The organism is Bradyrhizobium sp. NBAIM01 (assembly GCF_020194115.1).
Classification (GTDB): domain Bacteria; phylum Pseudomonadota; class Alphaproteobacteria; order Rhizobiales; family Xanthobacteraceae; genus Bradyrhizobium; species Bradyrhizobium yuanmingense.
Genome location: NZ_JADYVU010000001.1, coordinates 343,425 through 399,623, shown reverse-complemented (window position 1 = coordinate 399,623; position 56,199 = coordinate 343,425). Strand labels below are relative to the sequence as shown.

At 65.1% G+C, this 56,199-nt stretch carries 53 protein-coding genes (1 of these 53 cut by a window edge); 26 read left to right on the top strand and 27 right to left on the bottom strand.

Features of this window, described 5'->3' with window-relative positions; translation table 11 throughout:
* Positions 1-563, bottom strand: the 5' portion of a protein-coding gene (locus I6F31_RS01765; RefSeq protein WP_057026998.1) for an SDR family NAD(P)-dependent oxidoreductase. Its footprint begins 196 nt before the window's first position; 563 of the gene's 759 nt are visible here — the first part of the coding sequence; the start codon lies at positions 561-563; its stop codon lies beyond the left edge, outside the window.
* A gap of 160 nt (positions 564-723) precedes the next feature.
* Here I6F31_RS01765 and I6F31_RS01760 point away from each other — a divergent pair, with 160 nt between their 5' ends.
* From I6F31_RS01760 to I6F31_RS01735, 6 genes are read left to right on the top strand one after another with little or no spacing between them, the layout of a single operon-like run.
* Complete coding sequence (locus I6F31_RS01760; protein WP_225143607.1) at positions 724-1,989, top strand: extracellular solute-binding protein; 1,266 nt, start codon at positions 724-726, stop codon at positions 1,987-1,989.
* Positions 1,990-1,992: 3 nt separating this feature from the next.
* Positions 1,993-2,946: a sugar ABC transporter permease gene (locus I6F31_RS01755; RefSeq protein WP_225143609.1), complete on the top strand. Its 954-nt coding sequence runs from the start codon at positions 1,993-1,995 to the stop codon at positions 2,944-2,946.
* On the top strand, positions 2,939-3,784 hold the full coding sequence (locus I6F31_RS01750; protein ID WP_225143611.1) for a carbohydrate ABC transporter permease: 846 nt from the start codon (positions 2,939-2,941) through the stop codon (positions 3,782-3,784). The genes I6F31_RS01755 and I6F31_RS01750 overlap by 8 nt, the downstream gene beginning before the upstream one ends.
* A gap of 21 nt (positions 3,785-3,805) precedes the next feature.
* Positions 3,806-4,903, top strand: a complete 1,098-nt coding sequence (locus I6F31_RS01745; RefSeq protein ID WP_225127516.1) for a Gfo/Idh/MocA family oxidoreductase — start codon at positions 3,806-3,808, stop codon at positions 4,901-4,903.
* 10 nt (positions 4,904-4,913) lie between these two features.
* Positions 4,914-5,558 (top strand): ThuA domain-containing protein, encoded by a 645-nt coding sequence (locus I6F31_RS01740; protein WP_036004213.1) that lies wholly within the window; start codon positions 4,914-4,916, stop codon positions 5,556-5,558.
* Positions 5,555-6,604, top strand: coding sequence for a LacI family DNA-binding transcriptional regulator (locus tag I6F31_RS01735; RefSeq protein WP_225171684.1), 1,050 nt, complete (start codon positions 5,555-5,557; stop codon positions 6,602-6,604). The genes I6F31_RS01740 and I6F31_RS01735 overlap by 4 nt, the downstream gene beginning before the upstream one ends.
* 30 nt (positions 6,605-6,634) lie before the next feature.
* Here I6F31_RS01735 and I6F31_RS01730 read toward each other — a convergent pair whose 3' ends face one another.
* Together I6F31_RS01730 and I6F31_RS01725 are read right to left on the bottom strand one after the other, a co-directional pair.
* Complete coding sequence (locus I6F31_RS01730) at positions 6,635-7,522, bottom strand: hypothetical protein (protein WP_109144599.1); 888 nt, start codon at positions 7,520-7,522, stop codon at positions 6,635-6,637.
* Positions 7,523-7,788: 266 nt separating this feature from the next.
* Positions 7,789-8,031 carry a hypothetical protein gene (locus I6F31_RS01725; RefSeq protein WP_156446846.1) on the bottom strand — a complete coding sequence of 81 codons (243 nt, stop codon included), beginning with the start codon at positions 8,029-8,031 and terminating at the stop codon, positions 7,789-7,791.
* A gap of 183 nt (positions 8,032-8,214) precedes the next feature.
* On the opposite strand from I6F31_RS01725, the gene I6F31_RS01720 reads away from it, so the two are divergent.
* Positions 8,215-9,402, top strand: a complete 1,188-nt coding sequence (locus I6F31_RS01720; protein WP_225173673.1) for a CoA transferase — start codon at positions 8,215-8,217, stop codon at positions 9,400-9,402.
* A gap of 2 nt (positions 9,403-9,404) precedes the next feature.
* Here I6F31_RS01720 and I6F31_RS01715 read toward each other — a convergent pair whose 3' ends face one another.
* Positions 9,405-10,127 carry a DUF72 domain-containing protein gene (locus I6F31_RS01715; protein WP_225173674.1) on the bottom strand — a complete coding sequence of 241 codons (723 nt, stop codon included), beginning with the start codon at positions 10,125-10,127 and terminating at the stop codon, positions 9,405-9,407.
* Between the two features lie 91 nt (positions 10,128-10,218).
* Here I6F31_RS01715 and I6F31_RS01710 point away from each other — a divergent pair, with 91 nt between their 5' ends.
* Positions 10,219-10,443, top strand: a complete 225-nt coding sequence (locus I6F31_RS01710; RefSeq protein ID WP_225149985.1) for a hypothetical protein — start codon at positions 10,219-10,221, stop codon at positions 10,441-10,443.
* Between the two features lies 1 nt (position 10,444).
* Here I6F31_RS01710 and I6F31_RS01705 read toward each other — a convergent pair whose 3' ends face one another.
* From I6F31_RS01705 to I6F31_RS01685, 5 genes are all read right to left on the bottom strand, one after another.
* Positions 10,445-11,593, bottom strand: coding sequence for an amidohydrolase (locus tag I6F31_RS01705; RefSeq protein ID WP_225173726.1), 1,149 nt, complete (start codon positions 11,591-11,593; stop codon positions 10,445-10,447).
* Positions 11,594-11,818: 225 nt separating this feature from the next.
* A complete protein-coding gene (locus tag I6F31_RS01700) occupies positions 11,819-12,904 on the bottom strand; it encodes a mandelate racemase/muconate lactonizing enzyme family protein (protein WP_225173675.1) in 1,086 nt (361 codons plus the stop codon).
* Positions 12,905-13,076: 172 nt separating this feature from the next.
* Positions 13,077-14,279, bottom strand: a complete 1,203-nt coding sequence (locus I6F31_RS01695) for a hypothetical protein (protein WP_225184589.1) — start codon at positions 14,277-14,279, stop codon at positions 13,077-13,079.
* Between the two features lie 267 nt (positions 14,280-14,546).
* A complete protein-coding gene (locus I6F31_RS01690) occupies positions 14,547-15,740 on the bottom strand; it encodes a M20/M25/M40 family metallo-hydrolase (protein ID WP_225173677.1) in 1,194 nt (397 codons plus the stop codon).
* A gap of 67 nt (positions 15,741-15,807) precedes the next feature.
* A complete protein-coding gene (locus tag I6F31_RS01685) occupies positions 15,808-17,049 on the bottom strand; it encodes an MFS transporter (RefSeq protein WP_225173678.1) in 1,242 nt (413 codons plus the stop codon).
* Between the two features lie 342 nt (positions 17,050-17,391).
* Between I6F31_RS01685 and I6F31_RS01680 the strand changes: the two genes are divergently transcribed.
* Both I6F31_RS01680 and I6F31_RS01675 read left to right on the top strand, forming a co-directional pair.
* Positions 17,392-17,616: a hypothetical protein gene (locus I6F31_RS01680; protein ID WP_225173679.1), complete on the top strand. Its 225-nt coding sequence runs from the start codon at positions 17,392-17,394 to the stop codon at positions 17,614-17,616.
* Positions 17,617-17,788: 172 nt separating this feature from the next.
* Positions 17,789-17,971 (top strand): hypothetical protein, encoded by a 183-nt coding sequence (locus I6F31_RS01675; RefSeq protein WP_036037914.1) that lies wholly within the window; start codon positions 17,789-17,791, stop codon positions 17,969-17,971.
* Positions 17,972-18,084: 113 nt separating this feature from the next.
* Here the strand turns inward: I6F31_RS01675 and I6F31_RS01670 are convergent, their stop codons facing one another.
* Together I6F31_RS01670 and I6F31_RS01665 are read right to left on the bottom strand one after the other, a co-directional pair.
* On the bottom strand, positions 18,085-18,354 hold the full coding sequence (locus tag I6F31_RS01670; protein WP_036026046.1) for an HGGxSTG domain-containing protein: 270 nt from the start codon (positions 18,352-18,354) through the stop codon (positions 18,085-18,087).
* Positions 18,351-18,995: a hypothetical protein gene (locus I6F31_RS01665; protein WP_225184588.1), complete on the bottom strand. Its 645-nt coding sequence runs from the start codon at positions 18,993-18,995 to the stop codon at positions 18,351-18,353. The genes I6F31_RS01670 and I6F31_RS01665 overlap by 4 nt, the downstream gene beginning before the upstream one ends.
* Before the next feature lie 429 nt (positions 18,996-19,424).
* Between I6F31_RS01665 and I6F31_RS01660 the strand changes: the two genes are divergently transcribed.
* Entirely contained in the window at positions 19,425-20,408 is a 984-nt protein-coding gene (locus tag I6F31_RS01660; RefSeq protein WP_225112708.1) for a tripartite tricarboxylate transporter substrate binding protein, read from the top strand.
* 11 nt (positions 20,409-20,419) lie between these two features.
* Here I6F31_RS01660 and I6F31_RS01655 read toward each other — a convergent pair whose 3' ends face one another.
* Complete coding sequence (locus I6F31_RS01655) at positions 20,420-20,878, bottom strand: NUDIX domain-containing protein (protein ID WP_225171694.1); 459 nt, start codon at positions 20,876-20,878, stop codon at positions 20,420-20,422.
* Between the two features lie 106 nt (positions 20,879-20,984).
* Here I6F31_RS01655 and I6F31_RS01650 point away from each other — a divergent pair, with 106 nt between their 5' ends.
* Positions 20,985-22,043, top strand: a complete 1,059-nt coding sequence (locus tag I6F31_RS01650) for a DUF1236 domain-containing protein (protein WP_225184587.1) — start codon at positions 20,985-20,987, stop codon at positions 22,041-22,043.
* A 43-nt stretch (positions 22,044-22,086) separates the two neighbouring features.
* Here the strand turns inward: I6F31_RS01650 and I6F31_RS01645 are convergent, their stop codons facing one another.
* Entirely contained in the window at positions 22,087-23,049 is a 963-nt protein-coding gene (locus I6F31_RS01645; RefSeq protein WP_225184586.1) for a lytic transglycosylase domain-containing protein, read from the bottom strand.
* A 184-nt stretch (positions 23,050-23,233) separates the two neighbouring features.
* Between I6F31_RS01645 and I6F31_RS01640 the strand changes: the two genes are divergently transcribed.
* Positions 23,234-24,265: a L,D-transpeptidase family protein gene (locus tag I6F31_RS01640; RefSeq protein WP_225185122.1), complete on the top strand. Its 1,032-nt coding sequence runs from the start codon at positions 23,234-23,236 to the stop codon at positions 24,263-24,265.
* Here the strand turns inward: I6F31_RS01640 and I6F31_RS01635 are convergent.
* The 3 genes from I6F31_RS01635 to I6F31_RS01625 form a co-directional block, all read right to left on the bottom strand.
* The gene (locus tag I6F31_RS01635) at positions 24,262-24,537 is read right to left on the bottom strand and encodes a hypothetical protein (RefSeq protein WP_036004252.1); all 276 of its coding nucleotides are present in this window, start codon (positions 24,535-24,537) and stop codon (positions 24,262-24,264) included. The two genes, I6F31_RS01640 and I6F31_RS01635, sit on opposite strands and share 4 nt — an antisense overlap.
* A gap of 76 nt (positions 24,538-24,613) precedes the next feature.
* Positions 24,614-25,471 carry a VOC family protein gene (locus tag I6F31_RS01630; protein WP_225184585.1) on the bottom strand — a complete coding sequence of 286 codons (858 nt, stop codon included), beginning with the start codon at positions 25,469-25,471 and terminating at the stop codon, positions 24,614-24,616.
* 143 nt (positions 25,472-25,614) lie between these two features.
* Complete coding sequence (locus I6F31_RS01625; RefSeq protein WP_225155738.1) at positions 25,615-26,805, bottom strand: urate hydroxylase PuuD; 1,191 nt, start codon at positions 26,803-26,805, stop codon at positions 25,615-25,617.
* Between the two features lie 236 nt (positions 26,806-27,041).
* Here I6F31_RS01625 and I6F31_RS01620 point away from each other — a divergent pair, with 236 nt between their 5' ends.
* Positions 27,042-28,382, top strand: a complete 1,341-nt coding sequence (locus I6F31_RS01620; RefSeq protein WP_225185121.1) for a sorbosone dehydrogenase family protein — start codon at positions 27,042-27,044, stop codon at positions 28,380-28,382.
* Between the two features lie 157 nt (positions 28,383-28,539).
* On the opposite strand, the gene I6F31_RS01615 is transcribed toward I6F31_RS01620, so the two are convergent.
* Entirely contained in the window at positions 28,540-29,340 is an 801-nt protein-coding gene (locus tag I6F31_RS01615; RefSeq protein ID WP_036037896.1) for an SDR family NAD(P)-dependent oxidoreductase, read from the bottom strand.
* Between the two features lie 243 nt (positions 29,341-29,583).
* Here I6F31_RS01615 and I6F31_RS01610 point away from each other — a divergent pair, with 243 nt between their 5' ends.
* From I6F31_RS01610 to cyoD, 4 genes are read left to right on the top strand one after another with little or no spacing between them, the layout of a single operon-like run.
* Positions 29,584-30,417: a cytochrome ubiquinol oxidase subunit II gene (locus I6F31_RS01610; RefSeq protein ID WP_225127494.1), complete on the top strand. Its 834-nt coding sequence runs from the start codon at positions 29,584-29,586 to the stop codon at positions 30,415-30,417.
* Positions 30,407-32,407, top strand: a complete 2,001-nt coding sequence (gene cyoB / locus I6F31_RS01605) for a cytochrome o ubiquinol oxidase subunit I (protein ID WP_225185120.1) — start codon at positions 30,407-30,409, stop codon at positions 32,405-32,407. Before I6F31_RS01610 ends, cyoB begins: the two co-directional genes overlap by 11 nt.
* Positions 32,407-33,048 (top strand): cytochrome (ubi)quinol oxidase subunit III, encoded by a 642-nt coding sequence (locus I6F31_RS01600; protein WP_036004283.1) that lies wholly within the window; start codon positions 32,407-32,409, stop codon positions 33,046-33,048. The genes cyoB and I6F31_RS01600 overlap by 1 nt, the downstream gene beginning before the upstream one ends.
* The gene (gene cyoD, locus I6F31_RS01595; RefSeq protein ID WP_036026014.1) at positions 33,045-33,431 is read left to right on the top strand and encodes a cytochrome o ubiquinol oxidase subunit IV; all 387 of its coding nucleotides are present in this window, start codon (positions 33,045-33,047) and stop codon (positions 33,429-33,431) included. The genes I6F31_RS01600 and cyoD overlap by 4 nt, the downstream gene beginning before the upstream one ends.
* A 221-nt stretch (positions 33,432-33,652) precedes the next feature.
* Here the strand turns inward: cyoD and I6F31_RS01590 are convergent, their stop codons facing one another.
* Positions 33,653-34,441 (bottom strand): thermonuclease family protein, encoded by a 789-nt coding sequence (locus I6F31_RS01590; protein ID WP_225184584.1) that lies wholly within the window; start codon positions 34,439-34,441, stop codon positions 33,653-33,655.
* A gap of 201 nt (positions 34,442-34,642) precedes the next feature.
* Here I6F31_RS01590 and I6F31_RS01585 point away from each other — a divergent pair, with 201 nt between their 5' ends.
* The 3 genes from I6F31_RS01585 (at position 34,643) to I6F31_RS01575 (ending at position 37,808) form a co-directional block, all read left to right on the top strand.
* Positions 34,643-36,241, top strand: a complete 1,599-nt coding sequence (locus I6F31_RS01585) for a GMC family oxidoreductase (protein WP_225184583.1) — start codon at positions 34,643-34,645, stop codon at positions 36,239-36,241.
* A 7-nt stretch (positions 36,242-36,248) separates the two neighbouring features.
* Complete coding sequence (locus tag I6F31_RS01580) at positions 36,249-36,698, top strand: hypothetical protein (RefSeq protein WP_225184582.1); 450 nt, start codon at positions 36,249-36,251, stop codon at positions 36,696-36,698.
* Positions 36,699-36,788: 90 nt separating this feature from the next.
* Positions 36,789-37,808, top strand: a complete 1,020-nt coding sequence (locus I6F31_RS01575; protein ID WP_225184581.1) for a trypsin-like peptidase domain-containing protein — start codon at positions 36,789-36,791, stop codon at positions 37,806-37,808.
* A gap of 56 nt (positions 37,809-37,864) precedes the next feature.
* Here I6F31_RS01575 and I6F31_RS01570 read toward each other — a convergent pair whose 3' ends face one another.
* Positions 37,865-41,341: an indolepyruvate ferredoxin oxidoreductase family protein gene (locus I6F31_RS01570; RefSeq protein ID WP_225184580.1), complete on the bottom strand. Its 3,477-nt coding sequence runs from the start codon at positions 41,339-41,341 to the stop codon at positions 37,865-37,867.
* 163 nt (positions 41,342-41,504) lie between these two features.
* Here I6F31_RS01570 and I6F31_RS01565 point away from each other — a divergent pair, with 163 nt between their 5' ends.
* The 3 genes from I6F31_RS01565 to I6F31_RS01555 all read left to right on the top strand — a co-directional run bounded on the left by I6F31_RS01565 (position 41,505) and on the right by I6F31_RS01555 (position 45,162).
* Entirely contained in the window at positions 41,505-42,458 is a 954-nt protein-coding gene (locus I6F31_RS01565; protein WP_057026814.1) for a hypothetical protein, read from the top strand.
* Positions 42,459-42,785: 327 nt separating this feature from the next.
* Positions 42,786-43,484: an isochorismatase family cysteine hydrolase gene (locus I6F31_RS01560; RefSeq protein WP_057026813.1), complete on the top strand. Its 699-nt coding sequence runs from the start codon at positions 42,786-42,788 to the stop codon at positions 43,482-43,484.
* Between the two features lie 10 nt (positions 43,485-43,494).
* Positions 43,495-45,162 (top strand): regulator, encoded by a 1,668-nt coding sequence (locus tag I6F31_RS01555; protein WP_225184579.1) that lies wholly within the window; start codon positions 43,495-43,497, stop codon positions 45,160-45,162.
* A 53-nt stretch (positions 45,163-45,215) separates the two neighbouring features.
* Here I6F31_RS01555 and soxA read toward each other — a convergent pair whose 3' ends face one another.
* The 7 genes from soxA to I6F31_RS01520 are packed head-to-tail and all read right to left on the bottom strand — an operon-like array spanning position 45,216 to position 51,196.
* Positions 45,216-45,998, bottom strand: a complete 783-nt coding sequence (soxA, locus tag I6F31_RS01550; RefSeq protein ID WP_225146152.1) for a sulfur oxidation c-type cytochrome SoxA — start codon at positions 45,996-45,998, stop codon at positions 45,216-45,218.
* A complete protein-coding gene (gene soxZ, locus I6F31_RS01545; protein ID WP_225184578.1) occupies positions 45,995-46,312 on the bottom strand; it encodes a thiosulfate oxidation carrier complex protein SoxZ in 318 nt (105 codons plus the stop codon). The genes soxA and soxZ overlap by 4 nt, the downstream gene beginning before the upstream one ends.
* Entirely contained in the window at positions 46,312-46,779 is a 468-nt protein-coding gene (locus I6F31_RS01540) for a SoxY-related AACIE arm protein (protein WP_225184577.1), read from the bottom strand. The genes soxZ and I6F31_RS01540 overlap by 1 nt, the downstream gene beginning before the upstream one ends.
* 4 nt (positions 46,780-46,783) lie before the next feature.
* Positions 46,784-47,230, bottom strand: a complete 447-nt coding sequence (gene soxX / locus I6F31_RS01535; protein WP_036004323.1) for a sulfur oxidation c-type cytochrome SoxX — start codon at positions 47,228-47,230, stop codon at positions 46,784-46,786.
* Complete coding sequence (locus I6F31_RS01530; protein ID WP_225184576.1) at positions 47,223-48,494, bottom strand: NAD(P)/FAD-dependent oxidoreductase; 1,272 nt, start codon at positions 48,492-48,494, stop codon at positions 47,223-47,225. The genes soxX and I6F31_RS01530 overlap by 8 nt, the downstream gene beginning before the upstream one ends.
* A 54-nt stretch (positions 48,495-48,548) precedes the next feature.
* Positions 48,549-50,735 carry a molybdopterin cofactor-binding domain-containing protein gene (locus I6F31_RS01525; RefSeq protein ID WP_225184575.1) on the bottom strand — a complete coding sequence of 729 codons (2,187 nt, stop codon included), beginning with the start codon at positions 50,733-50,735 and terminating at the stop codon, positions 48,549-48,551.
* 11 nt (positions 50,736-50,746) lie between these two features.
* Positions 50,747-51,196 (bottom strand): (2Fe-2S)-binding protein, encoded by a 450-nt coding sequence (locus I6F31_RS01520; RefSeq protein WP_036004329.1) that lies wholly within the window; start codon positions 51,194-51,196, stop codon positions 50,747-50,749.
* Positions 51,197-51,552: 356 nt separating this feature from the next.
* On the opposite strand from I6F31_RS01520, the gene I6F31_RS01515 reads away from it, so the two are divergent.
* Positions 51,553-53,157 (top strand): B12-binding domain-containing radical SAM protein, encoded by a 1,605-nt coding sequence (locus I6F31_RS01515; RefSeq protein WP_225184574.1) that lies wholly within the window; start codon positions 51,553-51,555, stop codon positions 53,155-53,157.
* 4 nt (positions 53,158-53,161) lie between these two features.
* On the opposite strand, the gene I6F31_RS01510 is transcribed toward I6F31_RS01515, so the two are convergent.
* Complete coding sequence (locus I6F31_RS01510; RefSeq protein WP_225184573.1) at positions 53,162-54,550, bottom strand: MFS transporter; 1,389 nt, start codon at positions 54,548-54,550, stop codon at positions 53,162-53,164.
* A 423-nt stretch (positions 54,551-54,973) separates the two neighbouring features.
* Here I6F31_RS01510 and cax point away from each other — a divergent pair, with 423 nt between their 5' ends.
* Positions 54,974-56,077 (top strand): calcium/proton exchanger, encoded by a 1,104-nt coding sequence (cax, locus tag I6F31_RS01505; protein ID WP_225134178.1) that lies wholly within the window; start codon positions 54,974-54,976, stop codon positions 56,075-56,077.
* Positions 56,078-56,199 lie beyond the last annotated feature (122 nt).

The following is a 56,199-nucleotide window of genomic DNA, read 5'->3' as shown; positions in this document are numbered from 1 at the left end:
GCGATCGCATTGACGCGGATGTTGTAGGGGCCGTAGTCGCGCGCCAGCGAGCGCGTCAGCCCGATCACGCCTGACTTGCTCGCGGTGTAGGCGGCCATGCCGCCTTGTCCTGCGATCCACGACACCGAGCCGAAATTGACGATGGCGCCGGCATTGGCCGCCTTCATGTCCGGCAACACGGCCTGAGATGCGAAGAACTGGTGCTTCAGGTTCACCGCGATGCGGTCGTCCCAATAGTCCGGCGTCATCTCCTCGGTGTTGTGCCGCTCGTCATGAGCGGCATTGTTGATCAGGATGTTGATCGGGCCATGAGCCTTGCGTGCCTCGGCGACGCCGGCACGCAGCGCGGGTATGTCGGTGAGATCGACATGCTGGAAATGCGCAGCCAATCCCTGCTCGGACAGCTCGCGCGCCAGGCGCTGTCCCTCCTCGACCTTGATGTCGAAGAACACGACCTTGGATTTCTGCTCCGCAAAGCGCCGCACGATCGCAGCGCCGATTCCGGCTGCGCCGCCGGTGACGAGTACGACCTTGCCGGCGAGGTCGGAATAGATCGCAGCCATGGGCACCTCGTTTGTTGCGGCCGGCGCGGCAGGCCGCGTCGACTCTTTCGCAAACCATAGCCATTCCATTGGTGAGGTGCATAGATCAGAATTTGTGTTGCGCACCTCAAAAATTGAGGGCAGGATTGCGCCAAAGAATAAAGACGGTCGGGAGGATGTGATGAGATTGCTCGGGAAACTGGGACTCGCTGCTGTCGCATGCCTGCTTTGGGCCAGTTCCGCGTCAGCCGACACCACGGTCAAATGGCTGCACATCGAGGTCAACCCGGCCCAGGTGAAGATCTGGGAGGAGGTCGCACGCAGCTATGAGGCGTCGCACCCAGGTGTGAAGGTCGAGATGCAGTTCCTCGAGAACGAGGCCTACAAGGCCAAGCTGCCGACCATCCTGCAATCCAAGGATCGGCCGCACATCATCTATAGCTGGGCCGGCGGAGTGCTGAAGACCCAGATCGAGGCCGGCGTCCTGGCAGACATCACCGATTCCGTGAAAAGCGGCGGCTACAGCGACACGATCGCACCGGCAGCGCTCGCGGCTTTCACCAGCAACGGCAAGGTCTATGGCCTGCCGACCGCGCTCTCGCAGGTCGGCTTCCTCTACAACAAGGACTTGATGGCCAAGGGCAATGTCGACGCGAGCAAGATCAAGACATGGGACGATCTGCTCGGCGCAGTGAAAACGCTGAGGGCCGCGGGCGTGACGCCGATTGTGGTTGGCGGTGCCGATAAATGGCCGCTGCATTTTTACTGGACGCATCTCGCAGTGCGCATCGGCGGCAAGCCGGCCTTCGATGCAGCACTGAAGGGTGAGAATGGCGGGTTCGCCGGCGAAACCTTTCAGAAATCCGGCGAGCTGTTCAAGCAGCTGGTCGATCTCCAGCCCTTCCAGAACGGCTTCCTCGGCTTCAAGAATCCGCAGGCCGTCGGCTATTTCGGCGACGGCAAGGCCGCGATGATCCTGGCCATCTCGTCCTTCTATCACACCCAGCGCGCGCTTGCCGCCGACAAGGTCGGTCTCGGCGACGACAAGCTTGGCTGGTTCGATTTTCCGGTCGTACCCGGCGGCAAGGGCGAGCCGTCAGACACGCTCGGCGGCATCACCGGCTGGTTGATCACCAAGGGGGCGCCCAAGGAAGCCACCGACTTCCTCAAGTTCTTCATCTCCAAGGACGTGCAGGCGCGGCTTGCCGCCGGCAACTTCATCGTTCCCGTCGTCAAGGGCGGCGAAGCCGGTCTCAACAGCGCCTTCATGAAGCAGATCGCGGCCAATCTGGCGAAGTCCAACTATCACCAGAACTTCTATGATCAGAGCCTTGGCCCCTCGGTCGGTCGCGTCGTCAACGACGTCACGGCCGAGATCGCCGGCGGCAGCATGAGCCCGCAGAACGCAGCGAAAGCCATCGAAGCGGCGTACAAGCAGGGTAACTGACCGGTGGCGCGACGGATCGCGATGTCGTCGCCGATCGGCGTCGCCGGTGAGGCGGCCCCCCAGGTCGGGATTCGTGGCGCGGTTCGTGGCCCCGGCTGGGATGGCCGCTTCACCGTCCTGATCCTGTTCCTGCCGCCCGCGCTGCTGCTGTTCACGCTGTTCGTGGTGCTGCCGATCGGCGAGGCCGCCTGGTACTCCGCCTTCAACTGGAACGGGTTCGGCAGGCCGACCAACTGGATCGGCCTCGACAATTACCGCTTCGTGCTGGAGACGCGGGCCTTCTGGCTCGCGCTGCGCAACAACGGGCTGATCATTGCGGTCTCGCTCGCCGTCCAGCTGCCGCTCGCGCTGACCCTGGCATTGATGCTGGCCGAAAAGTTTCGCGGCGCCGTGGCGCTGCGCATGCTGTTCTTCATGCCCTATATCCTCGCCGAGATCGCGACGGGGCTGATCTTCAGCTTCGTCTATGACGGCGATTACGGCCTCGTCGCCTCGATCTGGCGCACGTTCGGCGCCGAGCCTCCGCATCTCCTGGCCTCGACCGACACGGCGATGCTGGCGGTGCTGATCGTGGTGGTCTGGAAATATTTCGGCTTCCACATGATGCTGTTCATCGCCGCGCTCCAGAGCCTCGACAAGAACCTGGTCGAGGCCGCCCGTATCGACGGCGCGACGCGGACGCAGACGCTGCGCCACGTCGTGATCCCCTTGCTCTATCCGACGATCCGCCTGTCGGTGTTCTTCGCCATCATCGGATCGCTGCAGCTGTTCGATCTCGTCATGCCGCTGACGCGCGGCGGGCCGGCCGATTCCTCCAACACGTTGGTGAGCTTTCTCTACAACAACGGCATCTCGCGCATGCGGGTCGGCTATGGCAGCGCCATCGGCGTCATCCTGTTCGCGATCTGCGTGACCTTTGCCTTCACCTACAAGCGATGGTTCATGCGCGATGAATAGTGCCGGGGCTAGAAGCGCATTCGATCCCGCAGCGCTGTTCAAGGCGCTGTTCCTCGGCTTGGTCGCGATCTTCGTCCTGGTGCCGCTGCTCGCGACCTTGCTCGGCGGCTTCAAGTCGCTCGGCGAGCTCCGTGTCAATCCATTCGGCCTGCCCGCACAATGGGAGTGGCAGAACTACGCCGACATCCTGTTCTCGGCGCGCTACTGGCAGCTACTGCGTAATTCGCTTGTCATCTCGACGCTGGCGGTGGCGCTGACCCTGATCACGGCTTCGATGGCCGCGTTCACCTTCGCCCATGTCCGGTTCTTCGGCTCATCGATGCTGCTCAGCTATCTGACGCTGGGCCTGCTGTTCCCCGCCGCGACCGCCGTGCTGCCTCTGTTCATCAAGGTGCGCGATCTCGGCCTGCTCGATACCTATTTCGGCGTCGCGCTGCCGCAGGTGGCGTTCAGCCTCGCCATGAGCGTGCTGCTGCTACGCCGTTTCTTCAAGGACATCCCCTATGAGCTGCTCGAGGCGGCGCTGGTCGACGGCTGCAGCTACATCAAGTTCTTCCGCTATGTGACGCTGCCCTTGTCGCGTCCGATCCTGGCGACGGTCGGCACCATCACCTTCGTCAACAGCTGGAACGCCTATCTGCTGCCGCTGGTGATGCTGAACACCGACGCGCTGTATCCCTGGCCGCTCGGCATCATGGTCTACCAGGGCGAATACTCGTCCGAATGGCACCTGATCCTGGCCTTCATCACACTCACCATCCTGCCCACGATCATTCTGTTCCTGCTGGCGCAGAAGCACATCGTGGCCGGCCTCACCGCGGGCGCGGTCAAGGGATGAGCCGTATTCTGAGGAGATAACATGAGAAAAGTCGGCATCGGAATCATCGGCTGCGGGGTGATCAGCACCGCCTATCTCAAGGCGGCCCAGCGCTTTCCGGTCATGGAGGTCAGGGCGCTCGCCGACATGCGCAGCGAGATTGCGGAACGCCAGGGCGCGGCCTTCGGCTTGCCGGGAATGCGGGTCGACCAATTGTTGAAGCGAGACGACGTCGAAATCATCGTCAATCTCACGGTGCCGCTCGCCCACACCGATGTCAGTTTGGCGGTGCTGAACGCCGGCAAGCACGTTCACTCGGAGAAGCCGCTCGGCATCAATGTCACTGAGGCGCGCAAGGTCATGGAGCTTGCCGCGCAGAAGAACCTGCGCGTCGGCTGCGCGCCCGACACGTTCCTTGGCGGCGGCCATCAGACCGCGCGCAAGCTGATCGACGACGGCGCGATCGGCACGCCCGTCGCGGGCAGCGTTTTCTTCGGCTGCCCCGGCCACGAGCGCTGGCATCCGGCGCCTGGCTTCTATTACCTGCGCGGCGGCGGGCCGATGCTCGACATGGGGCCGTATTACATCACCGATCTCGTGCAATTGCTCGGCCCGGTCGCCAGCGTGATGGGCTCGACCGCGCGCCCCAAGACCGAGCGCCTCGTGACCAGCCAGCCGATGAACGGCGCGCTGATTCCGGTCGAGGTCCCGACCCATGTCGCCGGGACGCTGGAGTTCGAAAGCGGCGCCGTCGTGTCGATCACGATGAGCTTCGACGTGCCGAAACATCGGCATGCGCCGATCGAGATCTACGGCGACAAGGGCAGCATGCTGGTGCCGGATCCAAATCGCTTCGGCGGCGAGGTGCAGGTGGCGAAGACCGGCGGCGAATGGGAGGCGATGCCGCTGACGCACGGCCACGTCGAGGGCGAGTTCCGCTCGATCGGCGTCGCCGACATGGCTGGCGCGATCCTGAACGACCGGCCGCATCGCGCCAGCGGCGCGCTCGCCCTCCACGTGCTGGAGGTGATGGAGGCGTTCCAGACTTCCGCCGACGAGGGCCGCCGCGTCAAGATCGAGAGCCGCGTCGAGCGGCCGGCGATGCTGCCGGCGGGACGCGAAACCGGACAGATCGATTGAGGGTATGACCATGCGCAAGGCAATGATTGTATGGGGCGGCTGGCCGGGACACGATCCCGATCTCTGCGCGTCGATGATCCGCGGCTGGCTGAAGGCGGAAGGCTTCGAGGTGCGGATCGAAACCACGACGGCAGCCTTTGCCGATCCCGCGATCCACGATCTGTCGCTGATCATACCGATCTACACGATGTCGAAGATCGAGAAGGCGGAAGCGCTCAACCTCTGCGATGCGGTGCGCAGCGGCGTCGGGCTTGCCGGCCACCATGGCGGCATGTGCGATGCTTTCCGCGAATCGGTCGATTACCAATTCCTGTGCGGCGGGCAGTGGGTCGCCCATCCCGGCAACATCATCGACTACAAGGTCGACTTGACGAAGCCGGACGATCCGATCATGACGGGTCTGAAGAGCTTCGAGCATCGGTCTGAGCAATATTACATGCATGTCGATCCCGCCATCGAGGTCCTGGCAACGACGACCTTCACCGGTGAGCACGCGCCCTGGATCGAGGGCGTGGTGATGCCGGTGGTGTGGAAGAAGCGCTATGGCGCCGGGAGGGTATTCTATTCCTCGCTGGGCCACCGCGCCTACGAGCTTGACGTGCCGGAGATCCGGACGTTGATGACCCGCGGCATGCTATGGGCCGCGCGCGAATGACTGAAGGCGCGACCCAGCCGGTGCTTCGGGCCACGCTCGAGGACGTCGCGCGCGCGGCGGGCGTTTCGCTCGCCACCGTCGATCGCGTCGTCAACCGGCGCGAGGGTGTCCGCGCCAAGACCGTCGCGCGCGTCGAGGCCGCCGTGGCAAAGCTCGGCTATCGCGCCGATGTTGCCGCGGCGCGGCTCGCCCGCGGGCAGACCTTCCGCTTCGCTTTCGTGCTGCCGACCGGCAGCAACAGCTTCATGACCAACCTCAGCGAGCAGGTCGCGCGCACCGCGGACTGGCTCGCCGGCCATCGCGGCTTCATCGACATCCACCATGTCGACGTGTTCGACCCCGATGTCCTTGCCCGTGCGCTGGAGAACCTCTCGCCGGCCTATCAGGGCGTCGCCGTCATCGCGCTCGATCATCCCCGGGTGCGCGCCGCGATCGACGAGCTCGTCGCGCGCGGGGTTGCCGTGGTCACCCTGGTGTCGGACGCGCCGAGCTCGTCCCGGGTGCATTATGTCGGGATCGACAATCCGGCCGCGGGCCGCACCGCCGCCACGCTGATGGGGCGCTTCCTCGCCGGGGGCGAGGGCACCGTCGCCGTGATTGCGGGATCGTTGTCGCTGCGCGACCACACCGAACGGCAGTTCGGCTTCCACCAGATCCTGTCGAGCGAGTATGCGAGCCTGTCCGCACTGCCTGTCATCGAGGGGCGCGACGACAGTGACCGCACCCGGGACCTCACGGCCGCGCTGCTCGCCCGCCATGCCGATCTCCGCGGCATCTATTGCTGCGGCGCCGGAAACCGCGGCATCGCCGATGCGCTCGAGGCCTCGGGCCGCGCGCGCGAGGTGGTCTGGATCACCCATGAGCTGACCGAGCACACCAGGCGGTTCCTGGTGCGCGGCACGCTCGACGCCGTCATCAACCAGGATGCCGGCCATGAGGCGCGGTCTGCGGCGCGAGTCCTGCTCGCGCATTGTTCGGGCGAGCCGATCAGCCCCGACCAGGAGCGCATCCGCATCGACATCTTCCTGCGGGATAATTTGCCGTAGCGTGAAGCGCACGGAAGCGCCGCGCGAGGACTACCCCTCGTACTGATCCGGCCCCATCGCCCAAGCCGACTCGTCGTGGCCGAAGGCGTAGTTGCGGTTGTTGAGCGCCGGATTGCGATTGACCATCGGACGCATGAACATCGGATGGGTCACTGAGCGAACCTCGTGCTCGACCGTGAACAGCTTCTTGCCGCTGTCGAGGTCGACGATGTCGCAGAACCGGTACTGGTATTGATTGTCCTCGCGCGAGATCAGCTTGCGCGCAAGCAGCTTGCGGTAGGGGCCGGAGAAGTCCGTGATGTACATCTGCACGTGGTGACCGTCATAGTCGGCTTGCGGCCGGTCGGTCTCGCGAAACAGCAGATGCTGGTTGCGGCCCGTCTTCACGGCGGCCACAGTGCCATCGCCGTTCCGCAAGCTCGCGGGCATGCCCATGACTTCAGGGTAGAAGGCGCAGATGCCGGCTGCCGATCCCATAGGCACGTCGAACTCGACATAGGGAATGCCGAGCGCGATCCGGCCGAACCGCGCGGCGTCGGGCTCGTAGCAGCGCAAACGGTTACCCCAGGGGCAGACCGCCTCGACATGGTCGTTATGCTCGGTGAATGCGAACGCGGTGCCCTCGAGTTTCTTCGCGACCGTTGCAAGCCGCGCCAGCAGCGCCTCGCGGCCTTCGATGACGAGGCCAATATGTCCGCGCAGCACCTGCGGCCGGCCGCTCGGCAGATGAAACTGGCTCCGCCCGGCATTGATCCACATGTTGGTGTCGGACACCATCAGATAGGGATCGCGGGTGAGCCCGAGCCCGGCGACGTAGAACAGCGTGGCGAGGCGCTGGTCCGGGACCTGGATGTTGACGTGCTCGAAATGGATGGCGTTGCCGAGATCTTCTGTGGATCGATCGAATTGCTGCGGCATCGTTGTGCGCTTCTCGCTGGGGGATAAACGCGTGCATCTTAAAGCATAGATTCCGGCCGTCGAATGCTTTCGCCGGCCCCGTGCCATGCGATGCGAGGTGCGGCTGACGCCCTGAAGAAATAAGAAAAATACAAGGTCAAGAACTAGCCGCCTTTCGGCGGCTAGTTCTTTGGAGGGATACTCCTCCCGCGTCGTCACCTAACCGTGATCGGAAGCACATCGGAGGAGGCCGCCCTGGAGCGGTCTCTTCTTCTGCGGATTGCCCGTTATTGGCCCCGCAGTTTTTCCCCGGTCTTTTCTCCGTGATCGGTGGAGCTTTTGACTTTGCTGCCGGACGTCTTGCCGGCGCCGGTCGTCGTCTTGGGGCCGCCCTTGCCAGCGTCATTCGCCATGCTGTTATTGGTCCGATCAACGCCCGCGCTCCCGGCGCCGCCGCCACCTTGGGCCAAAGCAATCGTGGAAGTCACAGCCAACGCAGCAGCAGTCGCAATCGTCGCTAGTTTTTTCATCGGGTTCTCCTTGTTTGGACTAAAAAAACCAAGCCTCCGATGCTCGAATCGTTCCTGGCGCCTGCTCCTTTGTCGCAAGACCTGAATCCGCGCCGTCATACATGAGGGCCGGCCCATGCCTGTCTTGATCTTGCCGTGGCAGCCAGTCCCTGTAATCTCCTTGGAACAACAGGGAAGAAGCCGATGGGAGGAGTCTTGGAGGGCGTGCGCGTGCTCGATTTCGGGCGCTATATCGCCGGGCCCTATTGCGCGACCTTGCTGGCCGAGTTCGGGGCCGAGGTCATCCGGGTCGAGAAGCGCGACGGCAGCGAGGATCGGTTCGTCGCGCCGGTGGGCGAAGGCGGCGAGGGCGCGCTGTTCCTCCAGATCAACCGCAACAAGAAGGGCATCACACTCGATCCAATGAAGGCGGAAGGCCAGGAGGTGATGCGCCGCCTGATCGCGACCGCGGACGTCGTGGTCGCCAATCTGCCGCCGCAGACCCTGCGCGCGATGAAGCTCGATTACGACTCGCTGAAAGAGATCAAGCCGGACATCATCCTGACCACGGCGACCGCGTTCGGCGGGCCTGGCCCGTGGTCCGACCGCGTCGGCTTCGACGGCGTCGGCCAGGTGATGTCGGGCTCGGTGTACATGACCGGCACCGGAGATCCGCCGTACCGCGCCGCGGTGAACTGGGTCGATTTCGGCACCGCGCTGCACTGCGCGTTCGGCACGCTCGCCGCGCTGATCGAGCGCGGCAAATCCGGGCGGGGACAGATCGTCGAGGGCGCGCTGCTCGCAACCGCTTTGTCCTTCACCAATGCCACGCTGATCGAGCAGGCCGTCATCGACGTCAACCGCGTGCCGACCGGCAATCTCGGCCAGACCGCGGCGCCCGCCGACATCTACCGGACCAAAGACGGCTGGGTGCTCTGCCAGGTCACCGGTCATCCGTTGTTCAAGCGCTGGGCGCGGCTGATGGGCGAGGAGGATGTGTGGCTGAACGATCCGCGCTTTGCCGACGACATCAGCCGCGGCAATAACGGCCGCATCATCAGCGAGCGGATGGCGCGCTGGTGCGCCGAGCGCACCACGCAGGAGGCCGTCGACACGCTGGGCGAGGCGATGATCCCGACCGGTCCCGTGCTCTCGCCGCAACAGGCGCTGGACCATCCGCACATCCGCGCCGCCGGCTTCATGCAAGACGTCGACTATCCCGGCCTGCCGAAGCAGGCCCCGGTTGCCCGCGCCGCGGTGCGGCTGTCGGAAACGCCGGGCGAGATCGCAAGCCGCCCGCCGACACTCGGCGAGCACACCGACCGCGTTCTCGCCGAGCTCGGCTATGATGCGGACGAGATCGCGGCGCTTCGGCAGAGCGGTGTCATCTAGCGTCACAGCAGCTGCTTCAGCGCCTTGGCATCGGCCGGTGCTGCGCTCTTCTGGTCGTTGTCGAAATAGACGTAGACGTCGCAGCCCTGCCGCTTCCACGACTTGATGCGCTTGGCCCATTGCGCCAGCGTGGCCTTGGTATAGTGCCCGTGATAGCGCCCGCTTGGCCCGTGTCCGCGCACATAGACGAAATCCGCTGTGCGCTTCCACGGCGCCGGCGCGTCGTGATGATCGGACAGGCACAGCGAGATGTTCTCCTCCGCCAGCATGCGCAGGATGCGCGGCTGATACCAGCTCGGATGGCGGAATTCGAAACTGTAACGCCGCTTTCGCGACAGCAGCTTGAAGAACGAGGCGAGCCGGTCCGCATTCGCCTCGAATTGCGGCGGCAGCTGGAACAGGATCGGGCCGGCCTTGCCGCCGAGCCTGGAGATGCGGTCCTCCAGCAGCTCGAGGCTGTTGACGGAGCGCTCCGACAGGCGCTTCCAATGCGTGATGAATTTCGACGCCTTCCAGGCGAACACGAAATCGCGGCCGGTCTGCTCCCGCCATCCCGTCACCGCCTCCAGCGTCGGCGTACGGTAGAACACCCCGTTCAGCTCCGTGGTGTCGAACTGCCCGGCATAGTAGCTGAGCTGCTGCTTCAGCGTCACGCCCTCGGGGAAGAACGGGCCGCGCCAGGAGGCGTAGTGCCAGCCCGAAGTTCCGATCAGAACGCGCGCCATGTTTCACGTACCATCCGTTGCCATTTGCCAGAGGGAACGTCCGTGCGGCCGATACGTTTCTCGTGAGCATCAACGGTGAGGACCGGAACCGATGTACGCGCTGTTCGAAGGCGACAAGCAGATCGGTAATCCCTTTCCGACCGAGAAGGAAGTGTGGGAAGCTGCCTTGATCGAGGGCCTCGTCACGGACGTCCCCATTGCGGACGAGGAGGGCGGCCACATTCTGCCGGCCGGCTATCACGTCGAGCGCATCGAAGAGACGGAGGAGACGTTCGCGCCGCGGCCCGATTGGAAGCTGCCGCGCGAGATCTCCTAAGTCAGTTCGTCGCCAGCGCCGCCTTGGCCACTTCCGCCATCCAGCTTGATGCCACGGGCAGGATCGCATCGTTGAAATCGTAGCGCGGGCCGTGCAGCTCGGCGCCGTCGCGCAACTCGCCATTGCCGATCCAGACGAAGGCGCCGGGCCGCTGCTGCAGATAATGGGCAAAATCCTCGCCGGCCATGCTGGGCGCGAGATCGCGCCGCACCGGCGCCTGGACCTTCTCCGCGGCGATGCGCGCGAGGTCGGCCTCATCAGGCGTGTTGATCACGACGCCGACACCCCAGACGATCTCGGGCGTGACCTTGACGCCGAAGCTGGTCGCGATCCCGGCGCAGGTACGCGTGATGCCGTCGAGGATGACGTCCTTGACCGCTTCGCGGTGATAGCGCAGCGTGCCGCGGATGGTGACGCGTCCGGCGATCTGGTTCGGCGCGGTGCCGCCTTCGATCGTGCAGAGCGACAGCACGGCGGTGTCGAGCGGATCGACGCCGCGCGAGGTGACCGCTTGCAGCGCGACGATGAGGTGCCCGGCCGCCACCACGGGATCGCGCGTCAGATGCGGCATGCCGGCGTGCCCGGCGTGGCCCTCGATCGTGATGGTGATGCGCCCGCCGGAGGCCATGACGACGCCGTCGTGCACGGCGATGGTGCCGGCGGCAAGGCCCGGCCAGTTGTGGAAGCCGAATATCCGCTCCATCGGAAAGCGGTCGAACAGCCCGGCCGCGACCATCGCCCGCGAACCGCCAAAGCCTTCCTCGGCCGGCTGGAAGATGAAATCGACCGTGCCGCTCCAATCGGTATCAGTGGCGAGCAGCGCCGCAGCGCCCAGCAGCGCGGCGGTATGGCCGTCATGGCCGCACGCATGCATCACGCCGGATGTCTTTGAAGCATAGGGCAGGCCGGTATCCTCGGTGATCGGCAGCGCATCCATGTCGGCGCGCAGGCCGACCCGCCTCTGCGCATGGCCGCGCCTCAAGGTCGCGACGATGCCGTGGCCGCCGATTCCAGCCTCGAAGGGAATGCCGAGCTCGGTGAGCTTGTCCTGCACGAAGGCGGCCGTCTCCTTCTCCTGGAGCGACAGCTCCGGGTGGGCATGCAGATGCCGGCGCCACACGGTCAGTTTCTGGTGCAGTTCGGGGGACAAGGCAGGGGTCTTTCGCAAGGTGTCGGTTGCCGTCAGCATAAAGGATTATCACCGCCATGCACCCTGCGCCTTGGAATGCCTCGCGTGCAGCAATGTGCGCTTTTTCCGTCATTCCGGGGCGCGCCTCTTGGCGCGAACCCGGAATCCATCGTGCAGCGAGCTCCGCGGCCCAACAGATTCCGGGTTCGCGACTTCGTCGCGCCCCGGAATGACGAGCAATGGGTGTTACGCCAGCTTCGCCAGCCCCTTCCAGTCAAACCCGATCCCATGCCCGGGCCTGTCCGGCGCCAGCGCCAGCCCGTCCTTCAGCACCAGCGGATGCTCGATATACTTGTCGAGCCCGAAGCCGTGCGCCTCCAAATAGGAGCGGTTCGGGCAGGCCGCGAGCAGATGCACGGTGATGTCGTGCGCGCCGTGGCTGGTGACGGGCAGGTTGAACGCTTCCGCCAGCCGCGCGATCTTCATGAAGGCGGAAACGCCGCCGCAATTGGTGACGTCGGGCTCGGGATAGGACACCGCACCACTGGCGATGTAGTTCTTGAACTCCCACAGCGAGCGCAGATTCTCGCCCGCCGCGATCGGCACGCCGCCGGCCTGCATGATACGCAGATGGCCGGCGACGTCGTCGGGGATGATCGGCTCCTCCAGCCAGGTGAGGTCGAAAGGAACGAAAGCGCGCGCGGCCCGGATCGCCTCCTCGACCGTCCATTTCATGTTGGCATCCGCCATCAACGGAAAGCCGTCGCCGAGATGCTGCCGCATCGCGGAGATGCGCGCGACATCGGACTTGAGGTCGGGCCGGCCGACCTTCATCTTGATGGCGCGAAATCCCTTGGCGAGGTTGCCATCGGTCTGCTTGAGCAGCGCATCGACGGAGAGATCGAGGTCGATGCCGCCGGCGTAGCACGGCACGTGCGCATCGAAGCCGCCGAGCAGGCGGTACAGCGGCAGCTTGCCGCGCCGCGCCTTGAGATCCCACAGCGCGATGTCGAGTGCCGAGAGCGCCAGCACCGCCGGCCCGCCGCGCCCGCCATAATGCAGCCCCCACCAGACATGATGCCAGATCGCCTCGGTGTCGTCGGCCTCGCGCCCTTCGACCAGCGGCGGGATCTCGCGCTTGAGAATGTCGGCCACAGCCCCGCCGTTGCGCCCGACCGTATAGGTGTAGCCGACGCCCTCGGCGCCATCGGCATCGCGGATGCGGCAGGTGAGCAGCTCGAACGCCGTCATGTCGCCATGCGTGGAGTCCGACAGGGTGATGGGGAGGGGGATCCGGTAGAGCCCGGTCTCGATGTTTGCGATGCGCGGCATGGTGCCTCCCTGTCTTTGGTTCTTCTTCTTCGTAGGGTGGGTTAGCTAGCGGATGCGCGAAGCGCAGTCCGCTGGCGTAACCCACCTCTTCTGTCTCTGCGGATACGAACAGTGGTGGGTTACGCCTAGCGGTTTGCGCTTCGCGCAATCCGCGGGGCTAACCCACCTTACGCTAGACTATGAAGTCAGTCGCCTCCAGCGAAGCCGCATGCACTCCGCTCAGGGTGATGGTGTCATTGGCAGTGAGCTGAATCACCGCATTGCCCGAGCTGTCATCGCTGATGAGGCCGGACAGGGTCGCCCAGTCGGCAAAACCGTAGTCGTGCAGGTTGATCACGTCGAGTTCCCCCGCGGTGCTGCCGACCGCGATGTTGCCTTGATTGAAGTCGTTGATGACGTCGTTGCCGGAGCCGGCCGTGAAGACGAAAACATCGTTGTTCGGTCCGCCCCACAGCTGATCATTACCCGCGCCGCCGTTCAGCGTGTCCGTGCCGCCGGTGATAGAGCCAGGGGTAGATGGCGCATAAGTCCGCGCATCGCCGTAGAGATGATCAGTGAACTCTCCGCCATTGAGGATGTCATTGCCGCCACGCGCACTGCCGGACATGTTCATGGCGTCGCCAATCAGCTGGGAGCCGTAGACGGCCGGCGGCGGCTCGCCGCCATTCGTCACGAAGGTCAGGGTATCGTTGCCACCCTGGGCATTGTCGGTCAATGACGTGAGCGAATCGCCGGCCAGCGTTCCACCTCCGATCGCCATGCCGCTGCTGATGCCGAGCGTGAGGTCGTCGTTGCCACCGATTGTATTGCCGGTCATGGCACCGATGGCATCCCCACTGAGGGTCGCCGTGCTTTCGTATGCATATTCGAATACGTTCAGCGTGTCGTTGCCGCCATGCGCGTTGTCGCTCATGGATCCCCCGGCATCGCCGCTGAACACGTTCTCGAAGGCGCGCCCACCGGTCACGCCTGTCAGCGTGTCATTGCCGCCTTGCGTGTTGCCCGACATGTCGCCTCCGGCATCTCCGTAAATGGAGATGTTGGAGCGGAAATTGCCGCCGGCGTCGGCGGTGAGCGTGTCGCTGCCGCCTGCAGCATTGCCCAACATGGTCTCGGCGTCGCCCATAATGGTGGCGCCGCTAAAGGGATAATCCACCTTCGCCGTGAGCGTGTCGTTGCCGCCGTGGGAATTGCCCTGCATGACCGTGTCTTCGCCGATCAGCGTAACGAACACGTCCGTGTTGAGGATGGTTGCCGTCACCGTGTCGTTCCCGCCCCAGCCGTCGATCGGGAAGTTGGGATCTCCGACGATGGTCGCGGTTTGGCTGAAGTCCGGAAAGGTGAGGATCAGGGTGTCGTTCGGCATCGCGCGCATGGCGCATCACTCCCATTTCATGTCAGTCGCGTGACTCTGAAAACAGCGGAGGTCTCGGCGAGACGCACTGCGGTCACGCTTGGATCTGAATCTACTTGGAGTTGATGGCGGAGGTTTGCTCCTGACTCGGTTTGATTGCGGCCGAGGAACCGCGTGACGGTGCTCGCCATCGATGGCAGCACGGGACAGGCGCGGACTTCACGGAAGCCGCGATCGACCCGTTAGATCAGAGCCGTGTTGAAGCGCGATGACGTGCCGTTTGCCATCTCACCGCATCGTCGCCAGCTGCACCGCCAGCGCGCAGGCGCGGTCGTATTCGTCGAGATTGATCCATTCGTCGACCGTGTGTGCCTCGTTCTGGCCGGCACCGAAGGTGACGGTCGGAACGCCGTGGCGGACCATCCAGTTGGCATCCAGGCCGCCATTGGCGGCCCGCACGTTCGGGCTTCCCCCCACCGCAGACACCGCCTCGATCGCGCGTTTGACCACCGGCAGGTTCTCCTTCATGCGGAACGGATAATAGTCGGTCTCGGCCTTGAACTTGACCTTGCCGGACTTGCCTTGCGCGTTGGTGACCTTCTTGGCCGCCTTCTCGAACGCGGCCTTGTAGGCCTTGGTGATCTCCTTGAAGAATTTTCCATCATGGCTGCGGCTCTCGCCGCGCACATGCACGTAGTCGGTGACGACGTTGGTGGCATCGCCCGCGGGGCGGCCTTCGCCGCCGGTGACCGGGCCGACATTGCTGGTGCCTTGCCTCTTGCCCTTCACGACCTTGCCGAACCAGCCGCCGGCCTTCACGTCCGCAAGCGCCAGCGCCATGATCATGGTCGATGAGATGCCGCGCTCCGGTGCGACGCCGGCATGCGAGGCGCGGCCGAAGATCTCGACGGTCCAGCGGTCGGCGCCGACGGCCCCGATCACGACATTGGAGGCCGAGCCGCCGTCATAGTTGAACGCCATCACCGGCTTGCCGAGCTCGTCGAGCTTGACGTGGCGCGCGCCATAGAGACCGCTCTCCTCGCGTACGCAGAACAACAGCGTGATCGGCGGATGATCGAGCTTCTGCTTTTCGAGCTCGGCGGCCAGCGTCACCAGTACGCCGCAGCCGCAGCGATTGTCGCCGCCGAGCGCGGTCCTGGCGTCGTTGACGATCTTGCGCCCGGACAGCTTTGGCTTCGCACCGGCGCACAGCGGCACCGTGTCCATGTGGGTCATGAACATGATGCGTGGATGGTTGTGCAGCGCGCCGCGGCCGGGCAGGTCGACGATGAGGTTGCCGGTCTCGGTCGGCACTGGAATGCGCGTGTTGGCGTCGTCGAGCCGGATCGCCTTGGCCGGCACGCCGCTCTCCTTCAGCGCAGCCGTGAGCTCCCGCCCGATCGCCGCCTCCTGTCCGGTGACGCCCTCGACAGTGAGGAAGCGCATGAGACGATCGGTGGCGGCTTTGGTGTCGACGGGCATGGACTCGAATTCCCTTGATGCGGATGGCGGCGCAGCATCTCCTGCACTTCCGCATTTCGCAAGGGGCTCAGACGCGCTGCGTGTAGATCAAGAAAATCAGCACGCCGAGCGCCAGCGCCGCCGCCATGAACAGCAGCACCGCCGGCAGCCCCGCGAGCGCGGCCACCGCGCCGGTGACGGATTGCATCAGCGCAGTGCCGAGAAAGAAGGCGAGATTGACGGCCGCAAGCGCCTTGCCGGCGACCTGCGCATCGACCAGTTGCCTGGACATGCCGAACAGCAGCGGCTGCGCCGAGGTGAATAGCCCGATGAGCACGAACAATGCCAGATCGTAGGAGGGCGGCATGACGTTCACGCCGAACAGCCATGCAACGGCGAAGTGCGGCGCTCCCAGCGCCATCAGCGCGAGCAGTAGCGCCGCGATCGCATGCGTGCCGGCGACCAGCTCGCGGCGGCGGCCGAGCCTGCGGTCGATCATGCCGACGAGCAGCGGGCCTGCGATCATCGCCAGCGTGAACGCGCCGAGCTGGTTGCCGGCCTCGATCCGCGTCAGGCCCTTGATCTCCATCAGCCAGGGTCCTCCCCACAGGCCGCGCAGCACCAGCGTGCTCGCCAGCGACACCATCGCCAGCGCGATCACGCCGCGCAGCGGCCGTGACAGGCCGAGCCTGACCACATCGATCATCTGCGACAGCGGCGAGGACTCGTCCTTGTGCTCGGCCGGCTGGTGCGGCACCAGTACGAACACCGCCAGCGCGACGAGGATGCCGCCGATTGCGGAGATCCAGAACCCGGCGCGCCAGCCGTAAGTATCGATCACGAAAGCGAGCGGGCTCGCCGACAGCAGCATGCCGATGTTGCCGATCGAGAGGATGGCGCCCGACCACAATCCGAATCGCGCCGCCGACAATTGCTTGGCTGCGAGCGTCATCGGGCACATCAGCATGCCCGAGGTGGCGACGCCGAGCAGCAGTTGCCCGACGGCGAAGCTCTCGGGCCCCGTCGCAAACCCCGAGGCCATCGCGCCGAACACGGTTCCCGCCAGCAGGGCGAGCGACACCGGCCGCACGCCGAACCGGTCCATCGCCGCGCCGACCGGGATCTGCGAGGCTGCAAAGGCAAAGTGGTAGACCGACGTGAGGCTCGCCAGCGCCTGCGGCTCGATGTGGAAATCCGCCGCCATCAAATCGAGGCTCACCGCCGGGATGGTGCGCAGCAGGGTCGACAGCATGTGGCCGCAGGCGAGCGCGACCAGCGCGAAGATCAGCGCGCGGGTGGCGGTGCCCGCGTCGTCGTCGGCATTGGTCATGAGCGTCCCGTCCCGAGAAGGTTTTAGGGTGGGTTACAGGATTGAGGGGGCGGGTGCCAATGGCGGCAGCGCGCCCCCCTCATGCCGGAATGTGACCTCGGACTGATACTCGACCTCTCGAGCAATGACATTGCCGAGAGGCTAGCCGCATTGCAACGCACCACCTTCGAGACGGCACTCAGCTGGTAGGGGGTCATGGCGTTGCGCCGCGGGGATAAAGTGTTGTGGGTGTCTCCGCGGTGCGCGCGACGGTTGCATCATCTTCGCTCTTGGGAGCTTCCGTGGCGGACGTAGGAACAAAGGAGACATCGTCTCTCTTACCTAGGTTAGGGAGACCTGATCATGCTGTCCTCGAGACCACCACGGCCCATCCGCACAACGCTCGATCTTGCGAGCGCCGAGCAGGTCAAGTCGGTCCGCAGGCGGCTTCGCATCTCCAATGCCGATCTGGTCAGGATCGTCGACAAGATCGGCAACTCTCTGGCGGCCATCGAGAAGGAAGTGGAGCTCGAAAAGCTGGCCGTTCAGCAAGGTAGTGCCAGGGACGCAGCGACGACCCTCGAATGAATCCAACCCATCACGTGGGAAAGGAGAATTGCGATGAACAGTCTGATCTACCTCATAGGGCTCATCGTTGTGATCGCCGTCATTCTTTCGTTCTTCGGCTTGCGATGACCCGCCACGGCCCGGCAGGCGACCGCCGCGCCGGTGAAGTCATTCTTAATGTCGCGTGCAGCAAATGGTTGATGCGCACCAGGTCAATACCATCATAGCGACGACGCTTTGTGCGTTCTTCGAGCGGCTTCCCGACGCTCAAATCGGCACTGAGGAAGCCAAGCTGCTGGCCAAGCAAATCACTGAAGCGCTGAACGCAGCTGGGCTGCAGATTGTCCCTGTGGCTCCGGCAAATACACGGCCCTAGTTGTATGGCTGCGGCACCGAGCTTTTTGGCTTAAGGCTCCATCAGAGCTTCGTTTTCTTGAGGTCATGTCTCGCGCCGGAATGGCGTCATCCGCGTCGCTCCTGGGCCGCAATCTATTTCAACTCGATCAGCAGCTTCCAAGCGTCCTCCAGCAAGGCCTTCATCCGGTGTCGCTCGGCGCGGGCGTCCGGTGTGCACATTCCATGTTGATATGCATTCCGGTTGCCCTTCGGAGCGCCCGATCTTGGCGCGCCGCCATGCATGCGGCAGCGGCGCTTGCCGTGCACGGCTGGCGCGCGGCACGCGAGACCGCGGCGCGTCTGCGCCCCGCAGCGCGGGCTCGACTGCATTGCATCGGTATGACGGATGTGATCGCCGGTCATACGCAGGCGCCACTCGTATGGACCTCGCGGCCTGCGCCCGTTTCTGCATTCGAAGTCGTCTCCATTGCGCCAGCCTCCGCAATGATCATGCTGGCATGCTGCGTGACGTTGCCCACGATCGCCCGTCCGCCGTCCTGCACCGACAAATTCTGCACCGTGATCGCGCGCTCGTCGCTGTTGCGGTGGCGGTTCAGCGCTTCGACCTGGGCGGCGAAGGTGCGGGAGAGCCGGGTCAAGGCGCGGGCGATGCCCTCCTGCTGCGTCAGATCGTCGGTGCAGGCGAGACGGCAGGCACAGCGCATCGCCGCCATGTGCACCGACACCATCGGGGAGACCAGCAAGGCCTCGATGGAATCCTTCGGCGCGATGCTCCTGATGGTCGAGATCATGAAGGCGAGATTGGCCTCATCCGGCTTCTGCCCGACCACGCTGGCCTTGACCAATTGCCTCAATATGCCGTGCATCGCGTCGCGGTCGGCGGCGCCGAGCGCCTCGGCCAGCAGCCGCTCGCCGGCCTGTGGGTCGGGATGGCGGATTGCAATGCGCCGCTTGTAGAGTTTTACGCGCGGGGTCGCGGCGGGGACGCTGCGATCGGATGCCGCGAGCGGCGAGGGGATGTGGCGTTCGAGAGCTGTCGTCATGGGCATGTGTCCTTTGAGCGCGCAAGCGCGAACGGCCGTTCGCCGCTGCGCGCGAATGCGGATTTTGGAATGTCGATGAAGGGTTTAGACGCAACCGCGTCGGCACGGGTCCGGACCGGCAGGCCGTGACGCTCGCGACTGTTGCGATGATGGCATTATGGCACTGTTTTGCCCGACGCGACAGAATTTATTTCGTAAATCCGAAAAATTTCCTCGGCCCTGCGCAAGCCTTTGTTCTGAAAGAGGCGGTCTACTGTGCATGGGGTTGTTTTCGCACTTTTGTATTGGAAGCGGCACGCACGTGCCGTGCGGCGGAATGCCGGCGCTCAAACGCGATTGCGAAATCCGGCACGGCCGCTATTCATGACTTCTACGGCGTCGCACCAACAAGCATGCACAAGCGACGCCAAGAGGTCTGGGAGAGAACGAATGCAACGAACCGCCCGCCTGCTGGCAGTCATCGCAGCTCTATGCGCCTTGGCGCCGGCGACAGAGGCTCTCGCGCAGAAATATCCGTCGCGGCCGGTCAAGATCATGGTCGGCTTCAGTGCGGGCGGCCCGGTCGACGTCGTCGCGCGCATCATTGGCGACCGCTTGAGCAACAAGCTCGGCCAGCCCTTCGTGGTCGAGAACCGCGCCGGCGCCAACGGCATGATCGCGGCCGAAGCCGTCGCGCGCGCCGAGGCGGACGGCTACACCATGCTCGCGTGCAACTCGTCGACGATCACGCTGAACAAGACGCTGTTCAAGGACATCCGCTACGATCCGCAAGTCGACTTTGCGTCGCTCACCACGGTGGTCTCGGCGCCGCTCGTCCTCGTCGTCAATCCCGAGAATCCCAAGACGGCGAACGTCAAGTCGGTGGCCGATCTCGTCGCTGCGGCGAAGGCCGCGCCCGGCGCGCTCGCCTACGGCTCGGGCGGCAACGGCAATCTCGCCCATCTCGCCATGGAGCTGCTCAGCCAGAAGGCCGGCATCAAGCTGATCCATGTGCCCTATCGCGGCGGCTCGGCCGCCGAGGTCGGCATTCTCGCGCAGGAGGTGCTGGCGGTGTTCGATCCGCTCTCCGCCGTGCCGCTGGTCAAGGCCGGCAAGCTGCGCGCGCTGGCGGTGTCCTCGGCCGAGCGGCTGCCGGCGCTGCCCGACGTGCCGACCGTGGCGGAGGCCGGCTATCCCGGCTTCGACATCTCGTTCTGGGTCGGCTTCTTCATGCCCAAGGCAACGCCCGCGCCGATCCTGGAAACCCTGCATCGGGAGATCGTCGCCGCCGCCAAGGATCCCTCGGCCGAGGAGAAGCTCGGCGCGCAGGGCGTCGTCAGCGTGCTCAGCCCGGCCGACTACGCCGCGAAGATCGCCAAGGAGACCAAGGAGCTCGCGGAGGTGGTCGCGGCCGCGAACATCAAGGCGGAATAGGGCGCGACGCGCTATCTGCCGATCAGCAGCTTAAGCCGGTCGAGCAGCGGACGCTGTCCTGCATTGATCTTCTCCTGCGCCGCGTCGAGCGTGAACCATTCGGCGCGGTCGACTTCCGGAAAGGCCTGCCGCTTGCCGCTGCGCGGCGGCCATTCCATCTCGAACGTGTTGCTGCGAATGCTGCGCACGTCGAGATCGAGCTCGGCCGCGAAGGCGGTGACGAGCTTGCCCCCGCGCTGCCTGACCTGGCCGAGCGGGGTGAACGGCATGGAAAGCTCCTGTCCCAGCTCCTCGGCGAACTCCCGTCGCGCAGCGGCCTCTGCGTCATCTCCGTCCGCGTACTCGCCTTTCGGGATCGACCATGCGCCGAGATCCTTGTTGCGCCAGAACGGCCCTCCGGGATGGACCAGGAGCACCTCGATGTTCCCACGCTTGCGATAAGCGATGATCCCGGCACTCTTCGATGGCATTGCAGGTTCCGCAAAAAGAGCCGCGGCCTTCCCTCGGGAAAAAGTGGAACTGCGCGTCCTAGCGCAGGTTAGTAGCCAATGTTCATTTGATGAAAGGGAGTGAACCATGATCCGCCTGTTGGCAACCACCGCAATGGGGGTGGTGCTGGCGAGCGCCGCGTTTGCGCAATCGCCCAGCACGAATCCGCCGTCTCAGCAGACGCCGCAGTCCCAGTCGAACTCCACCGCGCCATCCACGACGTCGAGCGCGACCGACAAGCAGCAGACCACATCGCAACCGCAGCAATCCCCGTCGTCGGGAACGCCGGCCCAGACCACGCAGGCCAATCCACCATCGTCCGGCTCCGGCACCGCCGATACGGGCTCGACTGCGCAGTCGCAGAGCGGGACGGCGAATTCCAATGCAGCCGGTAACCAGCCTGCAACGCAGCAGAGTGCCAACCCGCCAGCTGCGAACACCAACCAGGCGCAGGACCGGTCCAATCCGCCGCCGGCCAGCAATCAAGCCCAGCAGGCACCGGCCGCATCTGGAACCAACCAGGCCCAGCAGGCACCGTCTGCGCCGACGAGCAACCAGGCGGCCGCCCAGACCGACGTCAACCTCAACAAGCAGCAGGAGACCAAGATCAGCGCGTCGATCTCGCACCTCAACGTGCGGCCGCTGACCAACGTCAATTTCGCGCTGAACGTCGGCACGGTGGTGCCGCGCGACGTGCACCTCTCGACGCTGCCGCCCGACGTCGTCGAGATCGTGCCGCAATATCGCGGCTACAGCTTTGCGCTGGTGAAAGATCAGATCGTCGTGGTCGATCCGGCGACCTACAAGATCGTGACGGTGCTGCCATACTCAGGCCAGTCCACGGCGACAACGACGACCACGCGCGAGCGTAGCGCCAGCAAGTTCTCGGATCGCGATCGCGAGGTGATCCGCAAGCATGCGAAAACCCGTACCGAGGGGCGCAAGGAAGTGCGGACCACCGGCAGCACAGCGCGTAGTGAGATCCGCGTCGGTGACCGTCTTCCCGAGAGCGTCGAGGTCGAGGAATTCCCGACCACGGTCTATCGCGATGCGCCGGGCTTGCGTGAATATCGCTACATCCACCGCGACACCCGGACCTATGTCATCGAGCCGCGCGAGCGGCGGGTGATCGAGGAGATCGACTAGGTCGATTTGGGTCGGAGCCGCCGCAAGCGAGCGGCTCCGATCGTTAGCCTGACGTCCGTTCGCGCGATGCGAGACGAACGGCGCGAGCCTTCGCGCTCTTTCCGGCCGCGCGTGCCGCGATCATGCTGCGGGCCTTGCCGGGAGCCGTGACATTCTTCCGCAACAGTGTGGCGAGCCGCTTGCGGGCGCCCTTCGTCGTCACGCGCGCCGTGACTTGCTCCGCCTTGCGAATGATGTTCGCAACCGAAGGCGTCAGGTTCACCGGAACCCAGGCGACGTCCTTGGCCTTCGAAAGACTGCCGATGCCTTCGCATGGCGCTTCGCGCGGCAGGTCGATGCGGATCGCGAGTGCCTCCGACCGTTCGGTCCAGTCTTCGGCCTTGGTACCGGTGATGATCCGGACATAGTCGCGCGTCTCACGCGGCAGCGCGCTCTGCCTGGCAAGCCATTTCTGGATGCGGCCAGGACCGGCATTGTAGGCCGCGGCAGCAAGGCCGAGATTGCCGAAATCGTCGCGCAGCTTGCGCAGGAATTTTGCCGACGCCGGCAGCGCCTTCATCGGATCGAAGGGATCGTCGAGCCCGACCTCGGCGGCCGTCCCCGGCATGAACTGCGCGACGCCCTGCGCGCCAGCATGGCTGACCTCGTTGGACTTGAAGCGGCTCTCCTGCCAGATCAGGCGCGCGAAGAACGGCACCGGAATGCCGCTGGATTCGGCGGCCTCGCGCAGCGCGTGACAAAATCGTTCGGTTGGCGAGGGCTCCGCCTGCACCACCGGCTCAACCGCGCGCGGTGGCTCGATCACCTGCTCGTAAGCCGCGTGCGCGTTGGCAAGCTCGATCGCTTGCACGCTGGCGACGAAGAGCTCGACCACCGGAACAAGTGACGAGGCATGATTGTTCTTGAGAACAGTGGTGTCGAAACGTGATGCTTGGCGGGATGTCGACGGATCGAGATCGCACATCAGAAGCAGAAACGCGGCGCAAGCCGCGACGACAAATCGCATTTGCTGGGAGAACCTCGAACTGTGGGATGAACGGCCAGCGATGCGCCGGCGATAGGAAGTTCTTAACCGTCCGATTGCGGCAAAGCTGCGATCTCGTCGGTTCCTTCGGTGTTACTACGGTGTTCCCGAAGCGAAACCATCCGCGGTTTTTGCGGGCCGTTTGCGAGTGGGATGCGCGATGACGATGCGATGGATACTAGGCGCGGTGATGTCGCTGTGGCTCGTCGCTCCGGCGCTCGCAGGCAATCTCGAGCCTGCTGCGGTGAATGACGCTGCGCGTCCTGCGAAGCCACCGGCCACCGACAAGCTGAATGCAGCCGTGGTGAAGCTTCAGGTGCTGCTCGATCGCGCGCATTATTCGCCCGGCGAGATTGACGGCAAGCTCGGCGAGAACGCGCAGAAGGCGCTCAAGGCGTTCGCGGAGCAGAACGGCATCGCATCCGACAAGGTTGTGGCGCCGGAGCTCTGGGACAAGCTGACCGCAGCGAGCGAGGGCCCGATCCTCGTCGACTACAAGATCACCGACGCCGACGTGAAGGGACCGTTCTTAAGGAAGCTGCCGGCCAAGCTCGATGACATGAAGTCGCTGGACGCGCTGAGCTACACCAGCCCGCTCGAAGGACTTGCCGAGAAATTCCACATGAGCGCGGATCTGCTCAAGGCACTCAATCCGGGCAAGACCTTCGACAAGGCCGGAGAGACGATCGTGGTTGCCAATGTTCCGGCGCGGCGCGAGCTGCCGCGCATTGCCCGGCTCGAAGTCGATAAGACCAACGGGACCTTGAAAGCGTTCGACGCAAGCGGCGCTCTGCTGGCGTTCTATCCGGCGTCAGTCGGCAGTCCGGATCGCCCGACGCCAACCGGAACGCTGAAGGTCACCGCCAGCCACGAGCTGCCGACCTACCGCTACAATCCCGACTACAAGTTCAAGAGCGTCAAGTCCAAGAGACCGTTCGACATCAAGCCGGGTCCGAACAATCCGGTGGGCGCATACTGGATCGGCCTGTCGGCGCAGGGCTACGGCATCCACGGAACGGCAGAGCCCGACAAGGTCAGCAAGTCGGCGTCGCACGGCTGCGTTCGGCTCACCAATTGGGACGCGCGTGTGCTCGGCGAGAACGTGAAGCGCGGCATGCCCGTCGTCTTCCTCGATGCGCCGACGGAATCCTCATCGAAGCGGCAGGGCACGCCCGCTGCGAAGCGTGCCGCGAACTAGTCCTTCGGAAAATCCTTCCGCATCGCGATCTCCGCGGCGTCGCCGGGCGACAGCACGTTTTGATCGAAGGCGGCCTGCGGCGTCGTCATGATGTCGTAGAGCGAGATGCCCTTGATCGGCTTGCCCATGAGCTCGCGGACGCATTCGGCGAGCGTGCCGTTGTAGACGAGATAGGGCGGCCCGCGATCCTTCTGCCGCTCGCCCTTCAGCGACGGCCATTTCTTCAGCTCGGCCGGCGCGTCATAGGCGATCGGCGATCCCTCTTTGAACATGCGTTTGGCCCCGGTGGCTTGATGGCCGGGAAGTCTACAGCCGCCGGGTAAACGCCCGTTAAAGAATTGGTTCAAATCAGCCGGCAATGAAGGCGAGCAGGGTGCCGTTGGCCTTGGCCGGCGGCACGCAGATCGCAGCTGCGCTCCGCACCGCGGCTGGCCCCAGCGCCTTCTCGGTCGCCGCGAGATCGCCGCTGACCAGCACCAGCGCGGCGCCACCGCGCTCTGAGAGGCCATTCAGCGACACGCCGGGATAGCGCTTGGCGAGTTGGTCCAGCGCCAGATAGACGAAGTCGGCGCGATCGCCGCCGGAGGGCACGATGACGGCGCCGTCCGCGTCGGTCTTCGCCTCGCGGTCGATCAGGCGGGCGAGATGCGCGGCCTCATTGGCGGGCTCCGGCGTTGCGATCAGCGTCTGCTTGATCCGCTTGGCCGCATTGGCGTGGGTCATCAGCTCGGGGATCCACACAGTCTCGCGGGTCTTGTGCTGGCAGGCGAAGATGCGCACGCCGCCCGGCGCTTCAGCCGTCGGCCACATGAAGGTGCGGAATTTCGCCGCCGAGATCGTGCCGTCTGGCAGCGTGACGGGGCGTTCGAAATCGGTCGGGCCGATCGGCTCCAGGCCCCGTGCACGGATCTCCTCGGCGCCGGCGGTGCTATCGACTGCGGTGAAAGCGATGCGCTCGATGCCCTCGCCATGGCGCTCGACGAAGGCGCGGGCCGGCGCATTGTGCTCGGTTGCCACGAGCACGCCGAGCAGCTCCATGTAGTCGGGGTCGAACATGATGGTGTAATTGCCGGTGCCCATATGTGCGCTGTGGGTGCCGCGCGGCGAGACCGTGAAGCCGAGTTGTCTGTAGTTCTCGGCGGCCTTGTCGAGGTCCTTCACCATGACGACGGCGTGGTCGATACCGATGACGTTCTTGAGGGCCACTGTTGTTATTCCCCGATTGCAAGCTGATTTTGCGCCGCGCCGGCGGCTGTCGGCCATGTCTACGCCGGATGGGCCGTCAAGTCATTTTCAATTCGGCGAGAGATGCGGAATTTCATTCCGCGCGATGCATCCTCCGACGCGCTTCAGCGCGCCTGCTCGAGGTAAGCCGCGAGGACGGCGCGCTCCTCGCCGGTCATCTCGGTGATGTTGCCGGGCGGCATGGAATTGGACCAGGCTGCGACCCGCCCGATCAGGCGAATGTTGCGATGGATGTGCTCGGGCGTGTCGAGCACAATGCCCTTCGGCGCGGTGACGATGCCGGCCCAGACCGGCTCGGCCGCGTGGCACATGCTGCAGCGGGACATCACGATCTCCTCGACATTGGCGGCCGTGACCGGCGCCGACAATGCGCCCGTCTTCACCTCGCGCGGTCCGGCGGCGGAGAGGAGGAGAATCGCAATCACGCCGGCCGCGGCCACGCCCCACACCCACCAGGGCGATTTGCGCCCGGCATGACGCTCGTTGAAGAAGTGGCGGATCACCGGCCCGAGCGCCAGGACGATCGCGACGATGATCCAGTTGAAGCGCGTGGCGTAGAGCAGGGGATAGTGGTTGCTGATCATCAGCACGACGACGGGAAGCGTCAGGTAATTGTTGTGGACCGAGCGTTCCTTGCTGGCCTTGCCGAGCTTGGGGTCAGGCGCCTGTCCGGCGATCAGGCTGGCCACGATCTTCTTCTGGTTCGGGATGATCAGCGTGAAGACGTTGGCCACCATGATGGTGCCGATGATCGCGCCGATCTGGTTGAAGGCGCCGCGTCCGCTCAGCACATGGGTGAAGGCGTAAGTGAGCGCGACCAGGAACAGATAGCCGCCGATGGCGAAGGGCAGTTCGCGCTGGGCGAGCCCGGTGCGGCAGGCGGCCTCATAGAGCAGCCACGCCAGCGCCAGGCTGCAGAAGCTGAACAGTCCGGCCTGGAATGATGTGAGGTCGAGGATCGACTTGTCGATCAGGAACAGGTCGGCCTCGAGATAATACACCACCACCATCAGCGCGAAGCCGGACAGCCAGGTGGTGTAGGCCTCCCATTTGAACCAGGTCAGCTCGTCCGGCATCTGGCTGGGCGCGACCAGGTATTTCATGATCCGGTAGAAGCCGCCGCCATGGACCTGCCAGGCCTCGCCCTGCACGCCGCCCGGCAGGTCGGCCTTCGGCTTCAGGCTGAGATCGAGGGCGATGAAATAGAAGGAACTGCCGATCCAGGCGATTGCGGCCACCACGTGCAGCCAGCGCAGCAGCAGGCTCGCCCATTCTGATATGACGGATCCCCACATGATCTCCTCATCCGGCGCGATCTGGATGCCGCAGCCTCCATGACCGTAACCGGCGATCGCCGCCCTCACAATGTGTCGCACCGTTCAACCGCATTTTCCAGTATGATGGACTGCGGCTGATGCACATCGTGCGGGCATGAACTGACGTGGGATTCGGCAGGCGCCAAACTCGCCGAGAGACCTTTTGCGGGTGATCGGCGTTGACGCACGACACGCCCAAGGCGGAGGACGACGAATTGAGCGACAGGATAACGTTCGTGGCGATGCTCGCAGCGCTGCTGGCTGCTGCTGCGGCGGCCGGCGCACACGCCGAGCCCGTGTTGCAGGGCAAGGACGCCTATGGCGATTGGCGCGCCGACAAGCCCGGCACGGTCAGGCTGATCCGGCCGCAGGATCTGGTCAGGCCCGGCGCCACGCGATCGGTTGCGAGCTCGTCGCGCGTGGTGCCGCGTCCGCCGGAAGCCCAGCTCCAGGTGCCGGCCGGCTTCAAGATCGAGCTGTTCGCCGAAGGCCTGCGCGCGCCGCGCATCATCCGCGTGGCGCCGAATGGCGACGTGTTCGTCGCGGAAATGCGCGCCGGCACCGTCCGGGTGCTGCGCGCGGGCGAAGGCGGCAAGGTCGCCACCAACGAGGTGTTCGCCAGCGGCCTGCGGCAGCCATTCGGCATCGCCTTCTTTCCGAATGGCGACAATCCGCAATGGGTCTATGTCGCCAACACCGACAGCGTCGTTCGCTTTCCCTACAAGGCCGGCGATCTCAAGGCGCGCGGCAAAGCGGAGACGGTTGTCGCAAGCCTGCCGGATGGGGGCCATTCCACCCGCGATATCGTCTTCACGCCCGACAACAAGCGTATGCTGGTGTCGGTGGGTTCGCTCAGCAACGTCGCCGAAGGCATGGGCACGCCGCCCGGCGGGATGGAGGCGTGGGCGAAGACGCAGCCGCTCGGCGCCACATGGGCCAGCGAGCTCGAGCGCGGCGCGGTGCTGGCCTTCAACCCTGACGGCAGGGAGCGAAAGATCCATGCCACCGGTATCCGCAACTGCGTCGGCCTCGCGATCCAGCCGCAGACCGGTCTGCCCTGGTGCTCGACCAATGAGCGCGACGGTCTCGGCGACGACCTCGTGCCCGATTACGTCACGAGCGTGAAGGAAGGCGCGTTCTACGGCTGGCCGTGGTTCTATATCGGTGGCAATGAAGACCCGCGCCATGCCGGCGCGCGGCCGGATCTCAAGGACAAGGTGACGGTGCCCGATGTGCTGATCCAGCCGCACTCGGCCTCACTCGGCATGACCTTCTACCAGGGCGCGCAGTTTCCGCCCGAATACCAGGGCGACGCCTTCGCCGCCCAGCACGGCTCCTGGAACAGGTCGAAACGCACCGGCTACAAGGTGATCCGCATCCGCATGAAGGACGGCAAGCCGACCGGCGAATACGAGGATTTCGTCACCGGGTTCGTCGTGAACGATACGGAAGTGTGGGGGCGCCCCGTGGGCGTCGCCGCGGCGAAGGATGGATCGCTGCTGATCTCGGAAGATGGCAACGGCACGATCTGGCGGGTGACAAGCGCGCCGCGGTGACGCTGCACCCTCTCCCCTTGTGGGAGAGGGTGGCTTCGCGAACGCGAAGCCGGGTGAGGGGTATCTATCGTCACGAGCAGTCTCAGGTGTAGAGAGAACCCCTCATCCGGCGCTTTGCGCCACCTACTCCCACAAGGGGAGAAGGAAGAAGAGCACCTCATCCTCGCCTCACGCTCGCACCGCCATCCACCGGCAGCGTCACGCCCGTGATGAAATTCGCCTCGTCGCTCGCCAGGAACAGCGCGGCGTTGGCGACGTCCCAGCCCGTACCCATCTTTCTGCGCAGCGGCACCTTGCTGTCGCGTTCGGCTTCGACCTCGGCGCGGGTCTTGTGCCATTCGCGGGCGCGGGTGTCGACGGCCATCGGCGTGTTCATCAGGCCGGGCAGGATGACGTTGGCGCGGATGCCGTATTCGGCGTTCTGGTAGGCGAGCTGTTCGGTGAAGGCGATCATCGCCGACTTCGTCGCCTTGTAGGCGACGTAAGGATAGGTGGTGATCGCGGCCATCGACGAGATGTTGATAATGGCGCCGCTTCTCTGCGCGCGCATGATCGGGATCACTTCCTTCGCCGCGAGAATGCAGCTCTTCAGATTGATCGCGACGACGCGATCGAACGCCTCCTCGGTTATTTGCAGCAGCTCGGCATCGCCACCGGCGAGGCTGACGCCGACATTGTTGTGCAGCACGTCGATACGCTCCCAGCGCGATTGCGCGTCCGCAACCATCGCCTTGATATCCGCAGCCTTGGTCACGTCCGCCTTGAAGGCCGCCGCCGTGCCGCCTTTCGCGGTGATCATCGTGACCGTCTCCTGCGCCGATTCCAGATGGTGGTCGACACACAAGACCTTGGCGCCCTCGCGCGCGAAGGTGAGCGCGGTGGCGCGGCCGTTGCCCATGCCTTCGCCGGGGCTTTGCCCGGCTCCGACGACGATCGCGACCTTGTCCTTCAAGCGCATCTCGGTTCACTCCCGTCCTTGTCATTATTTTCGTGCAGACTAGCAATCGCGCTCCTGGGAGAGAAGAGCGCGCTTTCCGCGTTCATGTCATTGACATCGCACGGAATTGCATGTGGCGGCCGGTCCATCGCGCATGGCTGGCCGTTGCGGTCCAGGAACCGTTCCGGCCTCGCAGCGTTTGTCGCGGAGCCTTTCCCGCGCTAGGCTCAGTCCCGGGGCTTCCCAACCACCAGTGGCTTGCCGATGAATCTGCTCGATCCGCAAGGGCCCGTGGCTGCGGCCAATAGAACTATTTTGGTCGATTCGGTCTTCATCATGCTCGTGATCGTGGTGCCGACCATTTTCGCGATTCTGGCTTTCGCGTTCTGGTTTCGCGCCTCGAATCCGAGGGCGCGCTACCAGCCGGAGTTCGTCTATTCCGGCCGCGTCGAGATGGTGGTGTGGTCTATTCCGGCGCTCACCGTGATCCTGCTCGGCGGCGTCGCCTGGATCGGCTCGCACCAGCTCGATCCCGCCGCGCCCGTGCCGGGCACCGGCAGCCCAGTGCGGATCCAGGCGGTCTCGCTCGACTGGAAATGGCTGTTCATCTATCCGGACCAGCGCATCGCCACCGTCAACACGCTGACGGTGCCGGCCGGCGCCGAGCTGAATTTCCAGCTGACGTCATCGAGCGTGATGAACACGTTCTTCATCCCGCAGCTCGGCAGCATGATCTACACCATGAACGGCATGGTGACGAAGCTGAACCTGCGCGCCGACAACGAAGGCAAGCTTCAGGGCCTGTCCGCGCATTTCTCCGGCGACGGTTTCCCGGACATGATGTTCGACGTCAACGTGATCTCGCCGCTCGCCTTCCCGGACTGGGTGGCGCATACGGCGAAGACGGACGCGGTGCTGAACGAGGACAGCTACAAGAAGCTGATGCAGCAGGGCATTGAGAAGGGCAGGCCGGTCTACCGCCTCGACGATCCGCGCCTGTTCGATTTGATCGCGACCCAGCACATTCCGCCGGGGCCCGGGCCGGCCCTCGCGTCCGAAGCAGGCCGGTCGCACAGTGGAGGCCATGATGCTCGGTAAGCTCGATTGGTCGGCCATCCCGCTCGACCAGCCGATTCCGCTCGTCGCCGGCGCGGTGGTGCTTGTCGCGATCCTCGGCGTGCTGGGCTGGGTCGTGGTGAAGGGACATCTGCCCTATCTCTGGCGCGAATGGATCACCAGCGTCGACCACAAGCGCATCGGTGTCATGTACATCCTGCTCGCCTCGGTCATGCTGCTGCGCGGCGGCAGCGACGCCATCATGATGCGGATCCAGCAGGCTGTGGCGTATCAGTCGCAGGGCTATCTGCCGCCGGAGCACTACAACCAGATCTTCTCCGCGCACGGCACCATCATGATCTTCTTCGTGGCGATGCCGTTCGTGATCGGGCTTATGAACCTCATCGTACCGCTCCAGCTCGGCGTGCGCGACGTCGCCTTCCCGACGCTCAATTCGGTCGGCTTCTGGCTGACGGCGACGGGTGCGCTCTTGGTCAATATCTCGCTCGTGGTCGGCGAATTCGCGCGCACCGGCTGGCTCGCCTTTCCGCCGCTGTCGCAACTGTCCTATTCGCCCGGCGTCGGCGTCGACTATTACGCCTGGTCGCTGCAGATTTCCGGCGTCGGCACGCTGGTGGCCGGCATCAATCTCGTCACCACCGTGCTGAAGCTGCGCACCAAGGGGATGAACTACCTGCGCATGCCGATGTTCTGCTGGACCACGCTGGCCTCGAACCTCCTCATCGTCGCGGCGTTCCCGATCCTTACCGCGACGCTGGCGATGCTGCTGCTCGACCGCTATCTCGGCTTCCACTTCTTCACCAACGAGGCCGGCGGCAACGTCATGATGTTCATGAACCTGATCTGGGCCTGGGGCCATCCCGAGGTCTACATCCTGGTGCTGCCCGCCTTCGGCATCTTCTCCGAGGTGGTCTCGACCTTCTCCGGCAAGGCGCTGTTCGGCTACCGCTCCATGGTGCTCGCGACCATGGCGATCTGTGTCGTCTCCTTCATGGTCTGGCTGCACCACTTCTTCACGATGGGCGCAGGTCCCAACGTCAATGCCATCTTCGGCATCGCCAGCATGATCATTGCGATACCGACCGGCGTGAAGATCTACAATTGGCTGTTCACAATGTATGGCGGCCGCATCCGTTTTGCGACACCGATGTTGTGGTCGGTCGGCTTCATGGTGACGTTCCTCATCGGCGGACTGACCGGCGTGCTGCTCGCGGTGCCGCCGGCCGACTTCATCCTCCACAACAGCATGTTCCTGGTGGCGCACTTCCACAACGTGATCATCGGCGGCGTGCTGTTCGGCGTTTTTGCCGGCTTCGAGTACTGGTTCCCGAAGGCGTTCGGGTTCCGTCTCGACGAACGCTGGGGCAAGGCCGCGTTCTGGTTCACCTTCATCGGTTTCTTCATAACCTTCATGCCGCTCTACATTGCCGGCATGCTCGGCATGACCCGGCGCATGCAGCACTACGACGTCGCGGCCTGGCGGCCCTGGATGATCGTTGCGGCGGTCGGCGTGGCGGTGCTGACGATCGGGGTGATCTGTCAGATCGTGCAGCTCGTCGTCAGCATCCGCAATCGCGAGGCGTTGCGCGACCGCACCGGTGATCCCTGGGACGGGCGCTCGCTGGAATGGGCAACCTCGTCGCCGCCGCCGGTGTTCAATTTCGCGTTCAACCCCGATGTGCGCGGCGAGGACGCCTATTGGGATATGAAGGCGCGCGCGAAGCAGCAATCGCTCGCGCATGAGACGCCGGATTATCAGGACATCGAGATGCCCCGGAATTCCCCGACCGGATTCGTCTGTGCCTTCTTCGCCACCATCATGGGATTCGCGCTGATCTGGCACATCTGGTGGATGGTGATCCTGGGCGGCTTGGGCGCTTGGGCGACCTTCGTCGTGTTCGCCTGGCGCGATCATGACGAATACGTCATTCCGGCCGAGGAGGTCGCCCGCATCGACCGCAGCAACATCGAGGAACGGCGCAACCTCGTCAGCATGGCGGGAGCAGTCTGATGGCGATGATCGCGACCGCAGGCCACGCGCACGCCGACCCCCATCATATCGGCCTCGTCATCGAGCATCCTGGCCCCGCGCCGAAGCGGATCGTGACCGCCTACGGCTTCTGGATCTTCCTGCTCTCTGACATCGTGATGTTCTCCTGCTTCTTCGCGGCCTATGCGGTGCTGTCAGGCCAGACCGCCGGCGGCCCCAAGGGCGCGGAGATCTTCGAGCAGAGGAACGTGGCGATCGAGACGGTCTGCCTGCTGTTGTCGAGCTTCACCTGCGGCATGGCCAGCATCGCCGCCGACGTGCGCAACCGGTTCTGGTTTTATCTTAGCATGACCGTGACCTGCGTGCTCGGGCTGATATTCCTCGTTCTCGAGTTTCGCGAATTTGCCGACCTCATCGCGCGCGGCTATGGCCCGTCACGCAGTGCGTTCCTGACCGCGTTCTTCTCGCTGGTCGGCTGCCATGGCCTTCACGTCTCCGCCGGCGTGCTGTGGCTTCTCACCATGATGGCCCAGGTGTTCGCCAAGGGCTTTCGCGCAGACATCTTGCGCCGGATGACGTGCTTTGCGCTGTTCTGGCACGCGCTCGACATCGTCTGGGTCGCAGTGTTCTCCGTCGTTTACCTGCTCGGGAGCGCGCCATGAGTGAGCAGACGCATGGGATGGTCAAACGCGACCTCGCGCCGGGCGAGGAAGAAGAGCATAGCGTCGGCGCGAGGATCCTCGGTTACGTCGTCGGGCTCGTGCTCGCGCTGCTGCTCACGGCGACGTCGTTCTTCATCGCCGGCACGGACCTGGTCTGGCAGCCCTCGATTCCCGTCGCGCTGATCGTGCTCGCGATCGCACAGATGGGCGTGCATCTGGTGTTCTTCCTGCACATCACCACCGGCCCCGATAACACCAACAACGTGCTGGCGCTCGCCTTCGGGCTGCTGGTGGTGTTCCTGGTGGTCGGCGGCACGGTCTGGATCATGGCGAATCTCAACGCCAACATGCCGCCGATGGACCAGATCATGCGGATGCAGTGACAGCCGCGCAAAAAGAAAGAGCCGCTTGCTTGTGACAAGCGGCCCAAGTCTAGGGAGGAAACGCCCAAGCAAAGACAATCGGCCGGAGCCGGATTGCTGCCAAGGAAACGCTCGCGCAAGGGCGCTTGCGTTGGCATACAAATGCAGCAACCGCCGACCAAGTTCAATTCCGGATCAATACGGTCTCGGATTACCACTCACGGCTGCGTGAGGGAGCTTGCTCACCTTGGCCGGCGGCAATTGTAGGCCTTGCGGAAGCCGGCCGCCTGGGCGTCGTCCTCCGAGCAGAACCAGCGATCCGGTGTCGTGGTCGCGGGATAGCTCGGACATCCGCGCAGATGGTAGATGCCGATATTGCCGGTGACGCGGGCGCGCACCGCGAGCTTGCCCTTGATGCTGCAGTTGGGGGGCATGGTCAGCTCCTCCGGAAACAGCACGGCGCGGATTTCCTTGTCGCGGTCCGGGCGGCAGGCGGTGCCCAGCAGCGCGCCGTCCTTCTTGCCGCTGCGGAAATCTTGCGGTGCAACAAAACAGCCCTTCCAGATCCCCGCCGCCGTCGTCTTGGCCTCGGTGGCTGCCGGCTTGACGTTGGCCTTCATCGGCTCGCGTGCGAGGGCAAAGCCGAGCTTGATCAGCTGCTCGTTCAGGCTGGCCTTGTCGCCTTCGGCCGTGCAGATGGCGCGGTGCCGCTTGCCAAAGCTCTTCTCGGGTCCGACATCGTCGCAGCGCACCGTTCGTTTGTTGATGAGCTTCGCGAGCTGGTCGCGGGCCTCGATGCCGCAGGTCCAGGCATCGGCTTTATTGTCGATGCAGACCTGGTCGAGCTCCGGCGCGTCGACGCCGTCGAGCCGGTAGGTGACGTCGCCGAGCTGGACCGAGTTGCCGTCACGGGCCGTCGCGGCGCCGGTCAGCGCGGAAACTGGTCCGGACGAGGCCAGAAATCCGGACCAGGCGAGAAACGAAACGAGCGCAAAAGCGCGGGCGGCTGCAAAGATTTTCTGGAAGGACATACGGTCTCGCTATCGATGGCTCGTGCGCCCCGTTCCTAGCATCCGGATGTGGCGAGACCAATGGTCTGCGCCTCGCGAAGTGCGACATTCCGGCCCCGCCGCTTTACTCCGCCGGCGCTCTGCCCGTATCGTTTCGCCGGCCTCGCTGACCGCGCAAGGCCGAATCGCCCGGTAAGCGGCGAGGGGGAGGACAAGGTTGCGATGAAAGACCCGGTGGATGTCCTGATCATCGGCGCCGGCGCTTCGGGCGCGGCGGTGGCGTGGTCGCTGGCCGAGACCAAGATGCATATCCTCTGCCTGGAGCAGGGCGGCTGGATGAACCCGGCGGAATATCCCAGCACGGGCCGCGACTGGGAGGCCAAGTTCTACGGCGAGTGGTCGTCGAGCCCCAATGTTCGCGGCCGTCCCGAGGACTACCCGATCAACGACGACAACTCTCCGATCAAGGTCGTGAACTACAACGCGGTCGGCGGCTCGACGGTGATGTACACCGCGCACTGGCCGCGGCTGCATCCCTCCGATTTCAAGGTGAAGACGCTCGACGGCGTCGCCGACGACTGGCCGATCGACTACGAGGCATTGACTCCGTTCTTCGAAGAGAACGACCGCATGATGGGCACGTCAGGCCTGTCAGGCGATCCGCTGTCGCCGCTGACGCATCCGCCGATGCCGCAGCAGCCGATGGGCCTGTCCGGCGCCATCATCGCCAAGGCCATGAACAAGCTCGGCTGGCACTGGTGGCCGTCGGACACCACGGTCGCGACGATGGACTACGAGGGCCGGGCGCGCTGCATTAATCTCGGCCATTGCACGCCGGCCTGCGCGCAAGGCGCAAAATCCTCCACCGACATCACCTATTGGCCGCATGCGATCCGTGCCGGCGTCGAGCTGCGCACGCATTGCCGGGTGCGCGAGATCACCACCGACGAGAACGGCATGGCCTCGGGCGTGGTCTATTACGACAAGGACGGCGTCGAGCAGTTTCAGCCCGCGCATGTCGTCGTCATCGCCTGCAACGGCGTCGGCACGCCGCGGCTGCTGCTCAACTCGGCATCGGGCCGCTTCCCCAACGGGCTTGCCAATTCGTCGGGTCTCGTCGGCAAGAATTTGATGTTCCATCCCTATGCGCAGATCTACGGCTATGTGAAGGAGCCGACTGACTCCAACCGCGCGCCGCCGACCTGCCTGTGGAGCAAGCAATGGTATGACACCGACCTGTCGCGCGGTTTCGTGCGCGGCTATGGCGTTCAGTTCGTGCGCGGGGCCGGGCCGGTGTTCGAAGCGGTCGTGAGCGAGCAAAAGGGCATCTTGCCGTGGGGCGAGGATCACCACCGCGTGTTCCGCAAGCTCAACGGCCATCGCTTAGGTTTCTCCGCGATTTGTGAGGATCTGCCGGAGGAGCACAATCGTGTCACGCTGGATCCGGTGCTGAAGGACAGTCACGGCATTCCCGCGCCGAAGGTCGACTACACCATCAGCGAGAACAGTCGGAAGATGATGGAGCACGCGCTGGCGCGCGGCCGCGAGTTCCTCGAGACTGCCGGCGCGAGCGACATCTGCGTCAACTCGCCGATCCCCTGGGGCGGCTGGCACCTGCTCGGCACCGCGCGCATGGGCACCGACCCCGAGCGTTCCGTCGTCAACGAATGGGGCCGCTCGCACGATGTGAAGAACCTCTTCATCGTCGACGGCAGCATCTTCGTCACCTCGGGCGGCGTGAACCCGACCTCCACCATCCAGGCCCTCGCGCTCTACATCGCCGACCAGATGAAGCAGCGCCTGGCCAATTTGTTCGATTGAGGCTGTGATGTCCGCAGACAACCAACTGACACGCAGGCAACGCGACGATCTCCGCGCCATCGCCGCGATGATCATTTCGGCCAGCGACGAGTACAAGGTGCCGGGCGCCGACGATCCCGCGATCCAGGCCGACATGCTGGCAACGCTCGGTCGCGATACCAAATTGGTGGCGGCGGCGCTGGATCATTTGGCGCGGCTCGCCGGGGGCCCGCTTGCCGAGTTCGATGCCGCCAGACGCGATGCGGTGGTGCACGAGTTTCGGAAGAGCGGCGGTGCCGCCGCGGCAACGCTCGTCCGTGTCGTACTGCAATGCTATTACCGCGACGACCGCGTGCTGGGCTCGCTGGGGCTCGAGCTGCGCGCGCCATTCCCCAAGGGCCATGTGCTCCCAGAGGGGGACTGGTCGCTGCTCGATCCGGTCAAGGCGAGAGGTGGCTCGCTGAGGCGCCCGCCCTAGCCATCTGGGCAGCCCGGCGCTGCGCTCCAGGCGGGCCCTTGCGGCGGCGGGAACAGGCCACCATCTGTGTGAGCCTCAAGGACTCTTGCCATGTTGGACTTCACATCAGATATCGCCGATGACGCACCGTCATCGCGAACGACGGCGTCTGGCCCGGCCGACGACCGGGCGCTGCTGGACGCCTATTCCAATGCTGTGATCGACGTCACCGATCGCGTCGGCCCTGCGGTCGTGCGCGTCGAGACCGGCCCCAAGGTGCCGAACGGTCGCGAGCGCGGCGGGCTCGGCTCTGGCATCGTGATCTCGCCGGATGGGCTCGTGCTCACCAACAGTCATGTGGTCGGCACGTCGAAGGAGATCCGGCTGCGCGACGTCGAAGGCCATGTCGGCGACGCCCAGGTGCTCGGCGCCGATCCCGACACGGATCTGGCGCTGCTGCGTGCCAATGGCGTGCGGCACTTGCCCTATGCCGCGCTCGGCAATTCCAAGAGCCTGCGGCGCGGCCAGCTCGTGATCGCGATCGGCAATCCGCTCGGCTTCGAATCGACCGTGACGGCCGGCGTGGTCTCCGCGCTCGGCCGCTCGATCCGCTCGGTGAGCGGGCGCACCATCGAGGACGTGATCCAGACCGATGCCGCGCTCAATCCCGGCAATTCCGGCGGGCCGCTGGTGTCGTCGCATGCCGAGGTGATCGGCATCAACACCGCGATCATCAATGGCGCGCAAGGAATCTGTTTTGCGGTGGCCAGCAACACCGCGCAATTCGTGCTGTCGGAGATCATCCGCCACGGCTATGTCCGCCGCGCCTATATCGGTGTCGCCGGGCAGACCGCGCCGGTCCCGCGGCGACATGCGGTGCTGGCCGGCGTCGAGAACAAGATGGGCGCGCTTCTGATGCAGATCGAGCCGGATGGACCGGCGGCGAAGGCAGGCCTGTTGCCCGGCGACGTCGTCATCAGGCTCGACGGCGTCGAGATCAATGGCGTCGACGATCTGATCAGCGTGCTCGACCGCGACCGGATCGGGCGGCGGCTCGCCATGGACGTGCTGCGCCTCGGCCGCCTGCGTGCGATCGACATCGACCCGATCGAGCGCAAGCCGGCGCGCTGAACCGGGCGATGACAGCGTGTGTGTGGCTGACGCGGAGAGAGGCTGGCGCCTAGCCTCTACTCCGCCGCCGCGGCGAAGCGGCTGTTCTCGAGCTCCGCTTCCAGCCGCGCCGTCTCGGCCGCCGCCAGCCTGATGTTGGCCTCCTTGACGTGGCCGAAGCCGCGGATGGTCTCCGGCACGCGCGCAAGCCTTGCCAGCAGCGGGATTTGATCCGGCTTCAGCCCTGTGATCCGCTGGTCGATCATCGCCAGATAATCCGCGATCAATTTCCGCTCAGTCCGGCGCTCCCCGGTGCGGCCGAACGGATCGAACACGCTGCCGCGCAGGAACTTGAGCCTGGCGAGCACGCGGAAGGCGTGGATCATCCAGCTGCCGAACTCCTGCTTCTGCAGATGTCCGGTCGTCTTGTCGCGCTTGGTGAAGATCGGCGGCGCCAGATGGTACTTCAGCGTGAAATCGCCGTCGAACTTCTCAGACACTTTCTTGGCGAAGCTGCCGTCGGTGTAGAGCCGGGCGACCTCATATTCGTCCTTGTAGGACATCAGCTTGAACAGGTTCTTTGCGACCGCTTCGGTGAGCTCGGTTGACCCGGGCAAAGCCGCGCTCTCCGCCTTGCGCACCTTGGCGACGGCTGCGAGGTAGCGGTCGGCATAGGCCTTGTCCTGATAGAAGGTCAGGAATTCGGTGCGCGTCGCGATGATGTCGTCGAGTGATTTCGCCGGCGCGGACGCTCTTGCCTTGAACTGAAGCACGCTGCGCACGCGCGACATGTCGTGGGCTGCGAGCCGGCCCCAGGTGAAGGCGAGCTTGTTCATCGCGATCGCAGCGCCGTTGATCTCGATGGCGCGGAGCAGGGCCTCCAGCGACAGCGGGATCGCGCCCTTCTGGAACGCAAAGCCCAGCATGAACGGGTTGGTGGCGATGGAATCGCCCATCAGGGCCGCGGCAATGCCTGTTGCGTCGATGATGTCGAGGTTGTTGTCGCCGATCGCGTCGCGGAGCACGGTCTGCATCGCGCCCATCTCGAAATCGAGATCGGGGTTTTGCACGAAGCTCGCGGTCGGCTGCAGATCGGCGTTAATGTAGGCCTTGGTCACGCCGCGCTCGGCGCGGCTCAGCGCCGTCGGGCCCGCGGAAACGATCATGTCGCAGCCGAGGATGACGTCAGCGCCGCCCGTGGTGATGCGGACCGCGGAAATATCTTCCGGCCTCCGTGCGATGCGGACATGGCTCATCACCGCGCCGTTCTTCTGCGACAGGCCGGTGAAGTCGAGCGCCGAGCAGCCGCGGCCGTCGACATGGGCAGCCATGCCGAGCAGGGCACCGATGGTGATGACGCCGGTGCCGCCGATGCCGGTGACGAGGATGTTGTAGGGCCTGTCCAGCTCACGCGCCGGCGGCAGCGGCAGATCCGCGAACAGCTGGCCGGAATCCACAGCCGAGGTCTTCATCCGCTTCAGCGAGCCGCCATGGACGGTGACGAAGCTCGGGCAAAAGCCCTCGACGCAGGAAAAGTCCTTGTTGCAGTTCGACTGGTCGATCTGGCGCTTGCGGCCGAATTCGGTCTCCAGCGGCTGCACCGAGACGCAGTTCGAGGCCTGCGAGCAATCGCCGCAACCTTCGCAAACGAGCTCGTTGATGAAGGCGCGCTTGGCGGGATCGGGATAGAGCCCGCGCTTACGGCGGCGGCGCTTCTCGGCGGCGCAGGTCTGGTCGTAGATGATGACCGTTAGGCCCTTGATATCGCGCAGCTCGCGCTGCACGGCGTCGAGCTCGCGGCGGTGGTGGATGGTCGCGCCTTGCGGGAAGTAATTGCCTTGCGGATACTTCGTGGGATCGTCGGAGACGATCGCAAGCCGCTTGACGCCCTCGGCCCAGACCTGATGGGCGATCTGCGCGACGTTGAAGGCGCCTTCGGCGGGCTGGCCGCCGGTCATCGCCACGGCGTCGTTGTAGAGGATCTTGTAGGTGATGTTGATGCCGGCGGCCGAAGCCGCACGAAGGGCGAGCAGGCCGGAATGCGTGTAGGTGCCGTCGCCGAGATTCTGGAAGATGTGATTCTCGTTCGTGAAGGGCGACTGGCCGATCCAGTTCACGCCCTCGGCGCCCATATGCGAGATCAGATCCGTGCGGCGGGTCGGCATGCTCAGCGCCATGCCGTGGCAGCCGATGCCGGCCATGGCGCGGCTGCCCTCGGGCACCCGCGTCGAGGTGTTGTGCGGGCAGCCCGAGCAGAAGAACGGCGTGCGCGCGAGCTTGATCGGCGTGCTGGTCGTCACCGGGTTGTCGAAGGCCTCGAGCCTGGCGAGGCGCTGCTCCAGCACGGGACTGTGATGGCCGAGCTTGCGCAAGCGCGCCACCAGCGCGCCAGCGACGATGGTCGGCGTCAGCTCGCCCTCGCTCGGCAACAGCGGTGCGCCGCGCTCATCGCGCTTGCCGGTGACGGTCGGGCGCTTTGAGGCATCGACGTTGTAGAGGATCCGCATCAGCTGGTCTTCGATGAAGCCGCGCTTCTCCTCGACCACCAGCACGTCCTGAAGACCTTCAGCGAAACGTTTCGCGCCGCTTTCCTCCAGCGGCCAGGTCAAGGCAACCTTGTAGATGCGAAGGCCCAGGTCCTGCGCGTCCTTGTCGGTGATGCCGAGATCAACGAGCGCCTGGCGCAGGTCGAGATAGGCTTTTCCAGTCGCGACGATGCCGAGCCGCGCAGGCTTGGAATCTAGCACCATGCGGTCGAGCTGGTTGGCGCGGGCGAAGGCCTGCACCGCGGCCATCTTGGGGCCGAACAGGCGCTTCTCAGCCTCGAGCGGCGGATCGGGCCAGCGGATGTTGAGGCCGCCGGGCGGCATCTCGAAATCGTCGGGCACCACGATCTGGATGCGTTCAGGGTCGCTATAGATCGACGCGGAGCTCTCCACGGTCTCGCTGATCGCCTTGAAGCCGACCCAGCAGCCCGAGAAGCGCGACAGTGCAAAACCGTAGAGGCCGAGGTCGAGATAGTCCTGGAGCGTGGCAGGATTGATCACGGGAATCAGCGCCGCCGCGAACACCTGCTCGCTCTGATGCGCCAGCGTCGAGGACTGGCAGCCGTGGTCGTCGCCAGCGAGCGCCAGCACGCCGCCGTTGCGCGAGGTGCCGGCGGCATTGGCGTGCTTGAGCGCATCGACCGAGCGGTCGACGCCCGGGCCCTTGCCGTACCAGATGCCGAACACGCCATCGACCTTGGCGCCGGGAAACAGGCCGACCTGCTGGCTGCCCCAGACCGCAGTTGCGGCGAGGTCCTCGTTCAAACCAGGGACGAAAGCGATGTCGTGCTGCTGAAGGTGCGACTTCGCCCGCCACAACGCGTGGTCGTACATGCCGAGCGGGGAACCGCGATAGCCCGAGATGAAGCCGCCGGTGTTGAGGCCCTGAAGCCGGTCGCGTTCGCGCTGCAACATGGGCAGGCGGACCAGGGCCTGCGTGCCGGACAGGAAGATCCGCTTCGATTCGAGCCGGTATTTGTCGTCCAGCTCGACCTGCAACAGCGTCATTCGGAAGTCCTCGTCTTTCGTTCGGCGGGAGGTTTGCGCTGCGGGAGGAATCGCGGCTGCGCGATGCGAATTGTGACAGTCAAAAGGATGGGCCAGCGAAGTCAATATCGCTGGCCGCATCCGTGGCGCTCCTGCTAGTCATGGCTTGCACGCGGAGAGCGCCATGACTGCAAACGCATTCGACACCGAGATCACGGAGACGGCCGAGGCCCTGATCGGGCCGTGGCGTCAGCCACGCCAGATGCTGCAGGCGCAGACCTATGACGCGCACGCCTCGATCCATGACGACGCCACCGCGCAGAAGCTCGGCTTCAAGGGCGGCACGATCGAGGGCCCGACGCATTTCAGCCAGTTCGCTCCGCTCGGCGAGCGGCTGTGGGGGCAGGCTTGGTTCGAGATAGGCTGCCTTTCAGCACATTACCGCAGCGTCTGCTATGAGGGCGAAGAGGTGCAGGCGATCCTGGCGAAGCCATTGCCCGGCACCCGCCAGTGCCAGATCCAGATGGTCAAGCGCGACGGCACTGAGGTGCTGCGCGGCACGGCATCAGTCGGCGATTTGCCGGTTGCAACGGCGCTCGAGGCGCGCCTTGGCGAGCTCAAGCCGCTCACTGATCCCGTGATCTTGCGCGATGTGAAGGTGGCGCAGACCAGCAAGCGGCAGTCGGTGCGCATGGCGTTCGACCAGAACATGGGCGACCTCTATCCGTTCTCGCTGAGGCAGAAGCTCGCCGTCATCACCGAAAGCTCGCCGTACTATTCGGGCGCGGATAATCCGTGGGGCAAGCCCATCATCCCGATGGAGATGCTGAGCGTGCTGTTCCAGTACCGCTCCAAGGACGATCCGCTGCCGGCCAAGGGCCCGGCCGTCGGCCTGTTCGCCGACCAGGAGATCCGCCTGCTGAAGGGTCCACTTTTCGAGGGCGAGGAATACGAGGTCGAGCGCGAAGTGGTCGCGCTGTCCGGCAGCCGCCGCACCGAAAGCGCCTGGGTCAAGACGCGCGTGTTCGACAAGGCGGGCACGATGGTGGCGGCCATGCTGCTGAACATGGCGACGCTGAAGGAGTCTTACGCCCCGTATGAGGAAGAGCATCGGCAGTTGTATGGGGCGGGGCGGTAGTCCCACTCCCGTCATTCCGGGGCGCGCGCAGCGCGAGCTATGATGCGCAATTGCGCATCAGAGAATCCATCTCACCTCGCGCACTGCCGCCCGATGGATTCCGGGCTCGACGCTTCGCGTCGCCCCGGAATGACGAGCGGAGGCCGCTCATCCTTTAAGCAGATGCACGGCGCGAAGCCGTCGCACAGGGAATAAGCAGACGCCGATCGCCGGCGTAACCTTCTGACCAGACGACAAATTCCCTCGCTACCCGCGCTCAACCGCAATTGTACACAATGGCACGGCGCTTGCAGAACTCCCGGCCAGGAGAGTTCTCGCGGGGCCGTCATGTTGAACTCAGCCAAGCCGACCAAGGGCGTCGTCAGCGCCGAGCCCGAGCCGATCGCGCTCGACTGGCCCGCCACCGCGCTCCTCATCATCGACATGCAGCGCGACTTCATGGAGCCCGGCGGCTTCGGCGAGACGCTGGGCAACGACGTCAGCCAGCTCGCGCGCGCGGTGAAGCCGATCGGCGCGGTGCTGACGGCCGCGCGCGACACCGGCATGCTGGTCATCCACACGCGGGAGGGGCATCTGCCCGATCTCTCCGATGCGCCGCCGGCCAAGGTCGAGCGCGGCGCGCCGAGCCTTCGCATCGGCGATCCCGGTCCGATGGGCCGCATCCTCATTCGCGGCGAGGCCGGCCACGACATCATTCCCGAGCTCTATCCGCTCGACAGCGAAATCGTCATCGACAAGCCCGGCAAGGGGGCGTTCTACGCGACCGAGCTCGGCGAGGTCTTGGAGAAATACGGCATCGAGAATTTGCTGGTGTGCGGCGTCACCACCGAAGTGTGCGTCAACACCACGGTGCGCGAGGCCAACGACCGCGGCTATCGCTGCGTCGTCATCGCCGACGGCTGCGCGTCCTACTTCCCCGAGTTTCACGAGATGGGCCTGAAGATGATCAAGGCCCAGGGCGGCATCTTCGGTTGGGTCGCGGATTCAGCCGCAGTTCTGGAGGCAATGAAGGTTTCGACCACATAGGGGTACTATCATGAGCACATTGACGGGGGCGGCCGGCAGTTCTGATCTGAACAAGTCCGACTTCAAGCCGGCGCTATGGACGTCGGGCGACTGGAACGCGTTGTTCGGCTTCGGCACCAACATCCTCGTCAACATGTTGGTGCTCACGGGCCTGTTGCGCTTCGTGCTGAAGATGCCCGACAGCCTCGTGTTCGGCCGCATCCTGCCCGCGCTCGGGCTGATGATGTGTCTCTCCACCTTCTATTACGCCTATCTCGCCTATCGCCTGGCCCAGAAGACCGGCCGCAACGACGTCTGCGCGCTGCCGTCGGGCGTCAGCGTGCCGCACATGTTCATCGTGACCTTCGTGATCATGCTGCCGATCACGCTCAAGACCGGCGATCCGCTCAAGGGGTGGTCGGCGGGCCTCGTCTGGGTATTCTTCCAGAGCTTCATCCTGATGATCGGCGGCTTCATCGCGCCGTTCATCCGCAAGATCACGCCGCGCGCGGCGCTGCTCGGCACGCTCGCAGGGGTCTCCGTCACCTTCATCTCGATGCGGCCAGCGTTAGAGATGTACATGACGCCGCAGATCGGTCTCGTCTGCTTCGCCATCATCCTGGTGAGCTGGTTCGGCGGCGTGAAGTATTGGCGCGGCATTCCCGCGGGCCTCGTCGCAATCGCGGCCGGCATGATCATCGCCTGGGGCTCGAACCTGTTCGGGCTCGGCCTCGGCGGCCTGAGCATCGCGGGCGTCGGTGCGGCCTTTGCGAACTTCGGCTTCTCGGTGCCGATCCCGGCGCTTGGCTACGTCTTCTCCGGCTTTGAATTCCTCGGCATCATCCTGGTCACCGCCATTCCGTTCGGCATCTACGACCTCGTCGAGGCCATGGACAATGTCGAGAGCGCGGAAGCGGCCGGCGACGACTATCCGACCACGCACGTGCTCACCGCCGACGGCGTCGTCAGCCTGATCGGCTGCCTGATGGGCAATCCTTTCATCAACGCGGTCTATATCGGCCATCCCGGCTGGAAGGCGATGGGCGGCCGAATCGGCTATTCGGCTGCGACCGGCATCATGGTGGTGGTGCTGTCCTGGTTCGGCATCATCTCGGTGCTGCTGGCGCTGGTGCCCGTGGTCGCGATCTCTCCGATCCTGCTCTACATCGGCATGCTGATCGGCGCGCAGGCGTTCCAGACCACGCCGGTCAAGCACGCGCCTGCGATCGTGCTGGCACTGACCCCGCACCTTGCCGCCTGGGCCAAGCTCCAGATCGATACGATGCTGGCCTCGACCATGACTGCGGCAGCAACCGTCGGCGGGATGGCGGCCGACAAGGCCGACGCGGTCAAGACCGCAGCGGTGGCGGCGCTGCCGCAGCAGGGCGTGTTCTATCACGGCCTCGAAGTCATGGGCGGCGGCTCCATCCTCGGCGGCCTCATCCTCGGCGCTATCGGTGTCTTCATCATCGAGCGCGATTTCGAGAAGGCCTCCGCCTTTGCGCTGGTCGGGGCGATCCTGACCTATTTCGGCTTCATGCATGGCGAGGCCGTCGGCATCGGCGGCGGCTTTGGCGTGACCCCCACGGTCGCGCTGGCCTACGCCGTGATGGCCGCCGGCCTGTTCGCGGCCAGCAAGCTCGGCGCCAGCGAACACTATGCCGCGCATCCGGAGATGTCGGCCGCACCGGCGGAGTAGGCCCGGCTTCATTGTTGCGGAACGGCCGGGCGGATGGTCCGGCCGTTGCTGTTTCAGGGCCGCACCGCCGGCGTTTCCATCGGCAGGCCGCGCGCGCGCGACATCAGATAGAGCTCGAGCGCGACCAGCTCGGGCGAGCCGTAATCATAGGCCTGGGCGCGGACACCGCTCATGCAGCTGCGCAGCCGTCGCTCCAGCGAGCCCAGCGTCTGCCATTCCAGTCGATACAGCGGATAGCCGGTCGGCTGTCCTTGCGTGATCGGAGCGCCCGCGAGGCGCTTGTCGAAATTGTCGTCATGGCAGTTGGTGCAGGCAAGGTTGAGCTGGCCTTCGCGCTGCATGAAGAGCTCGCGGCCCTGGTCGACAAACGGCTTGAGCTGCGGATCGTCGCCGGCCGTGATCGGATTGCCACGCGACTGGTGGGCGATGAAGGCGGATAATGCCAGCAGGTCGCGGCTCTCGTTAGGTAGCGGCGTTGCCTGCTGATGATTGGCCCGGCAGAGATTGATGCGCTGGTCGAGCGTGACGGGGCGCGCGAGTGCCTTGTCGAAGGCGGGATAACGCGCCGCGACGCCCTTCATGCTGGTGCGCGCATCGCCATGACAATCGGCGCATGCCCTGTCGGCGCTGCCGGTCTTCTTCTTCCACAGCTGCTCGCCGTCGAGCACGAACAGCATGCCGGGATTGGCGGTGTCGTCGTCCTGCATCGCCCGGGTGTCCGGGCCCATGAAGGCATAGCCGGAGCGGCGCGCATCGGGCGGGATCTCTGCGGCGAGCAGGGCTGGGCCCGTGACGAGGAATATCGCCGCCGCCGCTATCGCGCGCCAAGCGATCATTCGACCCTGATCGATGCGGATGCGGTGGACGAATAGCCGTTGTCGCCAATCCACTCGAACTCGAACTTGCCGCTCTCCTTGGCCACCGTGAAGAACGACAAATATGGGTTCGCCGCGATCGCCGGAAACAGGTCGGCACGAAAGATTTCGGCGCCGTTGTAGCGGCAGATGAAGCTCGTGATGATGTCGCGCGGCACGAGCTTGCCGTCCGCGGTATGGCGGAATCCTGTTTCCATGATGTGCGAGGTCAGCGTGCGGAGCTCGATGATGTCGCCGCGTCTGGCCTTGGCCGGAACGTTGATGAGGGCGGCCATCAGTTCATCTCCTCGGTGCATGCGGCCAGCGTCACGACCACATCGGCGGCGACCTGCCAGAACGTATCGTCGGACAGGCGCGCGATCGCGACCACCTTCTGGGTGTCGGCGAGCCGGATCCGTGTCGAGACCCGGGCCCGGCCGGAGGAGGGGCCGAGATGAAAATTGCCGATGTTCGGTTGCGGGTTCTTCTCGTTGAAGACGTGGATGGACTTGACGTAGTCGGTCGCCGTCATCGGGCTTGCAACGCTCACCGTGATCGGCACCGTGTTGCCGTTCTCGACCAGCGGCGGAATGTCGAGCTTGACCCTTCCGATGTGAACCTGCGCTTCGCCGACGACGTCACGGATTGCGGTGTTGAGCATTGCCGGTGTCGCTTCGAGCGGCCGCACCGTGACGATCGGGATCGTCCCGGCGGCCATGATGCCTCCGGTGAGGCGCAGAAAGTGTCGTCGCGTGGTTGGCATCGATCTAGTCCCGAAGCGTTGCAAGAAAAGCCACGATGTCCTCGATCTCCGCGGCCGACAGGATCGGCTTGCCGGCGAAGTTGCGTCCGACGCGGACGAGGCCGTCGTTGCGATAATAGGACGGCATGATGGTGTCCGGATTGAAGCGCGAGGCATCGACCAGTCGAAGCCGCAACTGGCTCGCGGACCACCGGTTCCCGGCACCGGCAAGATCAGGCGCGAGGTCGCCCTGGAACCGCGTTTCCGGAAATGGGCCGGAATGGCAGAGGATGCAGGTCGTCGTGCGTGCGAGCACCAGCGCGCGCCCACGCGTGGCATCGCTGGGCGAGCCGGTGAGCGAGGCGGGAATGCCGTCGCCGACGATTGTGTAGGGCACGAGCTCGTCCGCGCTCGCGCTGCAGGCGAGGCTGGCAGAGATCAGCGCTGCGATATGGATCGGGGCTCTAGCCAAAGGTGTCCGCCGTGATGGTTTCAAACCAGCGCTCCGCCTCCGCTGCCTCGCGGGCGCGCAATTGGCGCGGCGCGTCGACCGGGCTGGTGGCGCCGCCCTCGACCTCGGCGAAGATGTCGCCCCTGGGCTCGTAATTGCCGGCCAGCGAGAAGCCGTAACCGGGCGCGACGACGTTGTAACAGACGCCTGTCAGGCGTGGCGTGTCCGGTGGACGGCCCGCGAGCAGATTGACGATCGCGCCTGCGCAGGCCTTGCCTTGCGCGCTCGCAGCGGCTGCCGATTTGGGAATGCCGCCGCCGAGGCAGGCATCGCCAACGACGTGGACGTTCGGAACGAGTTTCGACTCGAACGTGACGGGATCGATCGGGCACCAGCCCGTCGCGTCCGCAGCGCCCGCGATGGCGGCGATGCGCCCCGCGCGCTGCGGCGGGATGACGTTGGCGACATCAGGGGTGTAGTTGCCGAACTCCGTGACGATGGTTCGCGTCGCCGGATCGACCGAGGTGACGCGGCCGCCTTGCGACAGTGCGACGCGCTCGATCATGTCGCCGTAGAGCTCCTTCCACGCCTTCTCGAACAGCCGCTGCTGCGAGAAATTGTCCTTGGCGTCGAGGACCAGCACCTTCGAGCGCGGCTTGCTCGACCTCAGGTAATGCGCGATCAGGCTGGCGCGCTCGTAAGGTGCAGGCGGGCACCGGGAAGGATTGGCCGGGATTGCAATGGCGATCGTGCCGCCGTCCGCCATCGCTTCCAATTGCCGGCGCAGCAAAAGCGTTTGCGCGCCGGCCTTCCAGCCGTGCGGCATCGTCTCCGGAGCGACACCGTCGTAGCCGGGCAGGGCTTCGAGATGGAAGTCGATGCCGGGCGAGAGCACGAGGCGGTCATAGCCGAACGTGGTGCCATCGCCCGTCGTCACACGACGCGTTTGCGTGTCGATGCCCGTCGCAGCCTGGATGACGATGCTGATGCCCCCGGCGGAAAGCTTGTCGTAGCCGAACTGCTGCGCCTCGATCTGGCGCAGGCCCGCGATCACCTCGTTGCTGAAGGGACAGGAGATGTAGGTCTGGTTCGGCTCGATCAGGGTGACCTGCAATTTAGCATCGGCGCGCGCGAGCGCACGGGCGCAAGCCGCGCCGCCAAAGCCGCCGCCGACCACGACGACGCGGCCCGCCGATTGCGCGCGCAGGATCGAAGGTGCGGCGAGCGATGTGGCGGCGACGGCGATGCCGAGGACGGCATTCCGCCGCGTCACCGGCGCATTCATGTGTCTTGTCCGAAAAGTGTGCCGCGGCGGCCTGAGTGGCCGCCGCGGCGTGTGTCAGGCGAACGTGATGTTCTGGTCGCGCAGCGGCACATGGCGAATGCGCTTGCCGGTCGCGGCGAAGTACGCATTCAGCACGGCCGGCGCCGCCACGCCGATGGTCGGCTCGCCGACGCCGCCCCAGAACCCGCCGCTCGGCACCATCACCGTCTCCACTTTCGGCATCTCGTTGATGCGCATCGAATTGTAGGTGTCGAAGTTGGTCTGCTCGATCTTGCCGTCCTTCACCGTGCAGCCGCCGTAGAACAGCGCGGAGAGGCCATAGACGAAGGAGCCGGCGACCTGCCGTTCCACCTGCGCCGGATTGACGACGTAGCCGGGATCGGTGGAGGCGACGATGCGATGCACCTTGATCTTGCTGCCCTCGGTCACCGAGATCTCGGCGGCGCCGGCGACATAGCTGCCATAGCCCATGACCTGGGCGATGCCGCGATAGACGCCGCGCGGCGCCGGCGTGGTCCAGCCGATCTTCTCGGCCACCGCATTGAGCACCGCGAGGTGCTTGGGGTGGTTGCCCATCAGCTTGCGGCGGAATTCGAGGGGGTCCTGGCCTGCGGCATGGGCGAGCTCGTCCATGAAGCATTCCATGTAGATTGCGTTGTGGTTGACGTTGACGCCGCGCCAGAAGCCGGGCGGGACGTGCGGGTTGCGCATCGCATGCTCGACCAGAAGGTTCGGCACCGAATAGCCGAATGCGGCTTCGCCGGATTGGGCGACGCCCTGGAATGCGGCGGGATCCATCCCGTTCTGCAGCGCTTCGGGGCGGAGCGAGAACAAGATCGATTGCCCGGACAGGCGGTAGTGCAGCGCGATCAGGTTGTTGTTGGCATCGAACGCGCCGGTCATCTTGCACTGGGTGATCGGGTGATACCGGCCGTGCGCCATGTCCTCTTCGCGCGACCACAGCAGCTTGACCGGCGTGCCCGGCATCTGCTTGGCGATCGTGACGGCTTGGCGCACATAATCGGTCTGGCCGCGCCGGCCGAAGCCGCCGCCAAGCATCACCTTGTGCACGTCGCACTTCTCGGGCGGCAGGCCGGACGCTTCCAGCACCGCCGCAAACGCCGCCTCGCCGTTCTGCGTGCCGCACCAGACCTCGCATCGGTCCGCCGTGTAGAGCGCGGTGGCATTCATCGGCTCCATCGTGGCGTGGTTCTGGTAGGGATAGGAGTAGACGGCCTCGACCTTCTTGGCGGCGCCGGCAATCGCGGCCTTCGCGTCGCCGTTCTTGTTGCCGACATAGGCCGGCTGCGCATTGTCGAGGCCCTCGGCCAGCCATTTCGCAATCGACTCGCTGGAGACTTTTGCGTTGTCGCCTTCGTCCCAGACGATCGGCAGCGCCTCCAGCGCGGTCTTGGCGTGCCACCAGGTGTCGGCGACGACCGCGACGGCGGTGTCGCCGACCCTGACGACCTTCTTGACGCCTTTCATGTTGGCGATCTTGGCTTCGTCAAAGCTCTTCAGCTTGCCGCCGAACACCGGGCAGTCCTTGATCGCAGCGTTCAGCATGCCCGGCAGCTTGACGTCGACGCCGTAGATCATCGCGCCGGTGGTCTTGTCGACCGTGTCGAGCCGATTGACGCCCTTGCCGATCAGCTTCCAGTCCTTCGGATCCTTCAGCTTGACGTCCGCCGGCGGCGTCAGCTTCGCCGCAGCTTCGGCGACCTTGCCATAGGTCGTGGTCCGGCCCGAGGGCGTATGGGTGATGACGCTGTTCTGGGCCCTGCATTCGGAGGCCGGCACCTTCCAGGCGTCGGCTGCGGCCTGGATCAGCATCACGCGCGCGGTGGCGCCGCCCTTGCGGACATAGTCCTGCGAGGAGCGGATGCCGCGGCTGCCGCCAGTCGAGAAATCGCCCCAGACGCGCTTGCGCGCGACGCTCTGGCCGGGGGTCGGATATTCGGTCGTGACCTTGGTCCAGTCGCATTCGAGCTCCTCGGCAACGAGCTGGGCGAGGCCGGTCAGCGAGCCCTGGCCCATCTCCGAGCGGGCGATGCGGATCACCACGGTGTCGTCGGGCCTGACCACGACCCAGGCGCCGATCTCCGGCGAGCCGTCGGCGGCGCGGACCACGGCGGGGCCGCCGAAGGGCAGGTCGAGGCCGATGGCAAGGCCGGCACCGACCGCAGCGGTGCCGATGACGAAGGCGCGGCGGTTGAGCCGCGGCGATATATGCTTGTTCATGTGGGATTTCCTTACGCGCTCGCGATCGTGTGGATCGCCTCGCGCACCTGCTGGAAGGTGCCGCAGCGGCAGATATTCGTGATGGCCTCGTCGATGTCGGCGTCGGTCGGCTTCGGCTTCTCGTTCAAGAGCGCGGCCACCGCCATGATCATGCCGCTCTGGCAATAGCCGCATTGCGGCACGTCCTGGGCGATCCAGGCCTCCTGCACCTTGTGCAGCGTATTGCCCGAGGCGAGCCCCTCGATGGTGGTGATCTGCTTGCCCTCGGCCTCGCTGACCGAGATGCCGCAGGAGCGCATCGCAACGCCGTCGAGGTGAACCGTGCAGGCACCGCATTGTGCAATGCCGCAACCGTATTTGGTGCCGGTCAGGCCGGCATTCTCGCGGATCGCCCAAAGCAGCGGCGTATCCGGCTCGACGTCGAGTGTGAAGGGTTTTCCGTTGATTGTTAGGTTTGCCATCGCAAGTCCCCTGATTGGCCCAATCCACCGATTGAACTCAGGGGCGCAATGTGTGCGGCAAACTGGAACGGTTCAAATCAATAGTCCGAGGTTCAAATCAACAAACCGAGCGCGACCAGGGCGCATGACCCCCGCTCTGGGTATGGACCGGGACGCCGTTTTAACTCATCCCTTCGCAATCGATTCGGGTTGAGGCCTTGTTCCGAGGGCGCCAATCCGCGGCTTGAGGCGACGTCCGGCTGTGAATGCCGGTTCCAGGGCCCCGCGCGGCTTGCGCTGCGGCGACAGTTTGTCCCTATTGCCGGGGTGCAAGTCGCGGGCGCTTTGGTACACTGCGCCGACGCAAAAGGAGTTCCATGAACGTGCCGAGTCCCTGCAACGTACTGATGCTCTACCCGCTGTTCTCGGCAGAGTCCTTCTGGACCTTCGGCGAATCCTGCAAAGTGCTGGGCGTCAAGCGCCCGGCCGCCCCCCTGGGCCTGATCACCGTCGCCGCGATGCTGCCCGAGAGCTGGACCGTCCGGCTGATCGATTGCAACACCGCGCCGTTCGGGGAGGAGGATCTCGCCTGGGCCGACGTCGTCTTCACCGGCGGAATGTTGCCCCAGCAGGCCGACACGTTGCGTCTGATCGAGCTCTGCCGCGCTGCCGGCAAGCCGGTCGTGGTCGGCGGACCCGACCCCACCTCGAGCCCCCATATCTATGAACGGGCCGATTTCCGGGTGCTCGGCGAGGCCGAGAGCGTCATGAACGAATTCATCGCGGCCTGGGAGAGCGGCGCGCGATCCGGCCTCTTCACCGCACCGAAGTTCCAGGCCGACGTCACCAAGACGCCGGTGCCGCGTTTCGACCTGCTCAAGTTCGAGGACTATCTCTATCTCGGTGTGCAATATTCGCGCGGCTGTCCGTTCACCTGCGAATTCTGCGACATCATCGAGCTCTACGGGCGCGTGCCGCGGACCAAGACGATCGAGCAGATGTTCGTCGAGCTCGAGACGCTCTACAAGATGGGCTATCGCGGTCATCTCGACTTCGTCGACGACAATTTCATCGGCAACAAGAAGTCGCTGCGGCAGTTCCTGCCGAAGCTCGCCGAATGGCAGCGCACGCACGGCTATCCGTTCGAATTCTCCACGGAAGCCTCGGTCAATCTCGCCGACGACCCGGAGCTGTTGGAGCTGATGGGTGCGGCCAATTTCTTCGGCATCTTCGTCGGCATCGAAAGTCCGGACCCGGCGACGCTGGTCGCGATGCGCAAGAAGCAGAACACGCGGCGCAACATCGCCGAGAGCATCCACAAGATCTACGCCGCCGGCATGCTCGTCACCGCGGGCTTCATCGTTGGCTTCGACAACGAGAAGGTCTCGATGGCGGAGGCGATGATCGACTTCATCGAGGAGGCGGCAATCCCCGTCGCCATGGTCGGCCTGCTCTATGCCTTGCCCAACACGCAGCTCACGCGCCGGCTGGAGCGCGAAGGCCGGCTGCATTCCGGGCACGACGTGGCGCCGACGATTGGCGCCGATCAGTGCACGGCGGGCATCAATTTCGATCCGGTCCGCCCGTTGCGCGACATCCTGACGGACTACAAGCGGGTGCTGGAACACATCTACAGCCCGGCGGCCTATGCAGCACGTGTCGACCGCCTGATGACGCTGCTCGACCGGTCGAGGCAGCGTTCCGAGCTTGCCGAAGGCGATATCCGCTCCAAGCTCGGAGCCATGGAGACCGTGCACAAGGTGGTGTCCGCGCTTCCTGAGGCGCGGGGGCCGCTCTGGCAGACCTTCATGAACTGCGCCAAGCGCGACACGTCATCGGCGCGCATCGCCGTGCAGATGATCGCGGCCTATGCACATCTCGGCCCGTACTCGCGCAAGGTCATCGCGGCGATCGACGAGCGCCTGGCCGCGCTGGACAACGAGACCGTCGCTCCGGTGGCTGTCGGCGTGACGGCGGCCTGACAGCTTACTTCACGGCGAGCCGCAGGAAGCTCATCACGCTGCCGAGCGCGGCAAAGCCCGCGCCGAGCGCCAGCGCCAGCGTCGCGCCCTCGTGGCCAGCGAGTGCGAAGCAGGCGGCGGCGAGCGCCGCGCCGGTGGTCTGCCCAGTCAGGCGCGCGGTCGCGACGATGCCGGAGGCGCTGCCGCTGCGGTGCGGCGGCGCGCTTGCCATGACCGCCTTCATGTTCGGCGCCTGGAAGAAGCCGAAGCCCATGCCGCAGATCACCATTCGCCAGATGATGTCGGCCATGGCGGGATTGGCCGGCAGTGTCGCGAGCAGCGCCATGCCGAGACCGAGCAGCACGAGCCCGATGCCGCCGAGCAGGCCGACGGCATGGCGGTCGGAGAGGCGGCCTGCGATCGGCGCCATGATGCCGACCACCAGCGGCCAGGGCGTCATGAAGAAGCCGGTCTCGACCTGCGAGCGGCCGAGCACATCCTCGAAATAGAACGGCAGCGAGACGAAGGCGAGGCCCTGGACGGCGAAGGAGCACACCGCCGTTGCCGCCGACAGCGCGAACATCGGCCTGGCGAACAGGTCGATCGGCAGCATCGGCGCGGGATGGTCGGCGTGGCGGCGGGTCAGGATCACGCCGAGCACGAGGGCTGTGACCAGCTCGATGCCGACCACGAATGGCGACAGATTGTGCGCGGCGCTGCCGATGCCGGTGATGAACAGGCCGAGGCAGGCGGTGGCCAGGATCGCGCCGAGCAAGTCGAAGCCGTGATCGGCGCGCGGGGTCTTCGGCAGCATGGCAAAGCCGATGCTGATGGCGATGAGGCCGAAGGGGATGTTGACGGCGAACAGCCACGGCCACGGGCCGAAGGCGAGGATGGCGGAGGCGATCGAGGGCCCGAAGGTGAAGGCGGTCGCGACCACGAGCGCGTTGTGACCGAAGCCGCGGCCGAGCATGCGGCCGGGATAGACGAAGCGCACCAGCGCCGTGTTGACGCTCATGATGCCGCTCGCCCCCAGCCCTTGCAGCGCGCGCGCCAGCAACAGGCTGTCGAGCGACCATGCCACCGCGCAGAACAGCGAGGCAATGGTGAACAGGATCAGTCCGCCGAGATAGATGCGCTGGTGCCCGACGATCTCGCCGAGCGCCCCGAGCGGCAAGAGCGTCGCCACCAGCGCGATCTGGTAGACGTTGACGACCCAGACCGACTGCTCCGGCGTGACGTGCAGGTCGGCGGCGATGGCGGGCAGGGCGATGTTGGCAATGGCAGTGTCGAGCGAGGCCATCGCGAGCGCAGTGAAGATCGCGGCAACCGCCCAGCGCCGCTGCGTCGACGGAAGACCGTCGGCGGTGGGATGGTCGGGCTCGCGCGCGGCGGCAGGTAACGTGATCGTCATTTTTGTTGGCGCGCTGCTCCGGCGGCGTAGCCATGGGGGACGTTCGGCATGTACTACGGAGGCGCCGGCTTCCACAGGCGCAAGCTTGCATGCTGTGTATGCGCGAAGGTCAGGCGATGCGGCTGCGCTGCGAGCGCAGGGCCAAATGAAAAGAGTCGAAAAACAACCCCATGCACAGTAGGAGGCCCTTTGATCGACAAGGCATTTTCCTGCCGTGTCGCAAACGGCGGTCGCAGCCGCAATCAAGTTGACCCGTCGGGCAAAACACTGGCAGGATGCCAGCGTGCCGGCGATCGGCCGGGAGCAGGCCGCATGCGCGTCCTGCGCGCGCCTTCTCCACCACGCCGGCGTTGAGACAGATCAACACTCGACCTGCGCGGCCGCCCGACCTTTCCATCAGCGCATCGATGGAAGGGCGGCTACATGCAGATTCTGCTCAGGGAAATCCGGAATACCCCTTTGCTCTGGATGCTGGCCTTCGTGCCCATCGTGCTGGTGGCCGAGACGGTGGCGCCACATTCCCATACGCTGCTGTTTGTGCTCGCGGTGCTGGCCATCGTTCCGCTGGCGGCGCTGCTCAGCCACGCCACCGAGGCGGTCGCCGCCAAGACTGGCGATGCCGTGGGCGGATTGCTCAATGCAACGCTCGGCAATCTGACCGAGCTGATCATCGCCATCACGGCGCTGCGCGCCGGCCAGTACATGCTGGTGAAGGCCTCGATCGCGGGCGCGATCGTCACCAACGCGGTGTTCATGCTGGGCGCCTGCCTGTTGCTGGGCGGCCTGCGCTATCATGTGCAGGAATATAACCGCGCCGGTGCGCGGCTCTCGTCCGGCCTGTTGCTGATGGCGACCGTCGCGCTGCTTGCGCCTTCGGCGGTCGCCGATCTCGACCACCTGCCGCAGGGCGGGGGCATCCTCAACAAGCTCAGCCTCGGCATTTCGGTCCTGCTCATCACAGCTTACGGGCTCGGCCTGTTGTTCTCGCTTCGAACGCACAAGGAATTGTTCGCAAGCGCCGGTCACGGCGACGACGACAAGGAGGCGCACTGGCCGATCGGAACGGCCGTCGGCACGCTGCTGGTCGTCACCGTGCTGGTCGCGCTGGTCAGCGAGATCTTCGTGGAATCGGTGCAGAAGGCGGCGGAAACCTTCGGAATGAGCCCGGCCTTCGTCGGCTTCATCGTGGTCTCGCTGGTCGGCGCCGCCGCGGAATTCGCGGTGGCCTTCGCCGCGGCACGCAAGGACCGGCTCGACATGGCCGTCAGCATTGCGCTCGGCAGCGCCTCGCAGATCGCGTTGTTCGTCGCACCCGCTTTGGTGCTGCTCAGCTATGTCGTGGGGCCGAAGCCGATGGACCTGCAGTTCTGGCCGGGCGCGGTCACCATGATGATGATCGCGACGGTGACGTCGGCCTTCATCACGGCCAGCGGGCGCTCGGCCTGGTTCGTCGGCGCCCTGCTGATCTTCATCTATGCCGTGTTCGCGCTGACGCTGTACGTGGTCCCGCCGGCGGGGCAGGGGTGAAGTTCGGTGCCCCTCGATCTCGCTCCGGCAGGCTATTGGTCGTACGAGAAAATGTCGGCTCCAGGCCGCGATCGTCGGCGTCAGCCCGGGTGCATGGCGGCGCGATGCGCAGGGATCAGCAA

Coding starts and splice junctions, on each gene's coding strand:
- I6F31_RS01760 (WP_225143607.1), top strand. CDS start 724: ATGAGATTGCTCGGGAAACTGGGACTCGCTGCTGTCGCATGCCTGCTT.
- I6F31_RS01750 (WP_225143611.1), top strand. CDS start 2,939: ATGAATAGTGCCGGGGCTAGAAGCGCATTCGATCCCGCAGCGCTGTTC.
- I6F31_RS01745 (WP_225127516.1), top strand. CDS start 3,806: ATGAGAAAAGTCGGCATCGGAATCATCGGCTGCGGGGTGATCAGCACC.
- I6F31_RS01740 (WP_036004213.1), top strand. CDS start 4,914: ATGCGCAAGGCAATGATTGTATGGGGCGGCTGGCCGGGACACGATCCC.
- I6F31_RS01735 (WP_225171684.1), top strand. CDS start 5,555: ATGACTGAAGGCGCGACCCAGCCGGTGCTTCGGGCCACGCTCGAGGAC.
- I6F31_RS01730 (WP_109144599.1), bottom strand. CDS start 7,522: ATGCCGCAGCAATTCGATCGATCCACAGAAGATCTCGGCAACGCCATC.
- I6F31_RS01725 (WP_156446846.1), bottom strand. CDS start 8,031: ATGAAAAAACTAGCGACGATTGCGACTGCTGCTGCGTTGGCTGTGACT.
- I6F31_RS01720 (WP_225173673.1), top strand. CDS start 8,215: ATGGGAGGAGTCTTGGAGGGCGTGCGCGTGCTCGATTTCGGGCGCTAT.
- I6F31_RS01715 (WP_225173674.1), bottom strand. CDS start 10,127: ATGGCGCGCGTTCTGATCGGAACTTCGGGCTGGCACTACGCCTCCTGG.
- I6F31_RS01710 (WP_225149985.1), top strand. CDS start 10,219: ATGTACGCGCTGTTCGAAGGCGACAAGCAGATCGGTAATCCCTTTCCG.
- I6F31_RS01700 (WP_225173675.1), bottom strand. CDS start 12,904: ATGCCGCGCATCGCAAACATCGAGACCGGGCTCTACCGGATCCCCCTC.
- I6F31_RS01695 (WP_225184589.1), bottom strand. CDS start 14,279: ATGCGCGCGATGCCGAACGACACCCTGATCCTCACCTTTCCGGACTTC.
- I6F31_RS01690 (WP_225173677.1), bottom strand. CDS start 15,740: ATGCCCGTCGACACCAAAGCCGCCACCGATCGTCTCATGCGCTTCCTC.
- I6F31_RS01685 (WP_225173678.1), bottom strand. CDS start 17,049: ATGACCAATGCCGACGACGACGCGGGCACCGCCACCCGCGCGCTGATC.
- I6F31_RS01680 (WP_225173679.1), top strand. CDS start 17,392: ATGCTGTCCTCGAGACCACCACGGCCCATCCGCACAACGCTCGATCTT.
- I6F31_RS01675 (WP_036037914.1), top strand. CDS start 17,789: ATGGTTGATGCGCACCAGGTCAATACCATCATAGCGACGACGCTTTGT.
- I6F31_RS01670 (WP_036026046.1), bottom strand. CDS start 18,354: ATGACCGGCGATCACATCCGTCATACCGATGCAATGCAGTCGAGCCCG.
- I6F31_RS01665 (WP_225184588.1), bottom strand. CDS start 18,995: ATGACGACAGCTCTCGAACGCCACATCCCCTCGCCGCTCGCGGCATCC.
- I6F31_RS01660 (WP_225112708.1), top strand. CDS start 19,425: ATGCAACGAACCGCCCGCCTGCTGGCAGTCATCGCAGCTCTATGCGCC.
- I6F31_RS01655 (WP_225171694.1), bottom strand. CDS start 20,878: ATGCCATCGAAGAGTGCCGGGATCATCGCTTATCGCAAGCGTGGGAAC.
- I6F31_RS01650 (WP_225184587.1), top strand. CDS start 20,985: ATGATCCGCCTGTTGGCAACCACCGCAATGGGGGTGGTGCTGGCGAGC.
- I6F31_RS01645 (WP_225184586.1), bottom strand. CDS start 23,049: ATGCGATTTGTCGTCGCGGCTTGCGCCGCGTTTCTGCTTCTGATGTGC.
- I6F31_RS01640 (WP_225185122.1), top strand. CDS start 23,234: ATGCGATGGATACTAGGCGCGGTGATGTCGCTGTGGCTCGTCGCTCCG.
- I6F31_RS01635 (WP_036004252.1), bottom strand. CDS start 24,537: ATGTTCAAAGAGGGATCGCCGATCGCCTATGACGCGCCGGCCGAGCTG.
- I6F31_RS01625 (WP_225155738.1), bottom strand. CDS start 26,805: ATGTGGGGATCCGTCATATCAGAATGGGCGAGCCTGCTGCTGCGCTGG.
- I6F31_RS01615 (WP_036037896.1), bottom strand. CDS start 29,340: ATGCGCTTGAAGGACAAGGTCGCGATCGTCGTCGGAGCCGGGCAAAGC.
- I6F31_RS01610 (WP_225127494.1), top strand. CDS start 29,584: ATGAATCTGCTCGATCCGCAAGGGCCCGTGGCTGCGGCCAATAGAACT.
- cyoB (WP_225185120.1), top strand. CDS start 30,407: ATGCTCGGTAAGCTCGATTGGTCGGCCATCCCGCTCGACCAGCCGATT.
- I6F31_RS01600 (WP_036004283.1), top strand. CDS start 32,407: ATGGCGATGATCGCGACCGCAGGCCACGCGCACGCCGACCCCCATCAT.
- cyoD (WP_036026014.1), top strand. CDS start 33,045: ATGAGTGAGCAGACGCATGGGATGGTCAAACGCGACCTCGCGCCGGGC.
- I6F31_RS01590 (WP_225184584.1), bottom strand. CDS start 34,441: ATGTCCTTCCAGAAAATCTTTGCAGCCGCCCGCGCTTTTGCGCTCGTT.
- I6F31_RS01585 (WP_225184583.1), top strand. CDS start 34,643: ATGAAAGACCCGGTGGATGTCCTGATCATCGGCGCCGGCGCTTCGGGC.
- I6F31_RS01580 (WP_225184582.1), top strand. CDS start 36,249: ATGTCCGCAGACAACCAACTGACACGCAGGCAACGCGACGATCTCCGC.
- I6F31_RS01575 (WP_225184581.1), top strand. CDS start 36,789: ATGTTGGACTTCACATCAGATATCGCCGATGACGCACCGTCATCGCGA.
- I6F31_RS01570 (WP_225184580.1), bottom strand. CDS start 41,341: ATGACGCTGTTGCAGGTCGAGCTGGACGACAAATACCGGCTCGAATCG.
- I6F31_RS01565 (WP_057026814.1), top strand. CDS start 41,505: ATGACTGCAAACGCATTCGACACCGAGATCACGGAGACGGCCGAGGCC.
- I6F31_RS01560 (WP_057026813.1), top strand. CDS start 42,786: ATGTTGAACTCAGCCAAGCCGACCAAGGGCGTCGTCAGCGCCGAGCCC.
- I6F31_RS01555 (WP_225184579.1), top strand. CDS start 43,495: ATGAGCACATTGACGGGGGCGGCCGGCAGTTCTGATCTGAACAAGTCC.
- soxA (WP_225146152.1), bottom strand. CDS start 45,998: ATGATCGCTTGGCGCGCGATAGCGGCGGCGGCGATATTCCTCGTCACG.
- soxZ (WP_225184578.1), bottom strand. CDS start 46,312: ATGGCCGCCCTCATCAACGTTCCGGCCAAGGCCAGACGCGGCGACATC.
- I6F31_RS01540 (WP_225184577.1), bottom strand. CDS start 46,779: ATGCCAACCACGCGACGACACTTTCTGCGCCTCACCGGAGGCATCATG.
- I6F31_RS01530 (WP_225184576.1), bottom strand. CDS start 48,494: ATGAATGCGCCGGTGACGCGGCGGAATGCCGTCCTCGGCATCGCCGTC.
- I6F31_RS01525 (WP_225184575.1), bottom strand. CDS start 50,735: ATGAACAAGCATATATCGCCGCGGCTCAACCGCCGCGCCTTCGTCATC.
- I6F31_RS01520 (WP_036004329.1), bottom strand. CDS start 51,196: ATGGCAAACCTAACAATCAACGGAAAACCCTTCACACTCGACGTCGAG.
- I6F31_RS01515 (WP_225184574.1), top strand. CDS start 51,553: ATGAACGTGCCGAGTCCCTGCAACGTACTGATGCTCTACCCGCTGTTC.
- I6F31_RS01510 (WP_225184573.1), bottom strand. CDS start 54,550: ATGACGATCACGTTACCTGCCGCCGCGCGCGAGCCCGACCATCCCACC.
- cax (WP_225134178.1), top strand. CDS start 54,974: ATGCAGATTCTGCTCAGGGAAATCCGGAATACCCCTTTGCTCTGGATG.